At 63.0% G+C, this 47,858-nt stretch carries 41 protein-coding genes, 2 tRNA genes and 1 pseudogene; 14 read left to right on the top strand and 30 right to left on the bottom strand.

All coding sequences use genetic code 11. The features are described 5' to 3' along the window. The 9 genes and pseudogenes from ABF821_RS05305 to glmU all read right to left on the bottom strand — a co-directional run. Window positions 1-189, bottom strand: a pseudogene (locus ABF821_RS05305) (hypothetical protein); the annotation flags it as partial. Then, on the bottom strand, window positions 189-644 hold the full coding sequence (locus ABF821_RS05300; protein ID WP_182972559.1) for a (2Fe-2S)-binding protein: 456 nt from the start codon (window positions 642-644) through the stop codon (window positions 189-191). The gene ABF821_RS05300 and the pseudogene ABF821_RS05305, both read right to left, overlap by 1 nt. Before the next feature lie 111 nt (window positions 645-755). Continuing rightward, window positions 756-3,383, bottom strand: a complete 2,628-nt coding sequence (locus tag ABF821_RS05295; protein WP_183009444.1) for a cation:proton antiporter — start codon at window positions 3,381-3,383, stop codon at window positions 756-758. Window positions 3,384-3,543: 160 nt separating this feature from the next. Next, the gene (locus ABF821_RS05290; RefSeq protein WP_415529281.1) at window positions 3,544-4,176 is read right to left on the bottom strand and encodes a thiamine phosphate synthase; all 633 of its coding nucleotides are present in this window, start codon (window positions 4,174-4,176) and stop codon (window positions 3,544-3,546) included. Further along, window positions 4,173-4,943 carry a thiazole synthase gene (locus ABF821_RS05285; protein ID WP_182972556.1) on the bottom strand — a complete coding sequence of 257 codons (771 nt, stop codon included), beginning with the start codon at window positions 4,941-4,943 and terminating at the stop codon, window positions 4,173-4,175. The genes ABF821_RS05290 and ABF821_RS05285 overlap by 4 nt, the downstream gene beginning before the upstream one ends. 4 nt (window positions 4,944-4,947) lie before the next feature. Then, entirely contained in the window at window positions 4,948-5,145 is a 198-nt protein-coding gene (thiS, locus tag ABF821_RS05280; RefSeq protein ID WP_182972555.1) for a sulfur carrier protein ThiS, read from the bottom strand. Window positions 5,146-5,189: 44 nt separating this feature from the next. Beyond that, a complete protein-coding gene (thiO, locus tag ABF821_RS05275; RefSeq protein WP_182972554.1) occupies window positions 5,190-6,200 on the bottom strand; it encodes a glycine oxidase ThiO in 1,011 nt (336 codons plus the stop codon). A gap of 124 nt (window positions 6,201-6,324) precedes the next feature. Then, window positions 6,325-8,148 carry a glutamine--fructose-6-phosphate transaminase (isomerizing) gene (gene glmS / locus ABF821_RS05270; RefSeq protein WP_415529280.1) on the bottom strand — a complete coding sequence of 608 codons (1,824 nt, stop codon included), beginning with the start codon at window positions 8,146-8,148 and terminating at the stop codon, window positions 6,325-6,327. Next, window positions 8,148-9,524, bottom strand: coding sequence for a bifunctional UDP-N-acetylglucosamine diphosphorylase/glucosamine-1-phosphate N-acetyltransferase GlmU (gene glmU / locus ABF821_RS05265; protein WP_182972657.1), 1,377 nt, complete (start codon window positions 9,522-9,524; stop codon window positions 8,148-8,150). The genes glmS and glmU overlap by 1 nt, the downstream gene beginning before the upstream one ends. A 116-nt stretch (window positions 9,525-9,640) precedes the next feature. On the opposite strand from glmU, the gene gph reads away from it, so the two are divergent. Beyond that, window positions 9,641-10,321, top strand: a complete 681-nt coding sequence (gph, locus tag ABF821_RS05260; protein WP_415529279.1) for a phosphoglycolate phosphatase — start codon at window positions 9,641-9,643, stop codon at window positions 10,319-10,321. A 22-nt stretch (window positions 10,322-10,343) separates the two neighbouring features. Here gph and ABF821_RS05255 read toward each other — a convergent pair whose 3' ends face one another. From ABF821_RS05255 to mutM, 7 genes are all read right to left on the bottom strand, one after another. After that, window positions 10,344-11,159, bottom strand: coding sequence for a hypothetical protein (locus ABF821_RS05255; protein ID WP_415529278.1), 816 nt, complete (start codon window positions 11,157-11,159; stop codon window positions 10,344-10,346). Between the two features lie 40 nt (window positions 11,160-11,199). After that, window positions 11,200-13,671 (bottom strand): DNA topoisomerase (ATP-hydrolyzing) subunit B, encoded by a 2,472-nt coding sequence (gyrB, locus tag ABF821_RS05250; RefSeq protein WP_415529277.1) that lies wholly within the window; start codon window positions 13,669-13,671, stop codon window positions 11,200-11,202. Window positions 13,672-13,714: 43 nt separating this feature from the next. After that, the gene (gene recF / locus ABF821_RS05245; protein WP_415529276.1) at window positions 13,715-14,878 is read right to left on the bottom strand and encodes a DNA replication/repair protein RecF; all 1,164 of its coding nucleotides are present in this window, start codon (window positions 14,876-14,878) and stop codon (window positions 13,715-13,717) included. Window positions 14,879-14,900: 22 nt separating this feature from the next. Further along, a complete protein-coding gene (dnaN, locus tag ABF821_RS05240) occupies window positions 14,901-16,025 on the bottom strand; it encodes a DNA polymerase III subunit beta (RefSeq protein ID WP_182972549.1) in 1,125 nt (374 codons plus the stop codon). A gap of 152 nt (window positions 16,026-16,177) precedes the next feature. Continuing rightward, window positions 16,178-17,617: a chromosomal replication initiator protein DnaA gene (dnaA, locus tag ABF821_RS05235; protein ID WP_415529284.1), complete on the bottom strand. Its 1,440-nt coding sequence runs from the start codon at window positions 17,615-17,617 to the stop codon at window positions 16,178-16,180. A 432-nt stretch (window positions 17,618-18,049) separates the two neighbouring features. Continuing rightward, window positions 18,050-18,319: a 30S ribosomal protein S20 gene (gene rpsT, locus ABF821_RS05230; RefSeq protein WP_114728253.1), complete on the bottom strand. Its 270-nt coding sequence runs from the start codon at window positions 18,317-18,319 to the stop codon at window positions 18,050-18,052. A 139-nt stretch (window positions 18,320-18,458) separates the two neighbouring features. After that, on the bottom strand, window positions 18,459-19,331 hold the full coding sequence (gene mutM, locus ABF821_RS05225) for a bifunctional DNA-formamidopyrimidine glycosylase/DNA-(apurinic or apyrimidinic site) lyase (RefSeq protein WP_415529275.1): 873 nt from the start codon (window positions 19,329-19,331) through the stop codon (window positions 18,459-18,461). Between the two features lie 29 nt (window positions 19,332-19,360). Between mutM and ABF821_RS05220 the strand changes: the two genes are divergently transcribed. From ABF821_RS05220 to ABF821_RS05200, 5 genes are read left to right on the top strand one after another with little or no spacing between them, the layout of a single operon-like run. Further along, window positions 19,361-20,155: a class I SAM-dependent methyltransferase gene (locus tag ABF821_RS05220; protein WP_415529274.1), complete on the top strand. Its 795-nt coding sequence runs from the start codon at window positions 19,361-19,363 to the stop codon at window positions 20,153-20,155. 2 nt (window positions 20,156-20,157) lie between these two features. Next, the gene (gene coaBC / locus ABF821_RS05215; protein ID WP_415529273.1) at window positions 20,158-21,414 is read left to right on the top strand and encodes a bifunctional phosphopantothenoylcysteine decarboxylase/phosphopantothenate--cysteine ligase CoaBC; all 1,257 of its coding nucleotides are present in this window, start codon (window positions 20,158-20,160) and stop codon (window positions 21,412-21,414) included. After that, window positions 21,411-21,869, top strand: coding sequence for a dUTP diphosphatase (gene dut / locus ABF821_RS05210; RefSeq protein ID WP_415529272.1), 459 nt, complete (start codon window positions 21,411-21,413; stop codon window positions 21,867-21,869). The genes coaBC and dut overlap by 4 nt, the downstream gene beginning before the upstream one ends. Window positions 21,870-21,905: 36 nt before the next feature. Then, window positions 21,906-23,633, top strand: a complete 1,728-nt coding sequence (locus tag ABF821_RS05205; protein WP_415529271.1) for an ABC transporter permease — start codon at window positions 21,906-21,908, stop codon at window positions 23,631-23,633. A gap of 20 nt (window positions 23,634-23,653) precedes the next feature. Beyond that, window positions 23,654-25,015: an AAA-associated domain-containing protein gene (locus ABF821_RS05200; RefSeq protein WP_415529270.1), complete on the top strand. Its 1,362-nt coding sequence runs from the start codon at window positions 23,654-23,656 to the stop codon at window positions 25,013-25,015. Window positions 25,016-25,025: 10 nt separating this feature from the next. On the opposite strand, the gene msrA is transcribed toward ABF821_RS05200, so the two are convergent. From msrA to ABF821_RS05175, 5 genes are all read right to left on the bottom strand, one after another. Next, window positions 25,026-25,598 carry a peptide-methionine (S)-S-oxide reductase MsrA gene (msrA, locus tag ABF821_RS05195; RefSeq protein WP_182972541.1) on the bottom strand — a complete coding sequence of 191 codons (573 nt, stop codon included), beginning with the start codon at window positions 25,596-25,598 and terminating at the stop codon, window positions 25,026-25,028. A 101-nt stretch (window positions 25,599-25,699) separates the two neighbouring features. Further along, window positions 25,700-28,396 carry a valine--tRNA ligase gene (locus ABF821_RS05190; RefSeq protein ID WP_415529269.1) on the bottom strand — a complete coding sequence of 899 codons (2,697 nt, stop codon included), beginning with the start codon at window positions 28,394-28,396 and terminating at the stop codon, window positions 25,700-25,702. 137 nt (window positions 28,397-28,533) lie between these two features. Continuing rightward, window positions 28,534-28,938 (bottom strand): hypothetical protein, encoded by a 405-nt coding sequence (locus ABF821_RS05185; protein ID WP_415529268.1) that lies wholly within the window; start codon window positions 28,936-28,938, stop codon window positions 28,534-28,536. 52 nt (window positions 28,939-28,990) lie between these two features. Further along, entirely contained in the window at window positions 28,991-30,424 is a 1,434-nt protein-coding gene (locus ABF821_RS05180; RefSeq protein WP_415529267.1) for a TolC family outer membrane protein, read from the bottom strand. Between the two features lie 78 nt (window positions 30,425-30,502). Continuing rightward, complete coding sequence (locus ABF821_RS05175; RefSeq protein ID WP_182972537.1) at window positions 30,503-31,183, bottom strand: protein-L-isoaspartate O-methyltransferase family protein; 681 nt, start codon at window positions 31,181-31,183, stop codon at window positions 30,503-30,505. A gap of 177 nt (window positions 31,184-31,360) precedes the next feature. On the opposite strand from ABF821_RS05175, the gene ABF821_RS05170 reads away from it, so the two are divergent. Next, window positions 31,361-31,434 (top strand) — tRNA-Cys (locus tag ABF821_RS05170). A 205-nt stretch (window positions 31,435-31,639) separates the two neighbouring features. Here ABF821_RS05170 and ABF821_RS05165 read toward each other — a convergent pair. The 3 genes from ABF821_RS05165 to ABF821_RS05155 form a co-directional block, all read right to left on the bottom strand. Next, on the bottom strand, window positions 31,640-32,731 hold the full coding sequence (locus tag ABF821_RS05165; protein ID WP_415529283.1) for an exopolysaccharide biosynthesis polyprenyl glycosylphosphotransferase: 1,092 nt from the start codon (window positions 32,729-32,731) through the stop codon (window positions 31,640-31,642). A gap of 1 nt (window position 32,732) precedes the next feature. Next, complete coding sequence (locus ABF821_RS05160; protein ID WP_415529282.1) at window positions 32,733-33,506, bottom strand: WecB/TagA/CpsF family glycosyltransferase; 774 nt, start codon at window positions 33,504-33,506, stop codon at window positions 32,733-32,735. Between the two features lie 152 nt (window positions 33,507-33,658). Further along, the gene (locus ABF821_RS05155) at window positions 33,659-34,072 is read right to left on the bottom strand and encodes a hypothetical protein (protein WP_415529266.1); all 414 of its coding nucleotides are present in this window, start codon (window positions 34,070-34,072) and stop codon (window positions 33,659-33,661) included. 843 nt (window positions 34,073-34,915) lie between these two features. On the opposite strand from ABF821_RS05155, the gene ABF821_RS05150 reads away from it, so the two are divergent. Continuing rightward, window positions 34,916-36,226 (top strand): lipopolysaccharide biosynthesis protein, encoded by a 1,311-nt coding sequence (locus ABF821_RS05150; RefSeq protein ID WP_415529265.1) that lies wholly within the window; start codon window positions 34,916-34,918, stop codon window positions 36,224-36,226. On the opposite strand, the gene ABF821_RS05145 is transcribed toward ABF821_RS05150, so the two are convergent. Beyond that, on the bottom strand, window positions 36,133-37,521 hold the full coding sequence (locus tag ABF821_RS05145; protein ID WP_415529264.1) for a glycosyltransferase family 4 protein: 1,389 nt from the start codon (window positions 37,519-37,521) through the stop codon (window positions 36,133-36,135). The two genes, ABF821_RS05150 and ABF821_RS05145, sit on opposite strands and share 94 nt — an antisense overlap. 270 nt (window positions 37,522-37,791) lie before the next feature. Between ABF821_RS05145 and ABF821_RS05140 the strand changes: the two genes are divergently transcribed. Next, complete coding sequence (locus tag ABF821_RS05140) at window positions 37,792-38,748, top strand: glycosyltransferase family 2 protein (protein WP_415529263.1); 957 nt, start codon at window positions 37,792-37,794, stop codon at window positions 38,746-38,748. 70 nt (window positions 38,749-38,818) lie between these two features. Here ABF821_RS05140 and ABF821_RS05135 read toward each other — a convergent pair whose 3' ends face one another. Then, complete coding sequence (locus ABF821_RS05135; RefSeq protein WP_415529262.1) at window positions 38,819-39,823, bottom strand: glycosyltransferase family 32 protein; 1,005 nt, start codon at window positions 39,821-39,823, stop codon at window positions 38,819-38,821. A 71-nt stretch (window positions 39,824-39,894) separates the two neighbouring features. Next, window positions 39,895-40,617 (bottom strand): polysaccharide biosynthesis/export family protein, encoded by a 723-nt coding sequence (locus ABF821_RS05130; protein ID WP_182977184.1) that lies wholly within the window; start codon window positions 40,615-40,617, stop codon window positions 39,895-39,897. Window positions 40,618-40,901: 284 nt separating this feature from the next. Between ABF821_RS05130 and ABF821_RS05125 the strand changes: the two genes are divergently transcribed. From ABF821_RS05125 to ABF821_RS05115, 3 genes are read left to right on the top strand one after another with little or no spacing between them, the layout of a single operon-like run. Beyond that, window positions 40,902-42,374: a GumC family protein gene (locus tag ABF821_RS05125; RefSeq protein ID WP_182977185.1), complete on the top strand. Its 1,473-nt coding sequence runs from the start codon at window positions 40,902-40,904 to the stop codon at window positions 42,372-42,374. A 3-nt stretch (window positions 42,375-42,377) separates the two neighbouring features. Further along, complete coding sequence (locus ABF821_RS05120; RefSeq protein ID WP_415529261.1) at window positions 42,378-43,073, top strand: hypothetical protein; 696 nt, start codon at window positions 42,378-42,380, stop codon at window positions 43,071-43,073. Window positions 43,074-43,126: 53 nt separating this feature from the next. Further along, entirely contained in the window at window positions 43,127-43,657 is a 531-nt protein-coding gene (locus tag ABF821_RS05115; protein ID WP_415529260.1) for a phosphatase PAP2 family protein, read from the top strand. A gap of 426 nt (window positions 43,658-44,083) precedes the next feature. Here ABF821_RS05115 and ABF821_RS05110 read toward each other — a convergent pair whose 3' ends face one another. Beyond that, window positions 44,084-45,460 carry an O-antigen ligase family protein gene (locus tag ABF821_RS05110; RefSeq protein ID WP_415529259.1) on the bottom strand — a complete coding sequence of 459 codons (1,377 nt, stop codon included), beginning with the start codon at window positions 45,458-45,460 and terminating at the stop codon, window positions 44,084-44,086. A gap of 146 nt (window positions 45,461-45,606) precedes the next feature. Between ABF821_RS05110 and ABF821_RS05105 the strand changes: the two genes are divergently transcribed. After that, window positions 45,607-46,554, top strand: coding sequence for a glycosyltransferase family 2 protein (locus tag ABF821_RS05105; protein WP_415529258.1), 948 nt, complete (start codon window positions 45,607-45,609; stop codon window positions 46,552-46,554). A 273-nt stretch (window positions 46,555-46,827) separates the two neighbouring features. On the opposite strand, the gene ABF821_RS05100 is transcribed toward ABF821_RS05105, so the two are convergent. Continuing rightward, window positions 46,828-46,903, bottom strand: a tRNA-Glu gene (locus ABF821_RS05100). Between the two features lie 107 nt (window positions 46,904-47,010). Next, window positions 47,011-47,379 (bottom strand): hypothetical protein, encoded by a 369-nt coding sequence (locus ABF821_RS05095; RefSeq protein WP_415529257.1) that lies wholly within the window; start codon window positions 47,377-47,379, stop codon window positions 47,011-47,013. A gap of 102 nt (window positions 47,380-47,481) precedes the next feature. Between ABF821_RS05095 and ABF821_RS05090 the strand changes: the two genes are divergently transcribed. After that, window positions 47,482-47,858, top strand: a 377-nt coding sequence (locus ABF821_RS05090; protein ID WP_415529256.1) for a S4 domain-containing protein, incomplete at its 3' end; no start/stop codon positions are given.

The following is a 47,858-nucleotide window of genomic DNA, read 5'->3' as shown; positions in this document are numbered from 1 at the left end:
GGTGGCGATGCGCCAGACCGGTGCGTCGCCCATGTCGAGCGACGCGGGGGGGGCGGGGATTTTAACAGCCACCACACCGCCCGCCGGCGCGGCGCGCGCCCGCGCGCGCGGCAGCACCACCGCCATCAACAACCCGCCGGCCCCGGCCAACGCCCGGCGGCGCGAAACGGCAATCGTCGTCATCGCCATCAAACCGCTCCGGCCACGTTACGAATGGCCGCCCTGATCCGCCGATAGGTACCGCAGCGACAGATATTGCCCGACATCGCCTGATCGATCTCGTCGTCGGAGGGGTGCAGATTGCTTTTCAGCAGCGCGATGGCCGCCATGATCTGGCCGGGCTGGCAATAGCCGCACTGGACGACATCGATCTCCAGCCAGGCTTTCGTCACCTCCGCCGCCACCTCGTCCTCGGCCAGCCCCTCGATCGTCGTGACCGGCCGCTGGCCCACCAGCGAGGCCGGCAGCGAACAGGCCCGGACCGCCTTGCCGTCGACATGCACGGTGCAGGCCCCGCACTGGCCGATCCCGCAACCGAACTTCGTGCCCGGCAGCCCCAGCACATCCCGCAGGACCCACAGCAGCGGCATGTCATCGGGAACATCCACCTGATGCGCCGTACCGTTTACCTGCAATGTCAGCATACAAATCCTCCGGACCAGACAAACCGGGGCACGGACTGGCGATTACCCACCAGTCCGCCGCACCGCCATCAGAACAGTATCGAAACGACCATATCCCCGCATCCCTTGAAATCAGGGAGACGGCCCCTGCTGATGGTCCGGCCTGTCGGCCGATTCGGGCAGCGCGTCCGCCAGGTCGGCCGTCGCCAGCGCGATCGCATCGTCAGACGCTCTCACAACGGCGCTGTCGCCCGGCAGCAACGCGACGCCGGAGCGTTCGGTCGTATGCCGCTCCCGCGTCAGTTCATCGAGGTTGGCCAGAATGTCGGGGTAATCGGCCACCAGCCGGCGGAAACGGCGCGTGCTGATGGTCAGGAACTGGCCGAACTGCAACGACCGCGTCACCGCCCGCGCCGGCATGCGCGACAGGGCTTCCTCCGCCCCGATCACATCGCCGGCCCCGAACCGCACGTCATGTTCGGGGAAATGGGTTTCCGCCAGCCCGGCACTGATGAAATAGACGGTTCGCACCCGCCGCCCACGCCGATACAGCCGCTCGCCCGGCGAGGTGAAATGGATGGAAAATTGCGGCGCGATCGCATGCAGCACTTCATCCGACAGGCCACGGAAAACCGGCAGCGCGCGCATCCGCGCCTCGATCCCCGCCTTGATGTCGAAGACCAGCGGCGCACCCAGATGTCCGCGCCGCCGCTCGACATCGCGATGAAGTTCGCGGTGCAATTCGTCGCTGATCAGAGACTCCGATAGAAGGGAGTCATATTCCTCTCCTTCCAGCCGCAACGAGACCTGTTGCAGCAGGCGCATTTCCAGCGCCTCCGAATAGCCCTGATAATGCAGCCGCAGCGTATGCAACGCCTCGTTCAGCAGCTTGCGCTGCCGCTCCAGCACCTCGCCGACGATTTCGCCGATGCGGCTGCCCAGCGTCGGCTCCATGCGCGTGCGCATGAAGCGGATCAGCGACAGCGAGACGAAATAGCTGATCATCAGCATCTCGAACCGCTCGGTCATGCACGACATCAGCGGCTGGTCGAAATGGAAGCCATGATGGATCGCCTGCGCCAGCCGGAACCGCAGCGACGGCCGCAGGCGTCGGCGCAGCGCGCGCACATAGCCGAAACGCCCTTCCAGCCGGGCACCATCGACCATCGCCTCGGCCGAGCGTAGCAATGTCTCCATCACCGGGCGCGACAGGCCCTGGATGCGGAACAGGTCCAGCAGGATCGAGCGTTCGCGGTTCGCGATCACGATCAGCGCCAGTGTCACCCTCTGCCGGTCGCCCAGCGCGGTGTCGAACGTATTGGCCTGCTCCTCTTCCTCCACCTGCCGGCCAAGCTGGCTGATGACGGTGTCCGACACCGCGCGGGAGAAGCCCAGTTCCTCGGCGACCTCGCTGGTGCGGTCGCGCACCTCGCCCAGCCCGATGCCCAGCACCTGATGCCGCAACGCCTGGTCGATCGGCGAAAGCTGGTCGAGCTTCAGGAACAGCACCAGATACCGCAGCGTGGTGCCGTTGACGAACAGCGTAATCAGCACGAACCCGGTCGCGATGATCCCGATGAAATGCGCGACGGGGGTCGAGACATGCTGGTTCTCGGTCACCGCCAGCGCCAGCGCCAGCGTGATCGCCCCCCGCAGCCCGCCCCAGACCATCGTGATCTTGAAGGGCGTGGGCACCGGCGGCGACAGGCGCGTCGCCGCCAGCAGCGGCAGCAGGCCGAACACCACCGCGCCGCGCGCCAGGAGCCCGGCCCCCGTTGCCAGCAGGATCAGCACGCAATCCCAGCGCGTCATGCCCACCAGCAGCCGGGGCACCAGCATCGACGCCAGCACGAACACCAGCGACCCGGCCCAGAACACAAGCTGCTGCCAGAGTTCGTTGAGAAAGCGCCATGTCTGCGGCCGAAACGTCGAAGGTCCATAGACCGACATGGTCAGCCCCGCCGACGCGGCGGCCACGACGCCGGAGAACCCCAGAAACTCGTCGCAGAGAATATAGACGATATAGGGCAGCGCCACGGTCAGCGTAATCTCCGCCGCCGGCGCCGCGCCGATGGTGGTGATCATCAGCAGCGTCAGCCGCCCGAACAGCACGCCCATGACAATGGCGCCGATGAACGAGACCAGGAATTCCAGCAGGGCGCTGCCCGGCGCGATGCTGTGATGCGACGTCACGGCCGCCAGCAGCAGCGAGAAGATCGAAATCGCCGCCGCGTCGTTCAGCAGCGCCTCCCCCTCGACCAGACGGGTCAGCCGGCTGCTGGCCCCGATATCGCGAAAGATTCCCGCCACCGCCGACGGGTCGGTGGTCGCCACGATCGCCCCCAGCAGCAGGCAGACCGAAAGCGGCAGCCCGGCAAAGGGAAACAGCGCAAGCCCGATGGTCGCGGTCGAGACCACCACCGCCACCACCGCCAGCAGCAGCACGGTCGCCGTCTCATGCGCCAGACGGCGCACATCGATGGCCAGCGCCCCCTGAAACACCAGCGCGGGCAGGAAGATCAGCAGAAAGGCTTCGCTGTTCAGCGGAAAATCCAGCAGGGTCTCGGCCGCGCCGTTGAACAGTTCGGTATAGGACGACCGCAACACCAGGTCGGCGCTGCCACCCAGCACGATTCCCGCCAGCGCCAGCAGCACCGTTTCCGAGATTTCCAGGCGTCTTGCGACCGGCTGAACCGCGCTGACGACCACCAGAAGCGCGGCGATCGCCAGAAGAACCGCAGCCAGACCTGTCACCGCCATCCGTTAACTCCCTGTCGTCCTACGCCCGGCCCATTCATCATGGCCCGAGAGTATGACATTCCGATGGCCTTCCGGCCCCGCGATGCGGCGCCGGTGCCCTCGCCCGTGCTCATGCCCCGAAAAAGCATACCGGCCGGTTACCGGCAACGGCACCAGACGGTCACGTTATGCTGCCGTCCTGAAACACGGCGCCCTCAGCCGTGGCCGCCAGCCACGCCCGGACCTGCGCCTCGGGGTCCGGCTGGCCGATGAAGTCGGACACGGCGGAAACGCAATCCGCCCCGGCCGCGATGCAGGATGCCACGCGCGCCAGCGTAATGCCACCGATGGCGACCAGCGGCACCGACCCAACCAGCCGCTTCCACTCCCTCAGCCGCTCCACACCCTGCGGCCCCCAGGGCATCTTCTTCAGCCGGGTCGGCCAGACCGGGCCGAGCGCGACATAGTCGGGCCGCACCGACAGGGCACGATCGAGTTCACCGGTGGAATGGGTACTCACGCCCAGACGAATCCCACCAGCCCGAATCGCCGCCAGATCGGCATCGTCCAGATCTTCCTGGCCCAGATGAATGAAGTCGATTCCTTCATCCAGAGCGAGGCGCCAGTAATCATTCAGCACCAGGCACACGCCATGGCGCGCGGCATGGGCACGCGCGGCGCGGATCTCCCCCAGCAGCGCGGCGCCTTCCAGATCCTTGACGCGTAACTGGATCAGCCGCGCCCCGGCCCCGCCCAGACGATCGACCCACACCGCCCGATCGACGACCGGATAGATCCGTGACGGCAGGCTCATGCCAGCACCGCCCGGCCCAACACAGGGGTCGAAGGCGCCGCCATGTCGCGCTGCTCCATCGGGTCGGCGGCCCGCGCGATCAGCCCGGCCTCGACAGCAAGGCGAAACGCCGCCGCCATCCGCGCCGGATCGCCCGACTGCGCCACGGCGGTATTGATCAGCACGGCGTCATAGCCCAGTTCCATCGCCTGGGCGGCGTGAGACGGCAGGCCGATCCCCGCATCCACCACCAGCGGCACATCGGGAAAATGCGCGCGCAATGCCCGCAGGCCGAACACATTGTTCAGCCCCTTGCCGGAGCCGATCGGTGCCCCCCAGGGCATCAGCACCCGGCAGCCCGCCCGCAACAGGCGCTCGGCCCCGACCAGATCCTCCGTCATGTACGGAAAGACCTTGAATCCGTCCTCGCTCAGGATTCGCGCCGCCTCGACCAGCGCGAACATGTCGGGTTGCAGCGTGTCCGATTCGCCGATGACTTCCAGCTTGATCCAGTCGGTCTCGAACACCTCGCGCGCCATGTGGGCGGTCGTCACCGCCTCCTTCACCGTATGGCAACCGGCGGTATTGGGCAGAACCGGCACGCCCAGATCGCGGATCAGCGACCAGAAAGCCTGCCCCGCGCGACTGCCGACCGATTCGCGCCGCAGCGACACCGTCACCACCCCCGCCTGGGCCGCCCGCACGGCATCGGCCAGGATTTCGGGCGACGGATATTGCGCCGTCCCCAGCATCAGGCGGGACGACAGTTCGGTACCATAGAACAGCATGGGTCTATCCCCCCTGCATCGGGGCCAGGATCTCGATCCGCGCGCCCTCATCAATCGTCCATGACGCCCGGCGCGATGCCGGGACGAACGCGCCATCCACCGCCGTCGCCACCCTGGCGTCGCCATAACCCAGTTCATCCAGCAGGCCGGCCAGGGTCGCCGTCGTGACCTCGCGCGGCTCCTCGTTCACCAATATCCTCAACGTCATTCCTCCCCGCCCCGTTCGCCCGTCGCCCCGCCAAACCGTCAGGCGGCGGGGCCGCCGAACACGATGTCGCCCACCTGCCTGGCCCGCGAAGGCGACAGCAGAAAACCATGACGATACATCCCGTTCACATGAACGGTGCGCCCTTCCACGGTCACGGCCGGCACATTGTCCGGATAGGCGGGCCGCACGCCAACGCCCGTTTCGACGATTTCCGCCTCACCAAAGGCCGGATGCAGCACATAGGCGGCGGTCAGCAATTCCACCATCGAGCGCAGGGTCATGCTGGCCAGACTCTCGCTCTCCACCATCGTCGCCCCCACCATGAACAGATGGTCCGCCCTGGGCACGATGTAAACCGGTATCCGCGGATGCAGCATGCGGACCGGCCGGCTCAGCGTCACCTCATGGCAGCGCAGCAACACCATCTCGCCGCGCACCCCACGCAGTCCGGTCAAGCGGTTTTCGGCGGCGATTCCCGTGCAATCCACCACCCAGTCGGGCCGCGCGCCATGCCACGGGACTTCAGCCATGCGCTCGGCCGGCGCATTGACAACGATCGTGCCGCCCAGCGCGACCAGTCGCGCACGCAGCGCCCCCAGCGCCTCGCGCGGGTCCAGATGCCCCTCCTCGGGAAAGAACAGCCCCTTGTCGAACCGCCCCTCCAGATCGGGTTCCAGTTCAGCGATGCGGGCACCATCCACGGTCTGGAAATGGCTGGTTCGCCGTGCGAAACGCGCGATATCGCCCACATCGCGCGGCGGGGCCAGCACCAGCGTGCCATTCCGCGCCACGTCCGGCACATGGGCGGCCCACCATTCGACCGATTCGAGCGAATCGCGCGTCACTTCCGGCGGCGCGGATTCGGCCTCGCACCACGGCGCCAGCATCCCCCCCGCCATCCACGACGCCCCGGAGCCCTCGCGGCCACCGATCTCCAGCAGCACCACGTCGGCGCCGCGCTCCGCCAACGTCACCGCGCTGGTCAGGCCCGCCACGCCGGCCCCGCGCACCAGTACCCGCGGCCGTCCGCCGGATTCCATTTTCGTCATGGATATCGCTCCCTTCCCGCCACCGGGCCAGCCGGCGGTTCGGGGCGAGAGGATGTTGCCTCCGCCGGCCGAAGACAACACCCGTCAGCGTGCGACCTGCACCGACCGCCCCAGGGCCATCCGGCTATTCGACGGTCACCGACTTTGCCAGATTGCGCGGCTGGTCCACATCCGTCCCCTTCAGCAGGGCGACTTCATACGCCAGCATCTGCACCGGAATCGTCTGAAGCACCGGAGCGGTAAATTCGCTCACCGTCGGCAGCGCAACCACGATTTCCGCCAGATCGCGCAGGCGCGGCGCGCCCTTCGTGTCGGTAAAGACCAGCAGCCGCCCCCCTCGCGCACGGGCTTCCTGAAGGTTGGACAGCGTCTTCTCGAACAGCCGGCCCGAAGGCAGCGTGGCCACGATCGGCACGGTATTGTCGATCAGCGAGATCGGACCATGCTTCATCTCGCCCGCCGCATAGGCCTCGGCATGGATATACGAGACCTCCTTCAGCTTCAGCGCCCCTTCCATGGCCACCGGAAAGGACGATCCGCGCCCCAGATACAGCACGTCGCGCGCCCGTGCCACGACCGCCGCCATCTCGCGGATCGCCGGCCCCTGGTCGAACACCTCGTTCGCACGGCTGGGCAGGTCCAGCAGTTCCGTCACCAGATCCTGCTCCCGCGCCTCCGACAGCGTACCGCGCGCCCGCCCGATCGCAATCGTCAGGCACGCCAGCACCGAAAGCTGGGCGGTAAACGCCTTGGTACTGGCCACGGAGATTTCGGGTCCGGCAACGGTCCCCAGCACGATGTCGCTTTCGCGCGCCATCGTGCTCTGCTCCACATTCAGCACCGAGAGAATATGCTGCCCGCGCGCCCGCATGCCGCGCAGCGCGGCCAGCGTATCCGCCGTCTCGCCAGACTGCGAAATCAGCAGGCCCAGCCCCCCCGGCGTCAGCGGCGGATCGCGATAGCGCAGTTCGCTGGCCACATCGATATCGACCGGCAGCCCCGCCACCGCTTCCAGCCAGTAGCGGCCGACCAGCCCGGCATAAAAGGCCGAGCCACAGGCCGTCACCACCGCACGCGGCAGCGACGCAAGGTCGAACGGCAGATCCGGCATCATCACCCGCCGGGTCGCGGGGTCGATCAGCCGCTGAAGGGTCTGCCCGATCACCACCGGGTGTTCGTGCAGTTCCTTTTCCATGTAATGGCGATAACCGTCCTTGCCGACCGAACCGGCGATCAGCGCGGTCACGCGTACCGCGCGCTCCACCCGCTCGCCCGAGGCGTCGAAGAATTCCGCGCCCTCCGGCGTCACCACCACCCAGTCGCCATCGTCCAGATAGGCGATGCGGCGCGTCAGCGGCGCCAGGGCCAGACTGTCGGAACCGAGAAACATCTCGTTCTCGCCATAGCCCACCACCAGCGGCGCCCCGTGCCGCGCACCGATCATCAGGTTGTCATGCCCGGCGAAGATCATCGCCAGCGCATAGGCCCCTTCCAGCCGGCGCAGCGTGGCAAACGCCGCCTCGCGCGGCGGCAGGCCCCGCGCCATATGGAAATCGACCAGTTGCGCCACGGTCTCGCTGTCGGTCTCGGTCACGAAGACATGGCCGGCCTGTTCCAGTTCGCGGCGCAGTTCCTCGAAATTCTCGATGATGCCGTTATGCACGATCGACACGCGGGCGGTGGCGTGCGGGTGCGCGTTGTTCTCGGTCGGCGCGCCATGGGTGGCCCAGCGCGTATGGCCGATGCCCGTCACGCCCGCCAGCGGCTCCCGCGCCAGCAACGCCGCCAGATTATCCAGCTTGCCCGCCGCGCGGCGCCGCTCGATCCGCCCGTCCACCAGCGTCGCGATGCCGGCGGAATCATAGCCGCGATATTCCAGCCGCCGCAGGGCATCGAAGATGATCGGTGTGGCGTCCCTGCCGCCGACGACGCCGACTATGCCGCACATCACCCCTGCTCCTTCTTCTTGCGGCGCAGGGCATCGCGCAACGCCGCCCCCCGACCGTCCTTGTTCTCCTGCCGCGCGCGGCCGAAGGCCAGCGCGCCGGCAGGCACGTCTTCGGTCACGACGCTTCCCGCCGCGACCAGCGCCCCGTCACCGATCGCCACCGGCGCCACCAGAATCGCATCCGACCCGATAAAGCACTCCGCGCCGATCTCGGTACGGTGCTTGAACACACCGTCATAATTGCAGGTAATCGTCCCGGCTCCGACATTGGTTCCGGCCCCGATCGCCGCATCGCCCAGATAGGTCAGATGGTTCGCCTTCGCCCCGGCACCAAGCGTCGTCGCCTTCAACTCGACGAAATTGCCGACATGCGCCGCCGCCCCCACATCGCTGCCCGGCCGCAGCCGCGCATAAGGCCCGATCAGCGCCCCCGGCCCGACCACGCAGCCTTCCAGATGGCTGAACGCCCGGATCTCCGCCCCACGATGCACCCGCACCCCCGGCCCGAACACCACATGGGGCTGTACCAGCACATCCGGCTCGAACACAGTATCGGCCGACAGAAAGACCGTCTCCGGCGCCACCAGCGTCACACCCGCATCCATCGCTGCCGCGCGGAGGCGTTTCTGGACGCAGGCTTCGGCCTCGGCCAGTTCGGCGCGGGAATTGATGCCGCGCAATTCGTCCTCGGGCGCCTCCACCGCGCGCACCTGCTCCCCTTCGGCAACGGCCAGCGCCACCACGTCGCCCAGATAATATTCGCCCTGCGCGTTGTCGTTGCGCACCATCGACAGCCAGCGCCGGAAGGTCGCGGCCTCGGCGCACAGCACGCCGGCATTGCACAGACCGATCGCCCGCTCCTGCGCGCTCGCATCCGCCCATTCCACGATCCGCTTTACCAGCCCGTCTTCACTGACGATCCGGCCATAGCGGCCCGGATCGCGCGGCCGCATCGCCATCAGCGCCAGACCGACACCGGGCGTTGCCCGGCAGGCCAGCAGGTTGCGCATACTCTCCGGCGTGATCAGCGGATTGTCGCCATACAGCACGGCCACATCGCCGTCACCGAACAGATCCGCCGCCTGGGCGGCGGCATGGGCGGTGCCCAGCCGATCCGCCTGCACGACGACCTGATGCGGCGCCGCCAGCGCGGCCACCTGCTCCATCCCCGGCCCGACGACGACCACGATCCGGTCGAACACCGTGGCCGCATGATCCAGCAGGTAGCGCAGCATCGGCCGGCCGGCGAGCGGATGCATCACCTTCGGCTGGGCGGACTTCATGCGCGTTCCCATTCCCGCCGCCAGGATGACGGCGGTGGCGGGGCGTCGGGCGGTCAGGTCCGCGGGCGTCGCGGACAGAGGCGGGGCATTCATGTCATGCGGGTAGCGGGCGAGGATCGGCCCTGTCAAATAAAGGGTGATCCAAGGCCATCACTTAGGTTTACCAATTACTGCATCCAGCCCGAAAGGCCCGGTGTCAGGAGAAGCCCATGCCATCACAGACCCCACCCCGCCTCGCCGTTTTCGACATGGACGGCACGCTTCTGGACAGCCTGCCGGACCTCGCCGCCAGCGCCGACCGCATGCTGCGAAGCTACGGCCTGCCCGGAATCGCGCCCGACCTGGTGCGCGCCATGGTCGGTGACGGCGTGGCCGCGCTGGTGCGCCGCCTGCTGGCCCATGCCGGCGAGGCCGCAACGTCGATCGACGCCGTTGAGGCCGTGCAACGCTACATGGCCGACTACACGCCCCGCTCCACCGAACAGTCCCGCCTGTTCCCCGGCACCGACTATGCGCTGAAGACCCTGCGGGCGCAGGGCTGGCGGCTGGCGGTCTGCACCAACAAGCCGGTCGCCGCCGCGACACGCATCATCGACGCGCTGGGGCTGGAAGGCGTGTTCGACGCCGTCGGCGGCGGCGACAGTTTCTCCGCCCGCAAGCCCGACCCCATCCACCTGCTCGGCACCATTCAGCAGGCCCACGGCACGCCGCTGCGGTCCGTCATGGTCGGCGACCATCACAACGACATCGCGGCCGCCGAAGGGGCCGGCGTGCGGGCCATATTCGCCCGCTGGGGCTATGGCCGCCCGGAGATGGAAGCCGGCGCCACGGCTGGCGGCGATTCCATGACCGAAATCCCGCACCTCGCCGGCGAATTAATTCCAGCCTGAACAGTTGGCGTCAGCAAACGCCCTAAGCGGCATCCGGCAACAGCATCACCGTCAAATGTCCCAGCTTCGGATGGTCGAAGGCGATGCGGACGATCGTCAGCCCATCGCCCGGCACATCCTGAAACCAGACCGAGCCGTTCACGGGCTTGCGGGCCGCCGAACCCGGCCCGTCGCTCTTGCGGAACCCGGCAATCTGCATGTCGCTGAAATCGCAGCGCAACGCCGCGCCCTGATAAGGCTGACGGGAATCGCGCGCCATGTCCTGCATGCCCACCGTATGGGCATCCATCCGCAGCAGCCGCGCCCCATCGAACACGGTCGCCGACCCGTCGCACTGATGATGCGCCCGCACCGCCTGTTGCAGCCGCATCAACGCGCTGAGCGAATCCATCGCCGGTGCCAGATCGGCGGCCGGAATCGGGTCGCGACTGGGCTCGGGCGGGGTCTGGAGCGCGATACGCGTCTGTCCGCCGCTGTAATCCAGCACGACATGCCGATCCTCGCCGCGCGAATAGCCCGCACTGTCATAAGTCAGCGGCTGCACCCCATCGGGCACGAAACGCCCCGTCGCCTGCGAGGTGACGTTCATATGCACCAGCAGCCCCAGCAGGCCGCCGCTGCGGATCGTCGACCGCACGGCATAGCCATCCGGCGTCACGGCATAGCGCGCCGCAATCGTCAGCGCCCGAAAGCCGTGATTGAACACACCATAGGTATGGACGATCTGCCCGGACGCGGGCGCCTCCGCCGCCTGAACAACCGGCGTCCACGCACCGAGCAGGGCCGCCAGAGCCAGCGCGGGAAGTCCCCGCGCCGCGATCTTACGTGACAGACGCATCACTGCTCTCCACGACACGACATAATGGAAATCGCCTGCCTCAGACGTCCAGATTCGCGACCTTGAGCGCATTGCCGACGATGAAATCCCGGCGCGGCTCCACAACGTCGCCCATCAGGGTCGAGAAGACCTGTTCGGCATTCTCCACATCCCCAACTTTCACCTGCAACAGCGTGCGCATGGCCGGGTCCAGCGTCGTTTCCCAGAGCTGGGCATCGTTCATCTCGCCCAGCCCTTTGAAGCGGTTGATCGAAAGCCCACGCCGCCCCTGCGCCAGGATACGCTCGTACAGCGAGGCCGGGCCGGCGGAGGTCCGCGCCGTGCCATCCAGCGTCAGTTCGACCGGCGCCGCGAAATCGGCCCCAAGCCGCTCCCCGCGCTCGGCCAGCCAGCGAACCTCCGCACTGCGCAGCGCCGCCGCGTCCAGGCGGTAGATTTCGCCCACACCGCGCACACTCCGCGCCATTTCCAGCCCGGATTCCGCCGTGGCGGTCACCTTCCAGCCCCGCTCATTGGGCAGCGAAACCTCGTCGAGCCGCGCCTGCAAGGCCGGCACCCGCCCCTGCACCACCTGCGTGTCGGCACTCAGCGCGCCGGTCACCGCCGCCTGTTCCAGAATCCAGATCGGCGCCCGCACCGACAGGCGCTGGATCGCGCGCGTCACATCGCGGATAAAGAGCACTTCAGCCGCCAGTTCCGCCCCCTGGAGCACGCGCCCGTCGGCATAGCGCATCGACGCATTGGCCAGCGCCTTGTCCAGCAGATACTGCTCCAGCGCCGCGTCATCCTTCAGGTAGCGTTCGTCATTGCCCCGCTTGGCGCGATAGAGCGGCGGCTGGGCGATATACAGGTGCCCGCGCTCGATCAGTTCGGGCATCTGGCGGAAGAAGAACGTCAGCAGCAGCGTGCGGATATGCGACCCGTCGACATCCGCGTCGGTCATGATGACGACGCGGTGATACCGCAGCTTGTTGATCGAAAACCCGCCCTGGTCCACCTCGCCCCGGCCGATCCCGGTCCCCAGCGCGGTAATCAGCGTGCCGACTTCGGCCGAGCCCAGCATCCGGTCGAAGCGCGCGCGCTCCACGTTCAGGATCTTGCCCTTCAGCGGCAGGATCGCCTGAAAACGCCGGTCGCGCCCCTGCTTGGCGGTGCCACCCGCCGAGTCACCCTCGACGATGAACAGTTCCGACTTCGCCGGATCTCGTTCCTGACAGTCCGCCAGCTTGCCCGGCAGCGACGAGACATCGAGCACCCCCTTGCGCCGCGTCAGTTCGCGGGCGCGCCGCGCCGCTTCGCGCGCCGCCGCCGCATCCATCACCTTCGCGACGATACCACGGGCCTCTTTCGGATGGGTCTCGAACCAATGGGCGATCATGTCCGCCGCCGCCGCATGCACCACCGGCTGCACTTCGGAGGAAACCAGCTTGTCCTTGGTCTGCGACGAGAATTTCGGGTCCGGCACCTTCACCGACAGCACGGCCGTCATGCCCTCGCGCATGTCCTCACCCACCAGCGACTGGTTGTCCTTCTTGCTGGCGTTGCTCTCGGCATATTTGCCGACGACACGGGTCAGCGCCTGCCGGAACCCGGCGAGGTGCGAGCCACCGTCGCGCTGCGGAATATTGTTGGTGAAGCACAGCATCGTCTCATGGAAACTGTCGTTCCACGAAAGCGCGAACTCGACCTTGATGCCGTTTTCCTCGTTCTGGAGGCTACCGGTAATCGGCGGATCGACGATCGAACTCTTCCCCCGATCCAGCCACGACACGAAGGCGGACAGACCGCCTTCATAGTGAAAATTCTCCTCGCGCGTCGGCGTATGCCGCTCGTCGCGCAAGATGATCTCCAGGCCGGAATTGAGAAACGCGAGTTCACGCATCCGCCGTTCCAGGATGGCGAAATCGAACTCAGTAATCTTGAAGGTTCCGACACTCGGCTTGAACGTGACCTGGGTGCCGCGCGGCTCGGCACTCGGCCCGATGATCGCCAGCGGCGCATCGCGTTCGCCATGCTGGAAGCGGATCATGTGCTCCTGCCCGTTGCGCCAGATCCGCACTTCCATCCACTCGGACAGGGCATTGACCACAGCGGCGCCCACACCGTGCAGGCCGCCCGACACCTTGTAGGAATTCTGGTTGAACTTGCCGCCGGCATGCAGCTTGGTCAGCACCACTTCAGCCGCGCTGACCCCCTCCTCGATATGCATGTCGGTCGGGATGCCACGCCCGTTGTCGCGCACCGTCACGCTGCCGTCGCCATTCAGCGTCACGATGCAACTGGTGGCGAATCCGGCCTGGGCCTCATCGACCGCGTTATCGATGATCTCGAAGGCCATATGATGCAGGCCCGACCCGTCATCGGTATCGCCGATATACATGCCGGGCCGCTTGCGAACGGCGTCCAGTCCCTTCAGGACGGAAATGGAAGCGGCATCATAGTCCGAATCTTCGGGCAAGGTCCCGCTCATGTCCGTATCGGGTTTCTGAGCGGGATTGGATGGATCGGACATACCGGGCAGATGCTCCAGACAGGATCGTGGTCGAACGCCACGATCATACAGGCTTCGGGTCCATCGAACCAGCATCGGCCGGGGGAATTCCCCCTTCGGGCCGAAGCACTCCGTCCGACAGCGTGCAGAACGCCGCGCGACCGCGCAGCGGGTAAAACAGGTCGGCATCGGTCCCGGTCATCAGAACCGTGCCGTCAAATCCGTCGAGACTGCGAAAGAGCGCCTCGCGCCGCCGCTCGTCCAGATGCACCAGCGGCTCGTCCAGCAGGATCACCGGCCCCTCCCCCCGATGCCGCGTCATCAACGCCGCATGGGCCAGCACCACCCCCAGCAGCAGCGCCTTCTGCTGGCCGGTGCTGGCCTGCGCCGCCGGCCGGCCGCTGGCCCGGTCCGACAGCACCATGTCGGCGCGGTGCGCGCCCATGCCGGCACCGCCCCGCGCCGCATCCGCCGCCCGGCCGGCCGCCAGCCGGTCGCGCAGCCAGTCCTCGACCGCCAGCGCCGGGCGGCTGCGCAACTGCTCCGCGATCGGGCACAGGAGGTCGAGCCGCGCCGCGGGAAACCCTTCCGGCGCCCCCAGCCCCCCTTCCTCGTTCAGCCGATCCGTCAGCACCAGCCGCGCCGCCGTCGCGGCCACGGCATGCCGCGCCACCGAATCCTCCAGCGCCGCCAGCCACGCCGCATCGGCACGCCCCCCGGCCAGCAGCCGATTGCGCTGCGTCACCGATTGGTCATGGGCCGCCAGTTCCCGCGCATGACCGGGCTCCAGCGCCACCACCAACCGGTCCAGAAACCGCCTGCGGCCAGGCAACCCGTCCTGAAACAGCCGGTCCATCTGCGGCGTCAGCCACACGGCCGAGAGGGAATCGGCCAGCGCCCCCCGCCCGCGCACGGCCTCGCCGTCGCGCCGAAAGGCCCGGCGTTCGGGCCGCACGGGATCGCTGCCGGTGGAAAGGTCGGACAGCAGACCGTCCGGCGCGACGAAACGCGCCGCCACGCCCCATAAAGGCGTCCCGTGCCGCGCCATCTCGGCACCGCGCGCGCCACGCAGGCCGCGCCCCGGCACCAGCAGGGACAAAGCCTCCAGCAGGTTGGTTTTCCCGGTGCCGTTTTCGCCGGTAATGACATTGACCGGCGCATCCGGCCGCCAGACCAGACGCGCGTAATTCCTGAAATCCGTCAGCGCCAGCCGCTCAAGGCGCGCCATGATGCGGCCAGCGCCCCCGCGATCAGACCCGCATCGGCATCAGCACGTACAGCGCCGAGGGGCTGGCGACATCACGCACGATGGTCGGGGCGGAACTGTCGGAAAACAGGAATTCCACGTCGCGGTCGATCTGGTCGGTAATGTCGTTCAGATAACGCGCCTGGAAGCCGATCTCCATCGGGTCGGCATCGTAGGTCACGTAGTTCTCGTCCAGTTCTTCCTTCGCCGTCCCCTGGTCGGGGCTGATCGCAGAAAGCGTCAGCAGATTGCGCCCGATCGAGAGTTTGACGGGCCGCGAGCGTTCCTGGCTGATCGCGGCGACGCGGGCAACGGCGTCGGAGAAATCCTTCTTCCCCACGCGCAGAACCCGGTCGTTGCCGCGCGGAATCACCCGGTCATATTCGGGGAAGGTGCCGTCGATCAGCTTCGAGGTCAGCGTCACCGGCCCCACCGAGAACTGGATACGGGTGTCGGACAGACCGACCACCACATCCTCGGCGCCTTCATCGAGCAGCTTGCGCAGTTCGGCGATCGTCTTGCGCGGCACGATCACGCCCGGCATCGCCTCCGCCCCCGAAGGAACCTCGGTCTCGACCCGCGCCAGACGATGCCCATCGGTCGCCACCGCACGCAGCATCGGCCCGGTATCGCCGGCGGCAACATGCAGAAAGATGCCGTTGAGATAGTAGCGCGTCTCTTCGGTCGAGATCGCAAAGCGCGTGCGGTCGATCAACCCGCGCAGCACCGCGGCCGCCACCGTAAAGCGGTTGGGCAGATCCCCCGCCGTCATCGACGGAAAATCGTCCACATCCAGCACATTCAGGCTGGTGGTGTACCGCCCGGCCCGCAGTGCCAGCGGCGCATCGCCGCCCGCATGGTCCAGTTCGACCCCCACCCCGTCAGGCAGCTTGCGGACGATCTCATGCAGCACGGCGGCAGGCGCGGTCACGGCACCATTGCGGGCCGTCTCGGCGCCGATTTCCTCGACCACCGCGATTTCCATATCGGTCGCCGTCAGCGTCAGCCGACCATCCGCGACATTGATCAGAACATTGGCCAGAATCGGAATGGTATTCCGCTTCTCGGCGACACTCTGGATATGCGCCAGAGCCTTCAGCAATGTCGCGCGGTCAGCCTTCAGCTTCATAGGTACAGACTCTCCTTGCCCGGCATACGCCACCGGGATCATGGCCGCCCCGGCCACCCGCCCGGACTGCCAGATATGACCTTCGGTCCCGTGATTCTAGCAGTCCCCGGCCGGCTGCGCAAAGCCCCGCCGGGCGATCCAGCGGCCGCCCGTCAGCTTTCCAGCATACGGCGCAGCAGTTCGACATCCTCGGCGAACGCGGTATCCCGCTCCATCAGCTCGGTCACCCGCGCCACCGCGTGCATGACGGTCGTATGATCGCGGTTGCCGAACTTGCGCCCGATTTCCGGCAGAGACCGGCTGGTCAACTGCTTGGCCAGATACATTGCCACCTGCCGGGGCCGCGCCACCGCGCGCGCACGCCGGGCCGAGGACATGTCGGTCAGGCGGATGTTCCAGTGCTCGGCCACCTTGCGCTGGATTTCCTCGATCGTCACCCGCCGGTCATGGGCCTTGAGGATATCGTGCAGCACATCCTGCGTCGCTTCCAGCGTCACCGGCCGGCCGAACAGATTGGCATGGGCGATCAGGCGGTTCAGCGCGCCCTCCAGTTCCCGCACGTTCGACGTAATCTTGTGGGCCAGGAATTCCAGCACCTTGGCCGGCACCGCGACACCCGACGCCGCCGCCTTCGATTCCAGGATCGAGATCCGCAGTTCGAAGGTCGTGGCATGAATGTCGGCCACCATGCCGCATCCCAGCCGCGTGCGCAGCCGGTCTTCCAGCCCCGACAGGTCGGATGGCGACTTGTCGGCGGACACCACGATCTGCCGCCCGGCATCGACCAGCGCGTTGAACGTATGGAAGAATTCTTCCTGCGTATTATCCTTGCCGATCAGGAACTGAAGGTCGTCGATCATCAGCACATCGACCGAGCGAAGCTGTTCCTTGAATTCCATCGTCGATTGCGAGCGGATCGCGGCGATAAAGCGGTACATGAATTTCTCGGCCGACATATACGCCACCGAGACCTTGCCGCCCCGCGTCAGTTCCGAGCCGATCGCATGCATCAGATGCGTCTTGCCCAGCCCGACGCCCCCGTAGAGGAACAGCGGATTGAAACCGGGGCTGGACGGCCGCTCCGCCACCCGGCGGGCGCAGGCATAGGCAAATTCGTTAGGCTTGCCGACCACGAACGTATCGAAGGTAAAACGCGGGTCCAGCGGCGCGGCCAGGTCATGCCGGCTCAGTTCGCTGCGCGCCTCGGCCACCCGCTCGTCCACGGCGGCAACCGGCGCGGCATCGGCCGAACCGCCGCCGTCACCCGCATCCGCCGGATCGGCAACCGGCTCAGCCCGCCCAACCTGCAATTCCACCCGGCGGATCGACGGCAGTTCGGCATTCCACAGCGCACTCAGCCGGTCGCCATACTGCGTACGCACCCAGTCGCGCAGAAAGCGGGTCGGCAGATTGAGCGTGATCTCGTCGCCATCGACCGGACCAATGCTGATCTGCTTCAGCCAGGTGCGATACTCGACCTCGCCAACCTCGGCTTGCAGGCGTGAACAGATCCGCGACCAGTGGATGTCGAGAACATTCCGGACCGACCGGGCTTCCGCGACGGCATCATATCCACTGAGTTCGCCCGTCATGTTCCATCCCGGCCCCATGGAGACGGTACCCTTCCGATCATGCGGAAGATCCGTCCCTGCGTTTTCCGTCTCCGTCATACCGATGATCCCACGCAATCCACCTGCCGCCAGCCCGCCACGCAAAGGAAAACAAGCCTCCCTTGCCCGGCACCAAAAAAGGCGCGGCCACGATGTCCTGCTCAGTCGTCTCGGAATGAAGAAGCAGAAGATAGGTCACCGGCCCGATCGAGGCAACGGAAAACTGGGCCGGCGGAACGGGAAAATCTCCCCCGCCACACACAACAGCACCAGTCACGGGAACCTGAAGCAATCAGCCGGAACTTTTACACAAAAAGCAAAGGCCGCTCCCCTCCTTGAAAGAGAGGAACGACCTTTTGCCGAATTCTATGCGTCTACTTGCCGGATTTCAACAATACCAGCCGACGCAGACAATCAAGCCGCGACGAGCGCCTTGATGCGCGCCGACAGGCGCGAAATCTTGCGAGAAACGGTGTTGGCGTGGATCACGCCCTTGCCCGAAGCGCGCTGCATTTCCGGCTGGGCCGCACGCAGGGCGCTGGTCGCCTCTTCCTTGTTGCCCGAGGCGATCGCCGCCTCGACCTTCTTCACGAAGGTGCGCATGCGCGAAACGCGCGCCGTGTTGCGCGCATTGCGGCGCTCGTTCTGACGGATGCGCTTACGCGCGGAAGCAGTGTTCGCCATGATTCTCAGTTCAAAAATATGGTTACGAGGTCCGTCGCCGGCAGGCCTCGGACATCCAGATCAGGGTGGCGATCTAGTCCAAGCCCTCCACCCCCGTCAAGACAACTCTTCCGCACGGCAGGAAATACTGCCATGCCAATCAACCGGCCGCCATCGGCGCACCGACGGGAAGCACCTGCCGCCGAGGGCAGAAGAAGGTCGAACGTCCCGCCTGCTCTATCCGCACCACGCCACCGCAGACCTTGCCGCCAGGGCAATCCGGGCATCCCTGCCCCGCACGACCATAGACCCGCCAGGCATGCTGGAAATAGCCCAGTTCCCCATCCGGCTGGGCATAGTCGCGCAGGCTTGATCCGCCGGCCGCGATGGCCTCTTCCAACACCGCGCGGATCGCCTCGACCAGCCGCGCCTCCTCGGCCGCGTCCAACCCGCAGGCCATCCGCGCCGGATGGATGCCGGCGCGGAACAGGGCTTCGGAGGCATAGATATTCCCGATGCCCGCCACCACCGACTGGTCCATCAGCGCCGCTTTGATCGAGGTCTTCCGCCGCGCGATCGCCTGATGCAGCCACGCCTGCGAAAATCCGTTCCCCAGCGGCTCGGGGCCGAGTCGGGCCAGCAGCCGATGCGTTCCTTCATCGGCCGTCGGCATCATATCCACGGTGCCGAAGCGCCGTGGGTCGATCAGGCCGAAATGGGTGCCATCCGTGGTTTCGAACGACAGATGCTCATGCCGGTCGGGCGCGGGCGCCTTGCCGGGCAGCGACAGCAGCACCCGCCCGGACATGCCCAGATGCAGCAGCATGCTCTCGCCCGTATCCAGCCGCATCAGGATATATTTCCCACGGCGGGCAAATCCGCGGACCCGCGCGCCTTCCAGCCGCCGGGCGAGGTCCGGCGGAAAGGGCGTGCGCATCCCCTCGCGCCGCACCGTCACACGGGCGATCGTCCTGCCATCGAGATGCAACCGCATCCCACGCATCACTGTTTCGACTTCAGGGAGTTCCGGCATGAGTGGATCTGAGGTTATATCCCTGAACCATGACCGACAATACCAAGCCCTCCGCCATCCCCGACGCCGCCGGCGCCCCTCCCTCCGGCGCGGAGACGACCGATTTCGGCTTCCGTGACGTGCCCCTGGCCGAAAAGAAGCCGATGGTGCGCGCCGTGTTCGACAGCGTGGCCACCCGCTACGACATCATGAACGATGTCATGTCGCTGGGCATCCACCGGGCGTGGAAGAAGATTTTCGTCACCGAAATAGGCGCCCACCCCGACCTCACGCTGCTCGATCTGGCGGGCGGCACGGGCGACATCTCGTTCGGCTGGCTGCGCGCCGGCGGCGGCCGGGCCATCCTGTCCGACATCAATGCCAGCATGCTCTCCGTCGGGCGCAGCCGGGCGCTGGAACGCGGGCTGATCTCCAGCCTGAATTTCGCCGTGGTGGACGCCGAGGCCATCCCCCTGCCCGACCGCTCCGTCGACCGGGTCACGATCGCCTTCGGCCTGCGCAACTGCACCGACAAGGACGCCGTGCTGCGCGAGGCGCGGCGCGTACTGCGTCCGGGCGGGCGCTTCCTATGCCTCGAATTTTCCCGCGTGCAGGTCGCGGCCCTCTCACCGGTCTATGACGCCTGGTCGTTCCATGTGCTGCCGCGCATGGGCGCCGCCATCGCCGGCGACCGCGAGAGCTACCAGTATCTGGCCGAGAGCATCCGCATGTTCCCCGACCAGGAAACCCTGGCCGGCATGATGCGCAATGCGGGGCTGGAGCATGTGACGGTCCGCAACCTGTCGGGCGGCATCGCGGCCATCCATTCCGGCTGGCGGATCTGACGATGCAAGCCGCCCCCGCCCCGATCGGCGGCCGCACGGTCCTGCTGATCGTGTGCGGGGGAATCGCCGCCTATAAGACGCTGGAACTGATCCGCCTGCTCACGGGCGCGGGCCTGCGCGTGCGCACCGTGCTCACGCCGGCCGGCCGGCAGTTCGTCACCCCGCTCAGCCTCCAGGCCCTGACCGGCGAAAAGGTGTACGAGGACCTGTTCTCCCTGACCGACGAGAACGAGATGGGCCACATCGCCCTCTCGCGCTCCGGCGACCTGCTGGTGGTCTGCCCCGCCACCGCCGACATCATGGCCCGCATGGCCGCCGGACTGGCCGACGACCTGGCCAGCACGCTGCTGCTGGCCACCGACAAACCGGTGCTGATCGCCCCGGCGATGAATGTCCGCATGTGGGAACATCCGGCCACCAAGGCCAACCTGGCCACCCTGCGCGCTCGCGGCGTCGCGGTGGTCGGGCCGGAAATCGGGCTGATGGCCTGCAACGAAACCGGCCCCGGCCGCCTCGCCGAACCACCCGCCATCGCCCAAGCCATTTTCCGCCACCTCGCCGGCACGGCCGCTCCCGGCCCGCTCGCCGGCCGGCACGCGCTGGTCACCGCCGGCCCGACCCACGAACCGATCGACCCGGTCCGCTACCTCGCCAACCGCTCCTCCGGCCGCCAGGGCTATGACATCGCCACGGCCCTCGCCACGCTGGGCGCGCGCGTCACGCTGGTCAGCGGGCCGGTCGACCTGCCCGCGCCGGCGGGCGTCACCCTCCACCGGGTCGAAACGGCCAGGCAGATGCTGGCGGCCTGCCGGGACGCCCTGCCCTGCGACATCGCGGTGTGCGCCGCCGCCGTCGCCGACTGGCACGTAGCAGGCGAAGCCACCGGCAAGATCAAGAAGACAGCCGGCGCCCCACCACCGGTCCTGACGCTGGTGCCCAACCCCGACATCCTGGCCGAACTCTCCACCCCCGGCGCCAGCCGCCCCGCCCTCGTCATCGGCTTCGCCGCCGAGACCGATACGGTCGAGCAGCACGCGACGGCCAAGCGGCAGCGCAAGGGCTGCGACTGGATCGTGGCCAATGACGTGCGGCCGGAAACCGGCATCATGGGCGGCACGGAAAACGAAATCACCCTGATCACCGGCGACGGCGCGGAGCACTGGCCCCGCATGACCAAGCAGGCCGTGGCCACCCATCTGGCCGACCGGATCGCCGCCTTCTTCCCCCCCGTTTCCGCTACCGGCCGGAGTGCCTCATGACCGCCCCCATCGTTTCCGTCGCCGTCCGCCGCCTGCCCCACGCGGCCGACCTCCCCCTTCCCGGCTACGCCACGGCGGGCGCCGCCGGCATGGACCTGCTGGCGGCGGTGCGCGAACCGGTCACACTCGCCCCCGGCGCCCGCCTGCTGGTGCCCACCGGCCTGTGCATCGCCCTGCCGCCCGGTTATGAATTGCAGATCCGCCCGCGCTCGGGCCTGGCGCTGAAGCACGGGATCACCCTGCCCAACACGCCCGGCACGATCGACGAGGATTATCGCGGCGAAATCGGCATCATCCTGCTCAACACGGGCGATGCGCCGCTGGACATTACGCGCGGCATGCGCATCGCCCAGGCCGTGCTGGCCCCTGTGGTCCGCGTCGCCTGGCAGGAAACCGAGAGCCTCGACGAAACCTCCCGCGCCTCGGGCGGCTTCGGCAGCACCGGCACCGCCTGACGGGCCGGCGGTATTGGGCAGACAGGAAAGAGGCTCATGACGGCGCGTTGGCTTCCCGCCTTTTTATCCCGCGACAGCCGGCCCAACCTGTTCGACCTGGCCGCCCTGCTGTGCATGCTGGGGCTGGCCGTGCTGCTGGCCACGGCCGGGCGCCACATGCTGGCGCCCATCACGGCACCCAATGCCGCCGTAATCCATCTCGATCCCGCGTGGCTGCCCGGCTATGCGGTGCGCACCACCCTGCGCATGTTCGCGGCCCTCGGCGCCTCGCTGCTGTTCACCTTCACCTACGCCGTCTGGGCCGCCAAGAGCCGCCGCGCCGCGCTGATCCTGGTGCCGGTGCTGGACGTGCTGCAATCGGTGCCGATCCTGGGCTTCCTCACCTTCACGGTCGTCTTTTTCATGGGCCTGTTCCCCGGCCGCATCCTGGGGGCCGAACTGGCGGCGATCTTCACCATCTTCACCAGCCAGGCCTGGAACATGGCCTTCAGCATGTACCAGTCGCTCCGCGCCGTCCCGCCCGATCTGGAAGAAGTCGCCCGGGGCTTCGGCCTCACCTCCTGGCAGAAATTCTGGCGGCTGGATGTCCCCTTCGCCGTACCGGGGCTGGTCTGGAACGCCATGGTCTCCATGTCCGGCGGCTGGTTCATGGTCGTCTATTCCGAGACGATCACGGTCGGCAACACCGATATCCTGCTCCCCGGCATCGGCTCCTATGTCGGCACCGCCATCGCCCAGCGCGACCTGTGGGCCGTGCTATATGCCATCCTGGCCATGCTGGTGGTCATCCTGGCCTACGACCAGTTGCTGTTCCGGCCGCTGGTCGCCTGGTCCGCGCGCTTCGGCGCCGCGTCGTCGGATGCCACCCCGGCGTCGGACCCGTGGATGCTGGTCCTGCTGCGCCGCACGGCACTGCTCCGCCGCATCACCGATGCCATCGGCAACGGCCTGACCGCCATCGGCGGCCTCCCCCTTGGCCGTCGTCCCCACGAGGTCCGCCAGGGCGCCATCCTCCCGTCCCGCCTGCTCGACTGGGGCTGGACCGCCCTGCTGGCCGGACTGAGCCTGCTCGCCCTGTGGCAGGTCTGGATCTATGCGCGGGCCACCTTCGCACCGCTCGAACTGCTGCATGTCGTCGAACTCGGCACGTTCACGCTGCTGCGGGTGGTGTCCATGGTCCTGCTGGCCTCGCTGGTCTGGGTGCCCGCAGGCATCTGGCTGGGGCTCGACCCCACCCGCGCCCGACGCACGCAGTTCGTGGCCCAGTTCATGGCCGCCTTCCCGGCCAACCTGTTCTTCCCCATCTTCGTCGTGCTGATCGTCCACTACCATCTCAGCAGCGATATCTGGCTCACGCCGCTGATGATCCTCGGCACCCAGTGGTATATCCTGTTCAACGTGGTCGCCGCCGCATCGTCCTACCCCGCCGACCTGCTGGAGGTCGCACGCAGCCTTCAGGTGCGCGGCCCGCTCTGGTGGCTGCGGGTCGCCCTGCCGGGCATCCTGCCGCACTACATCACCGGCGCCATCACCGCCTCCGGCGGCGCGTGGAACGCCGCCATCGCCGCCGAGGTCGCAAGCTGGGGCAGCGACCATCTGTCCGCCCATGGGCTGGGGGCCTATATCGCCCACGCCACGGTGGCGGGCGACACCGCCCATGTCGGGCTGGGCATGACGGTCATGGCGATGTTCGTCCTGCTGTTCAATCGCGCGGTGTGGCGTCCGCTGGCCGATTACGCCCGCCGCCACTTCGCCTTCGTCTGACCATCATCCGGGACCGCGCCATGACCCTCTCGCCTTCCCCCTCGGCCCCCACGCCCCAGGTCGAGGACCAGGAGGACCTGATCCGCGTCATCGACTGCCGCCAGGCCTACCACAAGGGCGGCGCGGCCGATCTGGTGGTGCTGGACGACGTGACCCTCAGCCTCCGCTCGGGCGAGATCGTCGGCCTGCTGGGCCGCTCCGGCTCGGGCAAATCGACGCTGCTGCGCATCGTGGCCGGCCTGCTCCCGCCCACCGAAGGCAGCATCCTGTGGAAGGGCCGCCCGGTCTCCGGACCGGTCCCCGGCATCGCGATGGTATTCCAGTCCTTCGCCCTGTTCCCATGGCTGACGGTGCAGAAGAACGTGGAGCTGGGGCTGGAAGCCAAGGGCATCGCCGCCGCCGAGCGCGACCGCCTGGCCGAAGCCGCGATCGACCTGATCGGCCTGGGCGGCTACGAAAACGCCTATCCCAAGGAATTATCGGGCGGCATGCGCCAGCGCGTGGGTCTCGCACGGGCGCTCGTCGTCCAGCCCGACCTGCTGCTGATGGACGAACCCTTTTCGGCACTGGACGTCCTGACGGCGGAAAACCTCCGCACCGACCTGATCGAACTGTGGGCGGAGCGCAAGCTGCCGGTCAAATCCATGCTGCTGGTCACCCATAATATCGAGGAAGCGGTCCTGATGTGCGACCGCATCCTGGTCTTTTCCTCCAATCCGGGCCGCGTGGCGCACGAACTGGCGGTCCCCTTCGCCCACCCCCGCAACCGCGAAGATCCCGCCTTCCGCCAACTGGTCGACCAGATCTACGCGCTGATGACCCGCCGCGCCCCGATCGTCTCCGAAGCCGAACTCCCCATCGGCGAAACGGCGCCGCAACCCACGGCACCGATTCAGGTCGCCCTGCCCGACCTGCCGATGAACACGATGGTCGGCATGATGGAAACCCTGGCCGCCGACCCGCTGGACGGAAGGGCCGACCTGCCGCTCCTCGCCTCGCGCCTGCAACTGGCGCTGGACGACCTCTTCCCGCTGGGCGAATCGCTGCAATTGCTGGAATTCGCCGAACTGGAGGATGGCGACATCCTGCTGACGGCCGAAGGCGCGCGCTTCGTCCAGAGCAGCCACGACGAACGGCGGCAGATCCTCTGGCACAGCCTGCTGCACAACGTCCCGCTGGTCCGCGTGATCCGCTCGGTGCTGGACGAACGGCCCAACCACCGCGCCAGCGCCGAGCGTTTCCGCGAGGAACTGGAAGACAGCATGTCCCCCGACTACGCCAAGCAGACCCTGCAAACCCTGATCGGCTGGGCGCGCTACGCCGAACTGTTCGATTACGACGAGGAAGCGGACCAGCTTTTCCTGGACGACGAGACCGAATAACCCCCTGCGATCACGAGCGGGCCAGCGCCAGCCGGTCGAAGAACAGCCGCCGCACCTTCGCCACCTTGGGCGCGATCACCGCCGCGCAATAGCCGCGCTCCGGATGCTTGGCGAAATAATCGTGATGATAGGGTTCGGCCTCGTAGAACGTCGTCAGCGGCTGGATCTCGGTCACGATCGGATCGGGCCACAACCGCGCCGCCGCGATTTCGTCACGCACCGCACGCGCCACCCGCTCCTGTTCCGGCGTCGCGTAAAAGATGGCCGAGCGATATTGCGTCCCCACATCCTCGCCCTGCCGGTTCAGCGTCGTCGGGTCGTGGATGGTAAAGAAGATCCGCAACAGATCGGCATAGGACAGCACATCCGGATCGAACGTCACGCGGACAAGTTCGGCATGGCCGGTCCGGCCGGTGCACACCTGCTCATATGTCGGGCTCGCAACATCGCCACCCGCATAACCCGGCACCACGTCCTCGATACCGGCCAGTTCACGTAACGCCGCTTCGGTACACCAGAAACAGCCACCCGCCAGATAGGCGGTCTGCCAGGATGGGTCATGCCCCTTCGTCGCGTTCGTCATCTCTCTCTCCCGTGCCGGATTCGCACCGTCTCCAAGGAAGATGTGCCCTCCCGGCATGGATTGAAAGAGAAGCACTCATGACGAAGGGAACGTGACAAGGGTCAGGCCAGATACCCCAGCGCCGCCTCCACCCTGGCCCGCTCGCTCTGGAACTGCGCCAGACGCTCGCGATTTTCCTCGACCACCTCGGGCTTGGCGCGGGCAACGAAATCCGCATTCCCCAGCTTGCGCTCGACCTTCACGATCTCGCCATCCAGCCGGCCGCGTTCCTTCTCCAGCCGCTGCCGCTCCTGGTCCAGGTCGATGATGCCCGCCAGCGGAAGCACCAGCGTCGCCTCGTCCACCACAAGCTGCGCGGCCCCGCGCGGCATCTCGCCGGTCAGCGGCTCAACCTCCGACACCCGCGCCATACGGCCGATCGCCTCCGCCCAGCGCGCCGCCCGCGCGATGGTCCGGTCATCAGCATCGCGCAGCAGCACCGGCGCCAGACGCGACGGCGGCACATTCATTTCCGCCCGCACGGTCCGGATCGCGGAGATGAAGCGCACCACCCAATCCAGTTCCGCCACGGCCCCGGCCGCATCCGCAGGGCGTTCCGGCACCGGCCAGGCCGCCGTCATCAGGCTGCCACGCGCCCCGAAACCGAACTGCACCCACAATTCGTCGGTCACGAACGGCATGACCGGCTGCAACAGCCGCAGGATCAGCCCCAGCACATGCGCCGCGACCGCCCGGATCTCGGCCGCCAGAGCCTTGTCCGCACCATTGAACACCGGCTTGGCGAATTCCAGGAACCAGTCACAGAAACAGTTCCAGACGAACCGATAGCAGACGGCGGCATATTCATCGAACCGATAGGCTTCCAACGCCGCGTCGGCACCGGCCACCGCGCGCGCGGCCTCGTCCAGCAGCCATCGGCCCAGCGGCGAAGTCACGCTCTCGGGCCGGAAATCCGCAACCGGAGCCACGCCATTCATTTCGCAGAACCGCGCGGCATTCCAGATCTTGGTCACGAACGACCGGTATTCCGCGATCCGCTTCTGTCCCAGTTTGACATCCCGCCCCAACCCGGTCAGCGCACAGACGGTAAAGCGCAGGGCATCGGCACCGTACTGATCGACCATATCCAGCGGATCGATGCCGTTGCCCTTGCTCTTGGACATCTTCTGGCCGCGCTCGTCACGCACCAGCCCATGGATGAAGACGGTGCGGAACGGCACGTCCTTCATGAAATGCAGGCCCATCATCATCATCCGGGCCACCCAGAAGAAGATGATATCGAACCCCGTCACCAGCACGTCGGTCGGGTAGTAACGCGCCAGATCCGCCGTCTTTTCCGGCCAGCCCAACGTGGAAAACGGCCACAGCGCGGACGAGAACCAGGTATCCAGCACGTCCTCGTCGCGCGTCAGCACCTCGTCGCGCCCATAATGCGCCCGCGCCTGATCCAGCGCCTGCGCCTCGTCATGCGCCACGAACACATGCCCGTCCGGCCCGTACCATGCTGGAATGCGATGCCCCCACCAGAGCTGGCGGCTGATGCACCAGGGCTGGATATCGCGCATCCAGGCGAAGAACGTGTTCTCCCACTGCTGCGGCACAAAGCGCACCTGCCCGGTTTCCACCGCCGCAATGGCGGGCCCGGCCAGCGTCGCGGCATCGCAATACCATTGCGTGGTCAGGCGCGGCTCCACCACCGCGCCGCTGCGCTCGGCATGCGGCACCTGGTTGCGATGCGGCTCGATCTTTTCCAGCCAGCCCAGACGCTCCAGTTCGGCGACCACGGCCTTGCGGGCCTCGTCGCGCCCCAGCCCTTCCAGCCCGCGCGTAAAGGCAGGATCGGCCAGCCCATCCACCGCATGCAGGTCGTCGGCGATTTCCGCCAGCGTCACGCGCGCGTCCTCGTCCAGCACGCTGGGCATCGCCAGTTGGTGACGCCGTCCGACCTCGAAATCGTTGAAATCATGCGCAGGCGTAATCTTGACCGCGCCGCTGCCCTTCTCGGGGTCGGAATAGCTGTCGGCCACGATGGGAATCCGTCGCCCGGTCAGCGGCAGCACCACAAAACGCCCCACCAGACCGGCATAACGCTCGTCCTCGGGATGCACGGCCACCGCCATGTCGCCCAGCAGCGTCTCCGGCCGCGTCGTCGCAACCGTGATGGTCCGCCCTTCCGAATCATCGGCAACGGGATAGCGGATATACCACAGGCTCCCCTGCACCTCGCGGTTATCCACCTCCAGGTCGGAAATCGCCGAGCGAAACGCCGGGTCCCAGTTCACCAGCCGCCGATCACGATAGATCAGCCCCTCGCGATACAGGGTGACGAACACCTCCAGCACCGCCTTGGACAATCCCTCATCCATGGTAAAGCGCTCGCGCGGCCAATCCAGCGAGGCGCCGAGGCGCCGAAGCTGGGTCGTGATGCCACCGCCCGATTCACCCTTCCACTGCCACACGCGCTGCTCGAAGGCTTCCCGCCCCAACGCCTGCCGGCTGGTACCTTCCTTCTGAAGCGTGCGCTCCACCACCATCTGGGTGGCGATGCCGGCATGGTCGGTACCCGGCTGCCACAGCGTGTCCCGGCCCTGCATCCGCCGCCAGCGGATCAACGTGTCCTGCAACGTCATGGTCAGCGCATGGCCCACATGCAGTGTGCCGGTCACGTTGGGCGGCGGGATCATGATCGTGTAAGGTTGCGCGCTGCTGCCCGGCACGGCCGAGAACGCGCCTTCGCGCTCCCATTCCGCATAGAGGGCGGGTTCGATCTCGCCGGGCGAGAAAGACTTGTTCAGCATCGCAAAACCAGACCTGAGCATGAAGGAAAATGGCCCGGACAGGGTTCACCCCGCCGGTCCGCCGCTTATAGCGAACTTCGCCCCGAAAGAAACGCCGCGCGTCGGATCGCCGCCGACACACCCTGCCAGACACGCTTTCAGCGCGTCATCAGGGGGCTCGACCCTTCATACGACGCGCCGAAGGGCGCCAGATAAGTCCCCGTCACCGGATCATGATGCGGGTCCGGCTCGCCGCCCCCTAAACGGAACGTGCCCAGCGGGCCGAGCGGAATACCGAACTCATCGTCCCCGGCCGGCTTGCGGACCTGCTCATCGGGAACCGGCGCGGCTTCATAGACCGTCCGTTTGCCCACGACATCCACCCGCTCTCCCCCGCCATCCGGCAGCGAGGAGGCGGTGAAGGACGATGCCACCGGCGCGGCCCGCGACGGAATGACGACATAGAGATTGGGGTCGAAGGGTCGCCGCACCGGTCGCGCGGCGACAGCACCCGAAGCCGCCGACATCACGAGCACCAGCAGGACCATGTTTTGGCGCACCATCCCGGCCATGTCGTCCCCCGGTCACCATTACCCGGCAGACGCCGGAAGGGCGTCACCGCCCCGGCTGGTTCTCCGCCCGATCGCTTATTCCCCATAGCTGGTCCTTGACGGCCTTGTAATAGGCGGTCTCGTCATAGCGCGGCACGTCCAGCTTCAGGTCCTGCGCCGTCAGCCGGCCGATGGCGGCCGCCACCCCATAGGATGCGGTCACGAGGTTGCTCAGGCTCTGCACCAGCGCCACCTGCGCCTGAAGCAGCGTCTGCTGCTGCTGCAACACTTCCAGCGTGGTGCTGGTGCCGACGATCGCCTGACGTTCGACCCCCTCCAGGGCAAGGATGTTCGAGGAAATGGCGATCCGGTTGCTCTTGATCGCCGCCGTATAGGCCACCAGTTGCTGCCAGTTCGACGAAGCAAGCTGCATGGCCGCCCGGCGTTCGATATCCACCGCGCGATGCGCCTCGGACACCTGCTGACGCGCCTGCCGCACGGCCGCATATTCCGACCCGCCCTGATAGAGCGGAAACTGGATATTCACCGTCGCATATTTATCGTCCATCAGAGAGCGGCCGCTACTCTGATTGATGGCCCGCGAATAGCTCGCCTGGGCGGAGATTTTCGGCATGATCGCGGACAAGGCGACGCCGACCGCATCCTTCTGCGACGCCTCGGTAAACAGCGCCCCGATGACGTTCGGATTGTTCTGCACCGCCTGGGCGATCGCCTCGTTCTGCGAACGCGCCGGCAGCACCAGCGGCTGCGGCGGCACCAGATTGGGCGGCGGCGACATGCCGATCACCTGGGCATAGGTCGCCTGGGCCGTCTGCAAGGTGCCCTCGGCCTCCTGCCGGGCGGCGCGGGCACTGGCCAGGGCCGCTTCGGCCTGCGCCACGTCGGTCCGCGTAATTTCACCGACCCGGAACCGCTCCGAGGTCGCCCGAAGCTGCTCCTGCAACACTTTTTCGTTATTGATGTTGAGTTGCAGCAATTGTTCGTTCTCGATCACGCCCACATAGGCGCTGACCACGTCGCTGAAGACCTGCTGCTCGGTCGCGATCAGCCGTGCCCGCTCGGCCATCACCGCATTGACGGCCTTGTGAGTGCTCGCCGTCGTCCGCCCGCCAGAATAGAGCGGCTGCGAGATCGTGACCCCGGCGGTATAACCCGGAACGTCATATTTCCGGTCATACCCGGCATAGCCATCCTGTGCCGAAACGCGATTGACGCCGGAGAAATAGCTCATGCCGGCGTTGCTGGTCACGGTCGGCCGCCAGCCGGCCAACGCCGTGGGCACCTGTTCATCGGTCGCGCGCAGGGTCGCGCGTTCCTTCTGCAAGGTCGGGTTCGTCAGGTAGGCCGCCGCCATGGCCTCCTGCAACGTATGCGGGACGAAACTGGGCGAACCGCTACCGTCATAACGCTGCGCCCACGCGGCCGAACTGCATAACAGGGTAGCCAGACCCGCCCCGATTCCGCATCCGCGCTTCATTCGCCCCTCCCCTGGAAATGCCATCCGGGGTTGGGTATCGCATTTCCAGGTAAAGAATATGTCAAACGGTTTCAGGCGTCAGAACGCGAAGGCAGGCGCCGGCTCCAACTCAGGCAGCAGGGGCAGCGCAACGTCGAATACAGGCCGCGTCGCCAGCCCGCTTGCCGAGGCTTCCCCGATGCTGGCCGTTGCCACCCCACCTTCGGGCCAGATCACACAGACAATCCTGCCATGCGGTGCAAGCTGCCCTGCCAAGGCCGACGGCACCGCACGCACCGCGCCGTCGATCAGGATCAGGTCGAACGGCGAATCGCCCGCGGCACCCGCCGCCAGCGCACCATCCCGCCACACCACATCCGGCGCCTCGGCGGCGCAGAAGCGCCTGCCGATCGCGCTGAGGGCCGCATCCGATTCCAGCGCCACGACCTTCAGGCCCAGGCGCGCCAGCAGGGCCGCGATGTATCCGGTCCCGGCCCCCACCACCAGCGCGCGCTGCCCGGCCTGGGGCTCGCCGATCTGAACCATGCGGCCGGCAATCCGCGGTTCGGTCAGCACCCGCCCGTGGCCCAGCTCCAGGCTCTGGTCGGCATAGGCGATGGCCCGCAGCGAATCCGGCACGCAGGCTTCGCGCGGCAGCACACGCATGGCGGCGACGATTCGCGGATCATTGATCTGCACGGGGCGGATCTGCGCATCCACCATCCGCTGCCGCGCGGCATCGTAATCGAGGATGGCATCTCCAGGCGCGGACTGGTTCATGGCGTTCCCTTCGCAACGTAACCCACGGCACGGGCCCCATCATCGGTGGTTCCCTGGGGCATTTCCCTAGCCTGAGCCCGTTTTATGTCCCCAGGCGCCATCTGCCTAGCAGGCCCATTGCACACAACGGCTTGACCAGCGCGCTCAGAGCGTGGATATAGCCAACGCACCATGTCGGGTCCGGTGGCAGAATGGTGATGCAGCGGACTGCAAATCCGCGTATGTGGGTTCGATTCCCGCCCGGACCTCCACCCGACTTTTTTCGCTGGCCACACTCACGGGAAATGGTTCGCCGTCTCCCGCACAATCAATTTCGATATGTGAACAGGCCGGTATATCGCCCCATTTCGTCGTCACCGGAAGCAAGTCACTCGGCCAGCCCCGATGCCCCATCGAAACCGTGAGGCTACGTTCATTCACCTGCCTGTATAGGTGGTCAGATTTCCCGAAAGACCGTCAATACGTATTTTTATTTTTACAAAGAACAATATAAACTGTCATGAGGATAATTTTAAGATCAAGACAAAGCGACCAATGATTAATATAAAAAAGGTCGTAACAAAGCCGCCTCTTGGCATCCACAAGAGTTTTTACCTCTCCCCGGCAACCTTTGACCTGGGCCAGCCCCGTAATGCCGGGTTTTATCTTATGCCGGCTCAAGTAATTTTTCACGACATCTTCATATAATCCACCGTCGACCTGCATCGCGGCAACATGTGCACGGGGGGCGACGATCGACATCTCTCCCTTCAGCACATTCAACAATTGCGGCAGTTCGTCGAAAGAATAGCGGCGCAGATAGCGGCCGACCCGCGTCACCCGAGGATCGTCCCGCACAGTTCGCTTCGCTCCGGACGGGTCAGCCTGTTCGGTGCGCATGGTCCGGAATTTGAGTACCCGAATAGGCTTCGAATTAAATCCATAGCGGGTCTGCGTGAAGAGGATCGGTCCTCGACTGTCACATTTGACCAGAATACATATCATTACAAAAAGTGGCGAGAATATAAAAAGCAGTAAAAAGGACAGTACCCGATCTTCCAGGAATTTCACAAAAAAATTCCAACCAGACAAAGGCTGCTTTTCCACGAGAAAGACGGAGAACTCAGACTTTCCCAACACTTCCCCGTCTATCTTGTCTTCGCCATGCTCCTGAACAGCCAGATAAATATCCGCTGGTATCACCCGTATTTTCTCAAAAATACTCCTGAACCGTTCCTGGCTCAGCGAAAATATAGAAATGATGATAATATCCGGCAGGTTCTCCCGGCAGAAAATCAGAAGATCGTCCAGATTGCCCAGAAAGGGAACGACGTGAGCGAGATGACCAAGCCGCCCCACACGATCGTCGAAAATCCCCCGAACCTCATAATGTTCCGGAAACTGCAAAAGCCGACGGGCCATCATTTCCCCGTCGGGCGCGCCTCCCACGATCACGACACTCCGTCGCCGTGCCAGCGGATTACCACCGGACGGAAACGGCGATTGATGGACATCGGATGCGGAAATACGTGCGGCGAGATGGGCAGCTTCCGCCCGAAGATCGAACATGTCAGCCAAGGCGCAGAAGATCCTCGCAAACGGTGACACCGAAGCCAAACAGCGCCCAGACATATCGCCCGGTCAGACGTCGAGGTTCCAGGCAGATTCTCCATAACCATTCAAGATTAAGGCGCTGAACAAGGAACGGGGGCGTTGGCAAAAGGCCCAGGGCGACGAGCAACGACTGCCCGATACACAACGCCCAGCAGGGCGGCAGGTCCGCCCGATACCTGCTGACGAACAGCTCGCTCCGCGGGGCGCCGACGCCCATGAACAGCAGGGTCGTCGCATGATCGCGGATCAGCCGTGCCAGAGAACCCGACAGGCCCGGATCGTTCTCAAAGCCGACAGGCGGCACGTAAAAGGCAAACCGGTCCTCCATCCCATGCGCGCATGCCCACTGGCGGGCAACCAGCCCCGTGCGCTCACTGTCAACGACGGCAAATATCCGATGTTTTTTCAGGACTTCGGGCATCGCGAACAGGTCTTGGGTAATTTCACGCCCAGTCACCCTGCCCGGCAGCCGCAAACCGCGACACCGTGCATAATAATAGAGCGGAAAACCATCGCAGGTCAGGATCTCCGCCTGCTCGCAAGCCTTACGGAATTCGCCGTTCTCCCGCATGAGCGCGACATGCTGGATGTTGGGCGTCACGACCAGATGGACACCTTCTTCCGGCGATGGCACGTGCTCCGCAACAAGACGCACGATTTCTGTCTCTGAAAGCAGGGTAAAATGCAGGCCGAACAGTGGCCCAAGCGATTGAGGAACAGAGACAGGCATAAAATTCAAGCCTTCAACCATGCCTGATTAGAATAATTTATCACCGGGCTCGATCTCGATATAGAACATATGGTGCATTTATCATAAATATCCCCATTGAAATATGAATTTACGGCGTAACAACACGCAACGCACTGCTGAAGATATTTTTATCAATAGCAACCAAGAAGAACAGTGCACTGGTAAGTATAAGGTCTTTTATCAAAATTACGACCTTCGATATGATATTGGCTTGGCGCATAACTATCGAGCGATTCAAACGAAACGCGCGCATGAAAATCGATGTTACTGGAATAGGTCGTCTGTCCAAGCGTAGTGGCAAACCCTTGGAAGGTATGCCCTGTCCCCGGATCAACGCCCATGATGACACTATTATGTCCTTCATGGGCAACAGTTATGCGCGCGCCATCATTGAGATTTTCACAGGTCTGGAACTTCGCGGGACCATAACAGCGCGCGTGTGCCGTGAATGGCAGGACGGCAACAACAGCCATCAGGCCCGTCAGAACAGGCAACACCACATTCCGGAATCCCGCGCGCATCAGCATTTCACCTCCCAGACGCATTTCCCATCCTGATCGCACGTCCGTTTGGGCGGACAATGGCTTCCAGCCGCAGGCAGAATATCTGGAACGATCGAGGCTCCGCTATCAATCGGCACAAGCGGAGGAAGCTCCTGTGGTTCAGGTGGGATCAAGTCATAATTATTTGCACATTGCGGCGTATGTTTGCACCGCCCCTTCGTGCAGTCCCATATCCATTTGCATTCCTGCCGGCCAACTGGCTGGGCATGAGCCCGCATATCACTGCACGGCACGATCAGAGCCATGGAAATCGCGAGACCTGGCAGGATCAGCCAGCGCGAGCGATCCATCAGAAGAAAACGCCAACGACATGCCGAAGCGCGCCGGCCCACTGATTCGGCACCGCGTTCATGAGCACCCTCCGCCCCACGATTCCAGGAATTATTCAATTCCACTCTAGTAGCACTCTTGGTCGTAGCCACTTCATCTCTGGCACATTCACCCCCGAAAAGAAACCGGGGGGAGATCATCCGCGCTATACGGCCAAGCCGGTAAAATATTCCGCAACCTGGCCGCAGGCACATTAAAGTACCTCCACGGAAGTGCCGGGCTCCGTCAAAGCGCGATCCAGAATAGGGTTGCGACGAGACGAAAGAAAAATGCAAGTCGCGCAGTTGCCCGCCACTTCCCCTATATAGGCACCATCATCCGGATATAACAGAGCCTATCCAGCACAGGCCCGTTCCACGTCCCGTTCCTCGATTTTGTCACTTCATCGCATTTTAACGAACGCCTATGTTCGCTCTCCCGCGTCATGAATGGCCGGGCACCTGTCACGCCTCCCCTTTTTCCTCGGCTGGCCTCGCAACAAGGCATGATTCGTCCATGCGCTTCCTGATTTCCCTATCCGATCAAATTCTCGGTGCCCTGCTGACATTCATCGTCAATCTCTGGATGGCGCGCGAAGGCGGGCCTGATGCCTATGGTGTCTATGCTTTGTGGCTCGCCGTGGCCTGGATCAGCGGAGCCGCCCAGTCGACGCTGGTCACCTCACACCTCGCGGGACTGAATGCATCCGATCAGGAGGAACGGGAAACCGCTGAACGTTTCTTCCTGACCATCCATATTTTATTTGTTTTCGCCGCCGCTGCGATCACCGCGGGCGCCAGTGCCATCCTGCTCCATCGCAACAGCCCGTTCCACGCGTCAAGCGCCGTTTTTTTTGTTCCATTTTTTCTTATATATCAATATACTAGAGCATTATTCTTTGCTCATCACAGACCGGATTGCGCAACCGCGCTCACAGCGAGCACCTTGTTCCTTTTCATCGGCATGGCGTCTGTCTGTTCGTTCTATGGATACGCACCCACGCCTGATATCGGGCTGGCACTCGCAGGCACGTCATATGGTATCGTGGCGCTGATCTGGCTGGTCGGCTTCACAAAGGGCCGACGCCCGCTCGTTCAGTGGCAGGCGATCCGCCCGCATCTTCATTATCTACGGAGTTCCGGCTGGATTCTGCTTGGCGCCGGATCGTCGGAATTAACCAATCGATTGTTCAGCTTCGTAACCGCCGGACGCTACGGCGCGAACTCCCTCGCCATGCTGTCGGCCACGCAGGTCGCGATCAGACCGGCCTGGATGCTCAGCGCGGCCTGGTCATCCGTCAGTCAGCCGCAGCTCGCCAGATTGTGGCGGGACCACAATCATCGACGTTTTCTGGCCGTGCTTGGGGCAGGACTCCTTTTCCCGCTTCTCGGTAGCCTGCTCTGGACCGGAGGCGTGGAACTCGGCTGGCCCGAGATCTCGCGGCTCCTGTATAAAGGACGCTACGAGCGGAATGGTCATCTCATCCTGCTCTGGGGATGCAACGTCGTTCTGGGCGGCCTGTCAGCCGTTGGCGGCACCGCCATGCTCGCCATGAAACGATATCGCTCCCTGGCGATAACCGATGTCCTGGCCGCGCTCACGACCTGCGCGTGCATGGCAGCACTCTCCAGGAATGCCGATTACTCCCTGGTCATCGTCGGAACGCTTGCCGGCCAGGCCGTCCAGTGTCTCAGCATGGCCCTCTATTTGAAGGGCGCCCTGCACGATACCTCTCACGCGGAACAAGCATCCCCGCCATCATCCACGTCAGAGAACGGCGCTCCCCAATCCGGCCGGATATCCGTCCGGCCGACGACCCAGCGATAGACACACAATATTTGCTCTGCCTTGCGGGGCCAGGCAAAAAATCTGCGCGCGCGACGCATGCCGCGTTCCGCGCGCCCGACAAGCTGGGCAGGGTCGGCGACAATACCTGCCAGACTATCGCGCAGGTCGTGGACAAGGCCGGATCGCTCCTTCATCTGGAGCAGAAAGGCACAGTCCGGCGACGCCAACTCTCCCGGTCCGCCATAATTGACCACGATCGGCACCACCCCCATCGCCATCGCTTCCAGAACGACCGCGCCGCCGAATTCCCGCAACGACGGAAAGGTCAGGATATCCGCCCCGACAAGATGCTGCATCGAAACGCGGTGACAACACTCGCCCAGGAATCTGACACCGGTTTCAATCCCCAGATCCGCGGCCAATTGCCTCAGCCGTCCATTTTCCGGTCCATCCCCGATGATGTCCAGCGTCAACCGGCCTGAAGCGATCAGCGCAGCGGCGGCCTCAAGCAACAGGTCGCACCCCTTGTAAGGCACGAGGCGTCCAATGAAGATCGCACGCAGCGGACGCGCCACATAGGCATCGGCCGTCCGAACCGGCGGCGTGGGGAAACGTGCCGGATCGTAACCGTTTTCGGGCAGATAGATCGTCTTCGCACGCCATCTCCGCGGGATTTCAGCCAGGGCGCTGCGTCCACCGACGATGATCGCATTCGCGGCTTCACGAGTCCGCCGATAGCCCGGCAGCAGCTTGAAGACATCCCGGAAACGCGAAAATCCTTCCCGTTCGTTATGGCGAAGTTCCGGATACTGCTTCGGCCAGGCCAGGCCACCATTAAGCGGTCCCAATACAAACGGCACCTTCAAACGCCTGCACCGCGAGGCAAGCGGACTGGGCACCGCGGGACTGACGGGCGTCACCCGATGAACGACATCGAACTGTCCGCTCCGAAGCCGGCGCCGAAATCGGCGCCATGCCAGATGTTCGAATAAAAGGTAGGAGGGAAGCGTCAGGGCCATCAGCAGGGTCCATCCGCGCCCCTTCCCACTGATGAAACGGACCAGCCGCACCATGGGTTCGAAGACGAATTCCGTGTCGATCGCGGTAAAATCGTCGCCTTCTTTCAACCCTACCCGGCGAAGGGCCGCAACATTGCGGGTCCGCGTGACAAGATGCACGTCGGCAAGCTGTGCCACCGCCTGATAATGCGACCAGCCGACCAAGGGCACGCTGATCCATTCAGGGTTGCACGATTCAGCAAGCATCAGGACGCGCGGACGCCACGAGGAACCACCGCCCCCAGCCATCGTCTTCAACGCTTCTGTAGGAGCCATGGACATTCAGGAGAGTCTCGCAGGCTGTTTCATATGATTCAAGGCATTCCTCCCGGCAGGGCGCGCAACAAACCCGGCATACCGCCCCATGCTCGCGCCCGTTCCCGAATTGACGGCACAGCACCCATGCCCTCTATTTGGCGGATCTTGAACCCAACGGGTAAAGCATGGATCATTTCCCGTGGAAGCGCGCTATGGGAAATGTGCAAAACGCATTGTCTCCCGATAGATGCCTTCTCTCCACGCAGATCTCCCAATGGAACGTAACGCATGGCGGCTGTCCCCGACATCTCGATCGTCATCTGCACAGTCGATCGCAGAGAATTGCTGCTCAAGGCAATCCGCTCCTGTATCGCCCAGGCCTCGCCGACGGGCCCGACCTTCGAAATCATTATCGTGGACAACAGCGCGAAAGGCACGACACGCGACCTTCGGACTTTTTTTCAGTCGGCTTCAATACCGCTCCACTGGGTAGAAGCGCACCCCGCCAATATCGCCGTGGCGCGCAATGCCGGAATCTCGGCATCCTCCGGCGGTGCCGTAGCCTTTCTTGATGATGACGAGGAAGCCGGCCCCGACTGGCTCGCACATCTCTTTTCGATCATGCAGGAAACCGGCGCCGACGCGGTCGTTGGCGCGGTGCGCCCCAATCCGGCCGTCCAGCCCCCATCGTGGGATCCAGACGCCAGCATATTCGGCCGACAATGGGACAGGAAGGATGGAACACCGGTCTTCCCGGCCGGCCCGAACAAGACGCGCGCCTTCTCGATCGGTACCGGCAACAGCCTGTGGCGACGCAAGACATGCTTCACCGATCAGAGCGTTTTCGACGAGCGATTCGGCCTTTCAGGTGGTGAAGACATCGACCTTTTCCAGCGACTGTATAGACGCGGCCGCCGCTTCGTGTGGTGCGGCAGCGGGTACGTCTACGAATATGTTCCCCAAAATCGCATGACGTTACGCCACCTCGCCGAGCGTTCTTATTGTGGCGGGCAGATATACGCCGTTACGACCATCCGAAATGCCCGGAGCGCGTATCTGGCTGTGCTTCATCTGAGCATACAGGGGCTTTTGCAAAGCATTACCTGCCTCTTCGCCCTTCCGGGGGCCGCGGCCGAAAGCCTCTGGGCCAGAAAAGGAACCTCCCCACGTCTCGCGATGCTGATCTTCAAACTCGCGGCCGCCGTGGGAAAGATCACATGGTTCAAGAGACACGCCCTTTACTGACAGGACACGCGCATCGCCGCAAATAATGCAGCCATCCCCGAGATATCGAAGCGAAAGCGCGCGAATACAGTCAACCCTTCAGTAATCCTGCAAAACTTTTCCTATTGAACAGATTAAATTTCAGTATGACGTTAATAAGATATCGTTCGGTATGCGTAATTTTAACGAGCGGCGGAGGAGATCCCGGCATCGCACTGGCACACAACATCAAGGCGATTCGGTAAGGAACCCAATTGACCAGATCGTGATAAAGCAACCCCGACTGGCCTGAGTCCCGAACATGGAGCGACAGGGACGGAACCTGCCGCATCGCGACCTGACACGACAGATATGCCAGAAAATATTCTGGATATTTAATTTTTTGAAGAATGTCCTGATAATCCGACCGTGCCTTTAGATGAAAAAAATACGCATCAGCACCAAACTGTACTATTTTCTTTAACTCATCCAGCCAGGCGCAAATCAATTCATCTTCCGGAAGGGCCGCAATCAACCAGTTTTCGAGTATAGGAAAATTAGGGTTTACCGTAAAACACGCTGAAAAATATCCGACGAAATTATACGCCCCTTCACAAAATTTTTCTTCAATCCAGGAAAAATTTTCAAAGACGATGCTCGTCGCGTCAATCCATATCCCACCATAGCGCTTGATCAGTTCCAGCCTGATCAGGTCTGCCCGCGTAACAGCCGAAAGACCAGGCTGCGCATTCATATAGTCGTCTATATAATGCGTTACCGTCTTTCTATTCAGAAATCGAACGTCAAAATCCCTATTGAGGTCACGTATTCGGTTCACTAAAATATCTATATATTCCGGATAGTCGGGGTCATCCCAATAAATCCAGACAATTCGCGGCAGCGGTCGCCCCCCTCCCGCCTTTTCAGGAAAAGAAATATAATCAATATTCGTTCGCTCAGGTGCGCCACGACGATACCATAGTGGAAAAAGAACAAGGTATATTAAAAAATTCGCAGCTTTTTTTACCTTTTTCATCAGCCTGCGTGACAATTCCGCGGCTTTCTTCCGCCCCCCGAACATCCCCAGCACGCGAAAGGAAACCGGATTGTCACGCATGAAATCAGCAAGCCCTTGTCATCGCATAAGCAGCCCAGTTTCCCCACGGCTGGACCGATATCCGCATCAGGTCAATAAAAGACGCTCGAACCCATATTGTAGTTGAACGTCTTGTTGAACGGCACGCTTTTGTCCAGATACTGATCGATAAAGATGTCGAACGACGCAATCTCGGTCTTGGGCACATAGACCAGGTCGCCTGGCTGAAGCATCACCCGGTCGCGCGTATCCGCCGTATTGAGGTAATGTCGCAAATCGACCGTCCGCATCATCGGACGCCCGTCGCCCCTGCGTCGGATCACGATTGTCTGCGCCAATTTTGCGGAATCGATGGCACCGCCAGCGGTCACGACGGCCTGCATCGCATCCGTGGCGCCCTTTAGCGGATAAATTCCCTGCGTCTTGACCTCTCCCCCCACATAGATCTGCGCCGCCCCGTAGCTGTGGATAAGGACATCGAATGACGCTTGGCGAAGATAAGCGCGATATCGTCGCTGAAGGTTTTTTTTCAGTTCGACAAGACTCAGGCCCGCGGCATCGACGGCCCCCAGCAGCGGCGCGGTGATCGTACCGTCAGGTGCGATTGAGAGTTCATTTTCATTGAGTTCTGGGTTAAGCGTAAATTGTAAGGCTACCACATCTCCCGGAGAGAGCCGGTATGGGACTGGATCATTGGTCCATGGAGCAAAGTTACGGGCGCTATGAGGTTTCGGATCGAGATGCTGGACACAGCCAGCGAAACACACGGCAAGCAGCACGACAGGCAACCGGCGCAAGAATGTCACAGCCAACATGTCCCTTCAGAACGCAATGTATTTCTCAATAAGCCGTTCCTTCTTCAAGGGCAATCGGCTCGGCAAGCGGAATGGGAGCCTTCAGGAGGCTTCCATGATCTCCCTGATCGCGCTTTCATGGTGCAAATCGACTTGAGGGCGCCATCAAGCACTTCAATTCCGAGTGGAGCGCCGACTGTGGGGATCGTGACCGCCGACGACGGCATCGTGTCTGTTGGTGACTTGGCATCAATGACGGTTTTGACGCAACCAGCCAAATATGATTCTGCCGAACTGAGGGCGTCATGAAGGAATCCTTCCAACTACGCCTGACCAACAGATCGATGTCGTATGCGCGGCATTCGGCGAGAGATATCCTGGCGGCGCTGTTTTATTATAAAAAGAGCGTTTTTTTTTCCGCGCTTGTGCCTCTCGTATTAAGTCTGCTCGCCATCCTCGGAGCCCATCGGATCTATACAGCGCAGGCTCGCCTGCTGATCCTGTATGGTGGCGAATATGTCTTCCACCCGATCGGGCAGGAGAATGGCGGCGATGTCGCGCTCGATCGCAATCAGATTATCCAGGGTGAACTGGAAATCATTCAAAGCCCCGCCTTGGCCGCACGCGTGATTCAGGATGTCGGTATCCGGCGCCTCTATCCGGAGATGCCCGATACCCCTCTGGGGGAACAGCAGGCTGCGACACGCCTGCTCAGGGATCTCCGCGTCGACGGCGTTCCTCAATCCAATATTATCGAAGTCTCACTGCGCAATCGCGACCGACAGGTCGCTCTTGAAGCGCTGGACGTGATCATCCATGATTATATCATTTATCATGGTGAAATTTTCATGGGCAATCGCGACAACGGGCCGGCGCGACTGGTCGCCCAGATGGCCGCCCGCCTGAAAGATGCCAACGACAAGATCGTTGCCTTCAGTCTGGCGCACAATATCAGCGACCTCAATCAGCAGACCAGCATCATCCTGCGCAGGGCGGCCGATCTGGCCGACGAACAGACCGGCATTGACAGCGAAATCGACAATCTCGATGCCCAGACCAAAGTCCTGAATGGAACCTTGTCGACGCTTCCATCGCGAATCGAACTGTTCACGGAGACAGATATCGGGCAGGCGCGGAAAACATTACTCGATCGCCTGCTACGACTGCGGATTCAGCTTGCCGACGTGAGGCAACGCTATAAGAACACATTCCCGCTTGTGGTCGACATTCGCCATCAGATCAGGGAGATCGAAATACAACTTCGGAAATCGCCCGCCCGCGAGACGAATGTGAAGCGCAATGGAACCAGCACCATATACGAGGAGCTGAAACAGCAACAGGTCCTTCTGGAATCCCGTGCAGCGGGCCTGCGTTCCAAACGCGATGCGGTAACGAATGACCGGAATGCACTTCAGTTGCGTCTGGCCGAGTTGACCCAGCTATCGGGCCAATATCGTGATCTTCAGACAACGCGCGACACGCTCGCCGACAGCTACAAAACACTCGAAAACAATGTCGAAGCCACAACCTTGAGTTCCTCTCTTTCCCAATTGGCCAGCGCAAACATCCGGATTGTTCATCCGCCCAATGCACCGCTTCAGGGGTCGACACTCAGACTGCCGCTTCTGGGAATGGGGCTCATGCTCGGTCTTGTTGCAGCAGTCGGCATGCTTGCTTTCCGGGTCGTGACCCAGAAGATTTTCGTCACCGTCCGCGATGTCGAGCATGGCCTCCACGTACCCGTACTTCTGTCCATTCCTCTCTATGAGAAACAATGAACTGTGAACGGCACAGCGTCTTCCCCCCCTCCTTCCGTTGGCAATGCGTCCACGTTGCCTCCCCATCTGATCCTTGAGACGGAAATAAAGCGGCTGCTTTATATGCTGCCGCGTCAAAAGAGCAACGCGATTGTCCTTCAGTTCATCGCAACACAATCCGGAATCGGGACCACGAGCGTCGCGCGTGATTTCTCGGTCGTATCCGGTGGCGATATGGGTGTTGAAACCCTTCTCATCTCGCTCGACGGCCCGATCGGTTCTTTCGAAGAGGCAATCATCCGCAAATATTATATCCCTGCCTCGCGCCTGATCGCTCCGGCCAGCAGTGCCTCCGATGCGCAGCCGGACGGCGACTGGCTTCAAGTCCGAAAGGTCAAAGATTCTTCGCTCAGCATTGCGATGCCGTCCACCGACGCGCAAAAACATCCGATCGATTGGATTGAGCAGATCAAAAAATGGAAGCCTCGTTATGAAGTGATTTTTATCGATGCTCCACCCCTTCGGGCATCCTATCTGGGCGTCGCTCTTTCTTCCTACATCGACGCATCCATTATCGTCATCGGTGCTGAAGAAACAAAAAAGAGCGAAGCAAAGGATCTTATTTATAGAATTGAAGAAGTAAAAGGCAACATACTAGGCGCCGTATTCAACAAACGTCGCTCTCACATTCCCAGCATTCTTTATCATCTTCCCATATGATTTTGCATCCCTTGGAACTCGATAGATTTATCACTGATTTTGGAGACGGCGCCGTGCTGCTTCCAATCGTAGGTGTTTCTATCATTCTATTTGCCGCTTTCGGATGGATGCGTGGCGCCGTCATCTGGGGAGCAATATCAGGAACTGCGCTCGCCGTACTGATGCTAGCCAAACTCGCTGGACTGGAGTGGGCCTATCTTTCCGACAGTCTGGGCAGGCCCCTTAGCGTCAGTGGTCACGTCTCCGCGGGAACGGCGATCTACGGTAGCCTCATCAACATTCTAATCTTCCGGAAAAAACGCCTTTTCCCTTTTTACCTGCCGGTTCCGGTTGTCATCGCTTGCATGTTTTCATACACACGCCTCGTCCTTCATTCTCATACGCTGCCTGAAGTCCTGTTGGGTGGGGCACTCGGCATATCGGTGGCCGTGGCGTCAACATGCCTGCTCGTCCCGATGCCCCGTCGCGTAATCCTGCCGACATTTGCCGTCCTGACGATCGTTATCATTTCTTTCTATGGATATCACTCCGACACAGAAATCATGCTTCAGACCGATTTTTCCAAGTGGGCTCCATCATTCTAGAACCTGCTAAAGCGGTTGCCTCTTTGAATGCGTGCATTCAAAGAGGCAACCACGGTCGCAAAAACAATAAACTAGCGCTTTTTCTTCGGCCCAGTATTCGATGGAAATACTCATACTCCCCTGGAGCGTGCAGATACCCCCTTGGGCGCAGACAGCGCTTCGATGTCTTCATTGACAAAAAATATGAAGCGGAAGATCGATTACGGCCTGTGCGTGCTCGTTATCGAAACAAGTGCACACCATTTCTACCGTGATATCCGCCTACGTCGTCGTGCCCGCGATCAGGAGAGCGGTACTCGGCGGATATATTCTGGACCATCAGAAAAGCGAGAAACCTGACTGGAGCATTTTCATCGAAAATCGGTTCGATGGAAATGCTCTGGTTTATTGTTTTGCAAGCATCTTCACCTATCTGAATGCACGCATTCAAACAGGATCTGCTCTAGCGTCTATATCTGTGCCGGGCTGGTGCTCTGATCTGAAACTCTTCTTCTTCTGCCCAAGGCGCGCACGCTCATCATCCGAAAGCACCCCATCCTCGTCGGATTTCCGGTATAACTCCCATTTTTCCAGATCAAACGCGATAAAATAGAAACAAACCATAATCATGCCACTACCGGTAAACAGGTTTGATTCCGTAAAATTATGAATGATCAATGCAAGCATAAATGAAAAATGGAATATCGCCGTTTCCGGACTAAAGAAAGCCGAGGCCCTCTTGTCTCTATGTCTATTATATTTGATCGCTTTGAAGCTCAGATAAAGATACCGCCCCACGACGAATATTCCCAAAGCAAAGCCTACGCATCCACCTGTTGCCAAAAGATCCAGATAACCATTATGGGCTTCGTTAATATTTGCCTCACTTCCGAACCACATCGATGTCTTCAAGCTCGGTTGCAAAGAAGGCTTGATTGACCAGAAAGACGAATATCCAGCCCCCAAAATGGGTCGCTGAGAGATTTCATCCAACATGAATGACCAGATGTCAGTGCGGCTCGTGAATGTAATTCCCTGAAGAACCGACCAGATGTCCTGCCCGCTCATGGCACACCAGGTCATGTAGGCAAGAATACTCATCCCGATGATGCCCACTGCAAATGCGACCACAAAAATCTGCATCACCTCAGAGGCTGTTCTCAGACGATATCCCGCAGCCAGCAGCATCGGCATCAAGAGAACGATTACAAGACTTGTCTTCGACTTCGTCGCCAGCAATAGGCCGAACATCAGCACGCATTCCGCGACGTAAACCCACCGCCTCCCTGTCGAAATCCATGACAGCAGAAAGGAGCCCGTCGCAAGAAGTCCATACATCATGAGCAGACCAGCCGAATTCTTCTGCTCCTGAAACCCCGCCAGCCCTTCACTGGTCATCGCATAGCCTGGCCGGACGATCCAGATCAGCAGATCCGCCACCGCGCCGCCAAAGCATATGAAAGCGATACATTTATGGAGGGTCTCGGCTTTTTTAATGGTCGTAACGAGGCTGGCCGCCACGAGGATCTGGACCCAGGCAAATAGAATGCGGCGTGCCGAAGTTGACGGATCCAATGCCCACGTTGCGCTTAGCAAAAAATAGACATGCAGCCCGACGAGCGGCCACGCCGCCAACAAGAGGCGTCGTAATTTCTGACCGGAGGAAATTGCAAATGGGAGGCATGCCGCAAAAAAAGCCAGCCAGATGAAGCGATTGACAGGACTTACATATTCCTGGTTCATCTCCGAAGCGAGGGGCGCATTTCTGTCGAAACTCGGAATGCCGATGATGACATATCCAAACACGAGCAGCAGAATGAGCACCGCGAATTGCTGGGGTCGTCGGGTAGGAGCATACTCTTTAAGAACGGAAGCTGGTTCTGCCATCATAAGTTCTTTATGCCCAAGGGGTCTGTCAAATTCAAAAACAATCGTTCCTCGCGCAAGCCTGTGAAGGAATTGGCAAGCAGATGATAGAGGCAGGACAGTCGGGAGCCCCTGATCATACCCCACATGTCAGCATCGTGATCCCATGCTTTGATCGCCTGGCCCTGCTGGAACGCACCATCACAGCCTGCCTGTGTCAGGTGGTCGATGCTGGCGTTTCATGGGAAATCATCATAGCTGACAATCACCCTGCCCGCCTGGCACGTTCTCTGGTCGCAACATTCCACAGCGATATCCCGTTACGGCACGTCGAAGCGGGCGAGCGCAATATCGCCGCCGCACGCAATATGGGCATACAGGCAGCAAACGGCGCCTTCATCGCATTCGTCGATGATGACGAGGCGCCCGAGCCGAACTGGCTCATGGCCCATTACCGATGCCTCCTGCGCACCGGAGCCGATGCCAGTTTCGGAGCTGTCTACCCGATTTTCGAAAGAGGCACTCCACCGTCATGGGATCCGCAGGGCCGTTATTATACGACCGATTTCGGTCTGCCGCCCGATACCCGGATCGATCCTTTGAAATGGTTTCCTCCCCGCCCCAGGGGCGTCAGCACGGCAAATGTCATGCTCAGACGCTCTTCTTGTCTGGCGCAGAGCAAACCGTTCGACGAAGAATTTGGAAGGACCGGCGGCGAAGATACAATGCTGTTGCTCCGTCTCGCCAGAGATGGAAGACATTTCGTCTGGTGTCCGGATGCCCCGGTCATCGAATTCAACGAGAGCGGCCGACAGAATTTCCGCTATATGTGCCGCCGCGTCCAACGCAGTTCCAGGCATTCAGCGGAAGTCCGCGTCGCGATCAGCCAGCATAAAATCATGACGCGGATGAATATTTATTTCATCGCACTCGCACAGATGTCGGCTTTCGGCATTTTATGGATGCTGCGCCGAAAACCATCGGACATGCTGCAAATCTGCAAGGCGACCGGAAAGCTCGGTTTTGCGCGGCTTGAATTCATACCCGAATGAATGACCAGCCAACCTCTTACGTTCAGAATAGAACGCGGCAGTTCTCCCAATGGAGCAAACCCTTGGAGCCTGTCAGGCCATAAGCACGGCATACACCGCGCTTATGCGCGACACATCAGAGCAATCCCGCCAGTCGGCGACGATGCCATCAGAGCCGTCTTTTAAAACTCTCAGTTGCAAACCCAAAGAAACATCAGGTTCTCAACATTTCATGCAAGAGCATAAAACTCTTTAACCTGAGTGCTTCAACTATGCCAACGACCAAATCGTCGTTGGCGTCCCGTACGGGATTCGAACCCGTGTTACCGCCGTGAAAGGGCGGTGTCCTAGGCCTCTAGACGAACGGGACGTTGGACGAGGCAGCTTCTATGACATCGCGAGAGGGGACGCAACCCACCCGAAGCAGGAAAATTGGTTTGCGGCACATTTTTTCCAAGTGCGAAGCTTTTCAGGCGATTACGGAGCAGGCACGGCCTGCGGCGCCGCCGGGCTCATGACCAGCCGGCCAACGATTCGTCGGTTCTGAACGTCCCACAGCAGCACCCGGTCGGGGCCACCGCCGCCAGTCAGCGCCACCGCCAGCACCCCTTCCCGCTCCCGCGTCATGCCGCTGACATGCGTGCCGGCGGGTTCGCCCAGCACCAGTTCGCCACCATTTCCCGCCGCCACCGCCAGCGCGGCCGGTTCAGCGTCGAGCCCGGCAATCGCCGCCGGCTTCGGATGAGATATCCGATGGACCAGCACACCGACCAGCACCAGAGAGCCCACCGCCAACAGCACCCCCATGCCAATCACGGCGGCCAGCAACCCCCTGGAGGCCGCCACGCTCGTTCCCGGTCCACTCACGCCCTGTCCATTCATGATTGTCTTGATCCAACTTGGCCCGGCATGATGTTCCGGCCGGGCGATTTCCGTTAAGAGCCGTGCATGACCGACGACACGCCCCCCCTCCGCGTCACCGCGACCGAAGAGCATACCGGCCAGCGAACCGACCGCTTCCTGGCCGACGCGCTCGATACGCTGTCCCGTTCGCGCGTCAAGGCGCTGATGGAAGCCGGTCATGTCCTCCGCGACGGCCAGATCCTGCGTGAGCCCGCCGATCCGGTGCGGCCCGGTCTGTGTTATGAAATCAGGGTTCCCCCGGCAATCCCCGCCACACCCCAGGCCCAGGACATCCCCTTCGCCATCCTGTACGAGGACGCCGACCTGATCGTGCTGGACAAGCCCGCCGGTCTGGTGGTGCATCCGGCACCGGGCAACGAGGACGGCACGCTGGTCAACGCCCTGCTGGCCCATTGCGGCGA

The sequence above is a fragment of the Gluconacetobacter sp. genome, from assembly GCF_047721585.1.
GTDB classification, from domain to species: Bacteria; Pseudomonadota; Alphaproteobacteria; order Acetobacterales; family Acetobacteraceae; genus Gluconacetobacter; species Gluconacetobacter dulcium.
This window is presented reverse-complemented; position numbering and strand designations above follow the sequence as displayed.

Coding starts and splice junctions, on each gene's coding strand:
- ABF821_RS05300 (WP_182972559.1), bottom strand. CDS start 644: ATGCTGACATTGCAGGTAAACGGTACGGCGCATCAGGTGGATGTTCCC.
- ABF821_RS05295 (WP_183009444.1), bottom strand. CDS start 3,383: ATGGCGGTGACAGGTCTGGCTGCGGTTCTTCTGGCGATCGCCGCGCTT.
- ABF821_RS05290 (WP_415529281.1), bottom strand. CDS start 4,176: ATGAGCCTGCCGTCACGGATCTATCCGGTCGTCGATCGGGCGGTGTGG.
- ABF821_RS05285 (WP_182972556.1), bottom strand. CDS start 4,943: ATGCTGTTCTATGGTACCGAACTGTCGTCCCGCCTGATGCTGGGGACG.
- thiO (WP_182972554.1), bottom strand. CDS start 6,200: ATGACGAAAATGGAATCCGGCGGACGGCCGCGGGTACTGGTGCGCGGG.
- glmS (WP_415529280.1), bottom strand. CDS start 8,148: ATGTGCGGCATAGTCGGCGTCGTCGGCGGCAGGGACGCCACACCGATC.
- glmU (WP_182972657.1), bottom strand. CDS start 9,524: ATGAATGCCCCGCCTCTGTCCGCGACGCCCGCGGACCTGACCGCCCGA.
- gph (WP_415529279.1), top strand. CDS start 9,641: ATGCCATCACAGACCCCACCCCGCCTCGCCGTTTTCGACATGGACGGC.
- ABF821_RS05255 (WP_415529278.1), bottom strand. CDS start 11,159: ATGCGTCTGTCACGTAAGATCGCGGCGCGGGGACTTCCCGCGCTGGCT.
- gyrB (WP_415529277.1), bottom strand. CDS start 13,671: ATGTCCGATCCATCCAATCCCGCTCAGAAACCCGATACGGACATGAGC.
- recF (WP_415529276.1), bottom strand. CDS start 14,878: ATGGCGCGCCTTGAGCGGCTGGCGCTGACGGATTTCAGGAATTACGCG.
- dnaN (WP_182972549.1), bottom strand. CDS start 16,025: ATGAAGCTGAAGGCTGACCGCGCGACATTGCTGAAGGCTCTGGCGCAT.
- dnaA (WP_415529284.1), bottom strand. CDS start 17,617: ATGACGGGCGAACTCAGTGGATATGATGCCGTCGCGGAAGCCCGGTCG.
- rpsT (WP_114728253.1), bottom strand. CDS start 18,319: ATGGCGAACACTGCTTCCGCGCGTAAGCGCATCCGTCAGAACGAGCGC.
- mutM (WP_415529275.1), bottom strand. CDS start 19,331: ATGCCGGAACTCCCTGAAGTCGAAACAGTGATGCGTGGGATGCGGTTG.
- ABF821_RS05220 (WP_415529274.1), top strand. CDS start 19,361: ATGACCGACAATACCAAGCCCTCCGCCATCCCCGACGCCGCCGGCGCC.
- coaBC (WP_415529273.1), top strand. CDS start 20,158: ATGCAAGCCGCCCCCGCCCCGATCGGCGGCCGCACGGTCCTGCTGATC.
- dut (WP_415529272.1), top strand. CDS start 21,411: ATGACCGCCCCCATCGTTTCCGTCGCCGTCCGCCGCCTGCCCCACGCG.
- ABF821_RS05205 (WP_415529271.1), top strand. CDS start 21,906: ATGACGGCGCGTTGGCTTCCCGCCTTTTTATCCCGCGACAGCCGGCCC.
- ABF821_RS05200 (WP_415529270.1), top strand. CDS start 23,654: ATGACCCTCTCGCCTTCCCCCTCGGCCCCCACGCCCCAGGTCGAGGAC.
- msrA (WP_182972541.1), bottom strand. CDS start 25,598: ATGACGAACGCGACGAAGGGGCATGACCCATCCTGGCAGACCGCCTAT.
- ABF821_RS05190 (WP_415529269.1), bottom strand. CDS start 28,396: ATGCTGAACAAGTCTTTCTCGCCCGGCGAGATCGAACCCGCCCTCTAT.
- ABF821_RS05185 (WP_415529268.1), bottom strand. CDS start 28,938: ATGGTGCGCCAAAACATGGTCCTGCTGGTGCTCGTGATGTCGGCGGCT.
- ABF821_RS05180 (WP_415529267.1), bottom strand. CDS start 30,424: ATGAAGCGCGGATGCGGAATCGGGGCGGGTCTGGCTACCCTGTTATGC.
- ABF821_RS05175 (WP_182972537.1), bottom strand. CDS start 31,183: ATGAACCAGTCCGCGCCTGGAGATGCCATCCTCGATTACGATGCCGCG.
- ABF821_RS05165 (WP_415529283.1), bottom strand. CDS start 32,731: ATGTTCGATCTTCGGGCGGAAGCTGCCCATCTCGCCGCACGTATTTCC.
- ABF821_RS05160 (WP_415529282.1), bottom strand. CDS start 33,506: ATGCCTGTCTCTGTTCCTCAATCGCTTGGGCCACTGTTCGGCCTGCAT.
- ABF821_RS05155 (WP_415529266.1), bottom strand. CDS start 34,072: ATGCGTCTGGGAGGTGAAATGCTGATGCGCGCGGGATTCCGGAATGTG.
- ABF821_RS05150 (WP_415529265.1), top strand. CDS start 34,916: ATGCGCTTCCTGATTTCCCTATCCGATCAAATTCTCGGTGCCCTGCTG.
- ABF821_RS05145 (WP_415529264.1), bottom strand. CDS start 37,521: ATGGCTCCTACAGAAGCGTTGAAGACGATGGCTGGGGGCGGTGGTTCC.
- ABF821_RS05140 (WP_415529263.1), top strand. CDS start 37,792: ATGGCGGCTGTCCCCGACATCTCGATCGTCATCTGCACAGTCGATCGC.
- ABF821_RS05135 (WP_415529262.1), bottom strand. CDS start 39,823: ATGCGTGACAATCCGGTTTCCTTTCGCGTGCTGGGGATGTTCGGGGGG.
- ABF821_RS05130 (WP_182977184.1), bottom strand. CDS start 40,617: ATGTTGGCTGTGACATTCTTGCGCCGGTTGCCTGTCGTGCTGCTTGCC.
- ABF821_RS05125 (WP_182977185.1), top strand. CDS start 40,902: ATGAAGGAATCCTTCCAACTACGCCTGACCAACAGATCGATGTCGTAT.
- ABF821_RS05105 (WP_415529258.1), top strand. CDS start 45,607: ATGATAGAGGCAGGACAGTCGGGAGCCCCTGATCATACCCCACATGTC.